Raw genomic sequence first — 43,948 nt, 5'->3', positions numbered from 1 at the left:
GACAGTCGACTCTACCCCGTAGGTTGCCGCCCGCCGCCCGCCGCCCGCCACCCATCACCCATCACCCACCACCTGCCACCCGCCGCACATCATCCAGCGTCGATTGCCCATCGCCGTCCCATGCGCGTGCTGTGCAGGCCTGCCTAACGTCATTACCAGCAGTCATGTGGCTGGCCGGATATGACGGTTGGGTGACGCGATCCCGCCTGTTGCCGCGGGTGAACAGGCCCTTGAATGGAAGCGTGTTTCCGGCCCACCCCCACGAGCCCCCATGCCTGCCGCCCACACCCCTGTCCTGAGCACTCTCGCTGTTCTGATCACAGCCATCCTCGCCGCTTCGCCCAGCCATGCGGCTGAAGCCGATGCGGATCCTGCTGCCGCCGCTGCGACGGCCAACGTGGCCGCGTCCACGCTGGATGCGGTGGTGGTGACCGGCTCGCGCACCAGTACGCGTACGGTGAAGAACAGTTCCACGCCGATCGACGTGATCTCCGCCGAAGACCTCACCGCCACCGGCCAGGCCAACCTGCTGGAAGCACTGCAGCGCGCACTGCCGTCGCTCAGCCAGATTGGTGGCTACCAGAGCGACCAGGAGAGCCTGATCCGTGGCTACCAGCTGCGCAACCTGTCGCCCGGCTACACGCTGGTGCTGGTGAACGGCAAGCGCCGCAATGCCAGTGCCTATGTAAGCGGTGCCAATGGGGGCGGCTTCCCAGGCCATGCGTGGGCGGACCTGGCGTTGATTCCGGTGTCGGCCATCGACCACGTGGAAGTGCTGCGTGATGGTGCGTCGGCCATCTATGGCTCCGATGCGATTACCGGTGTGGTCAACGTGATCCTGAAGTCGCAGGCGCACGGTGGCGAGTTCGCCGTGGAAAGCGGGCAGAGCATTGATGGCGATGGCTCGCGAACCAGCGTGCGTGCCAACGTTGGCCTGCCGTGGGGTGCCGATGGCTTCGTCAACCTCTCCGGCGAGACCACCCGCCAGCATCATGCGATCCGCACCCGCCGCTACATCGATGGCTATCTGAGCTACCCGGCGGTGGATGGTAGCGGCAATCTGGTGGCGCTGCGGCCGAATAATCGATTGCCGGCCGGCGCATCGCCGAACCCGGCCGAAGCCAGCCGCAATGCCGAGGCCAACACCATCCTCAGCTCCCCGTCGTATGCGCTGAAGGCGTTCGCGGTGAACGTGGGCCATGGCCTGGGCGAGAGCGCGCAGTTCTACGCCAATGCCACCGCCAGCGATCGCACCGCGCAGGCGATCCAGAACTTCCGCCTGCCGGCGACCATCTTCACCACCTACAAGGCACCTGGCGTGCTGAGTGTGTTTCCCGATGGCTTCCTGCCAGTGCTGGAAACCAAGGAGAAGCAGTACACCGGCACCGCGGGCGTGAAAGGCCAGATCGCAGGCTGGGACTACGACGCCAGCCTGACCGGCAACCGCAGTACGGTGCGCACCTATACGCGCAACTCGGTGAACTACTCGCTGCCGTACCCCGGTTCGCCCACTGACTTCTATGACGGCAAGCTGGACTACCAGCAGGGCATCGCCAACCTGGACCTGCGCCGCGGCTTCGAGGTGGCGGCGTTTGCGTCGCCGCTGGAGGTGAGCGCGGGCGCCGAGTACCAGCACGAACAGTACGAACGTGGGGCAGGGCAGTGGGAGTCGTACACCGGCTTTGGTGCTGCGGCCTTCGTCGGGTATTCCACTGCGGACGCGGTGAAGGCGACCCGTAACAGCAAGGCGGTGTACGTGGGTGCAGCCACCAACATCACCTCGCGCTGGTATCTGGATGCGGCGGCGCGCTGGGAAGACCATTCGGACTTCGGCAGTGTCTCCACCGGCCGCCTGACCACGCGCTTCGACTTCACCGATGCGCTGGGCGTGCGTGCCACGGTCAGCAACGGTTTCCACGCGCCCAGCCTGGGCGCGCAGTTCTACCAGGCCACTGGCAGCTGCCCGTGCGGTACCACGCTGGTGGCGCAGGTGTCTTCGCCGGCAGCGGTTGCGCTGGGTGCTACGCCGCTGAAGCCCGAGAAAGCCACCAACTACAGCCTGGGCGTGACCTGGGACCCGAGCCCGGCGTTCCACCTGGCCGTGGATGCCTACCAGATCGACATCCGTGGCCAGCTCGGCCAGTCCAGCCAGATCGGCTACAACGCGCAGGATTCAGCGCGCATCACCGACAACAGCGGCACGGTGCTGACTGCGGCGCAGAAGAACACCATCGATGCGCTGCTGGGCTCGGCCGGCATCAGCATCCTGCCGGGTGATGCGTTCTATGCCAGCTACTTCACCAACGTGGGCAATACCCGCACACGTGGTGTCGAGCTGACCCTGGAGGCCAACCAGGACACCGCGTGGGGCAAGCTGCGCTGGAGCTATGCGGCCAACGTGGGGCGTACCACCATCCAGAAGGTCAGCGACATTCCGGCGGCGCTGCAGGGGCTGCCGAACATCAACCTGTTGACCAAGAGCAGCGAGTACGCGCTGCGCTTCCGTACGCCCAGCTACACGCAGGTGGCGGGGTTGGGCTGGCAGAACGCGCGCTGGCGCTCGAATGTCGATTTCACCTACTACGGCCCGATCAAGCGCCTGAACAACGGCGTGGAGTACAAGCAGCCGCCGGTGCTGGTGACCAATCTCTCCGGTGCCGTGGAACTGGGCGCAGGCTGGAGTGCGGCGCTGGGCATCAACAACGTGTTCGACAAGCGCACGCGCAAGGTGCCCGAGTACGCGCGCAGTGCCACCGATGTGGCGAGCATCGAGACGACCTGGGACAACGGCGACGTGTTGGGCAACGTCGGCGCGTACTGGTACGGGCGGGTCAGTTACCGGTTTTGAGGTTCACGCCAAAGGCGGCCGGACGTGGTTCGGCATCATCGAGGAGCATTTCATGTCTTCTGCATTGAAGGTGGTGGCAGTGGTGGGGTCACCGACCAGCTCGGCGACGTCGCGCACGTTGCTGCTGGTGCGGCACTTGTTGGCGTCGTTGCAGCAGCGGGTGCATGCCAGCGTGGAGCTGGTGGAGCTGGCGCCGATCGCGCGTTCGCTGGGGCAGTCGCTGTCGCGCGATGAAGCGGAGCCAGCCGTAGAGCAGGCACTGCAGGCAATCGAGGCGGCCGGTCTGCTGGTGGTGGCGACGCCGGTGTATCGCGGTTCCTATCCCGGGCTGTTCAAGCACCTGGTCGATTTAATCGGGCTGGAAGCGCTGGTGGATACGCCGGTGCTGCTGGCGGCGACCGGTGGCAGCGAGCGCCATGCGTTGGTGATCGACCACCAGTTGCGGCCGTTGTTCAGTTTCCTGCAGGCGCACACGCTGCCGATCGGGGTGTATGCCACGCCTGCCGACTTCGATGGCGAGCACATCAACAGTGCAGCCTTGCAGGCGCGCATCGCACTGGCGGCCGAGCGCGCGGCAGGGCATCTGGCTTCGCAGGCGCTGGCGGTACCGGCGCCGCTGCGAAGGATCGCCTGACGGCATAACCGGCGGCGCTTTGCTTATGGCCAAGGCGCATCTGCATGGCCGGATCTGACCGCCGATTGTCGCCTAGCATCGCCGTGCCAACCGCCGTCATCTCTAGCATCGATATCGAAGCGGCATCGCATTGCCGCCCCCCGATGAGGACGACCCCGTGAGTCTGGACGCAACCGACAAGCCCATCCTGTTCCTGCTCGACCGTGAGTTCGAGGACGGACAGATTCCCGGCCAGCGCTTCTTCTGCCGGCACAGCCTGTTGCTGGAAGGTGCGCTGTCGAGCATCGACGGCCTGGACGCGCAGCTGGACGTGCGCCGCATCGGTTTCGCACGGCCGCGCCGGGAGGTGATCGCCGAAATCGGCGAGCAGGACCAGTCGCTGCCGAAGTTGGTGCTGCCGCAGGGCGTGCGCAGTGACCTCGCGAGTGGCGTGCACCAGGACCGCCAGTACATCTCCGGTGCCGAGCCGATCCTGGCCGCGCTGAATGGGTTGCTCGGCATCCCCGTGGCCCATCCCTGAGCGAGGACGCGACCATGAGCTATCAGATCAGCGTGTTGGACAAGAGTCCGGTGGCCGAAGGTGCTACGCCCGAACAGGCGCTGCGCAACAGCCTGCAGCTGGCGCAGCGCGCCGAACAGCTGGGCTATCACCGCTACTGGTTTGCCGAGCACCACGCCGCGCCGACGTTGGCCAGCCCCGCACCGGAAGTGCTGGCGGCCTGGGTGCTGGCGCAGACCCGGCGCATCCGCATCGGTAGCGGCGGGGTGATGCTGCGCCACTACGCGCCGTACAAGGTCGCGGAGAACTTCAACCTGCTGGCAGCGCTGGCGCCAGGGCGCGTGGACCTGGGTGTGGGCAAGGCGCCCGGCGGCCTGCCGGCATCTACCGCTGCATTGGCAGCGGGGCGGCCGGCGTTTGCCGACTTCGACCAGCAACTGCGCGATCTTGAGGGCTATCTGTCCGGCGCCGAAGCCGATGTGCTGGCGCGGCCGATTCCGCAGCAGGCGCCGGAGCGCTTCCTGCTCGGTGCCAGCCCGCAGAGTGCACGGCAGGCGGCCGAGCTGGGCTGGCGTTTCGTCTACGCCGCGCACTTCGACGGCGACCCGAAGCACATCGAGGCCGCGTTCGACGCCTACCGCAGCGTCTCCTCGCAGCCACCGCTGCTGGCTACGGTGGCCTTCGCCGCGCCGACTGCCGAAGCCGCTGCGCGTCATATTGGTGCGCTGCGCGTCTACAAGCTGCACCTCGGTCCCGGGCAGACCGTGAACCTGCCCAGCCCAGAGGCGGCTGCCGAGTACGCACGCCAGGTGGGCGTGGCCGACTTCCGCATCGAGGAAACACGTCCGAGCGTGTTGTCCGGCGATGCGCAGCACGTGCGCGGCGAACTGGACGCGCTGCACCGGCGCTTCGGCGTGGGTGAATTCATCCTCGATGCGCCGGTGGCCGACCTCGACGCACGCCTGACATCCCTTGAACTGCTGTCGCCCGCGCCGCGCGCGGCGGTGGCCTGACCTGCAGGAGCGATTCCCATGAGCACGACCCCGCGCCACATTCCGTTCGGCATCATGCTGCAGGGCCCCGGCAGCCACATGCATGCCTGGAAGCATCCGTCCAACCCGGCCGATGCCAGCGTCAACCTGCAGTTCTACATCGACATCGCGCGCACCGCCGAGGACAACGGCATCGCGTTCGGCTTCGTTGCCGACGGCCTGTACATCAACGAAAAATCCATCCCGCACTTCCTCAACCGCTTCGAGCCGATCTCGCTGCTCTCGGCGCTGGCCACGGCAACGAAGAAGATCGGCCTGGCCGGCACGCTGTCGACCTCGTACAGCGACCCGTTCACTGTCGCCCGCCAGTTCGCCTCGCTGGATCTGCTCAGTGGCGGTCGTGCTGGCTGGAACGTGGTGACCTCACCGTTGGAAGGTTCGGGTCGCAACTATGGCCGGCCGCACCCGGAGCATGCGCTGCGCTACCAGATCGCCGACGAGTATCTGGACGTGGTGCAGGGGCTGTGGGATTCCTGGGATGACGATGCCTTTGTGCGCGAGCGCGACAGCGGCACGTTCTTTGCGCCGGAGAAGTTCCGCCGGCTCGACCACAAAGGCCGCTTCTTCCAGGTGGAAGGCCCGCTCAACATCCAGCGCTCGCCACAGGGCCAGCCCGTGATCTTCCAGGCCGGTTCGTCCGATGACGGCATTGCGCTGGCCGGCAAGTACGCCGATGCGGTGTTCACCCATTCGCCATCGCTGGAGGAGACCCGCGCGTTCACCCAGAGGGTGAAGAACTCGGCGATCGCCCACGGCCGCAGCGGCAATGACGTGAAGATCTTCCCGGGCATCGGCCCCATCGTCGGCCGCACCGCCGAGGAGGCCGAGGCCAAGTATCAGGCGATCGCCGCGCTGGCCACGCTGGAGGACGCGCTGGCCTATCTCGGCCGCTTCTTCGACCACCATGACTTCAGCCAGTACGACGCAGATGCACCGTTCCCGGAGCTGGGCGACATCGGCAGCAATTCGTTCCGTTCCACCACCGACCGCATCAAGCAGGATGCGCGCGAGAAGGGCCTGAGCCTGCGCCAGGTGGCGTTGGAAGCGGTGAGCCCGCGACCAAACTTCATCGGCACGCCGGAGCAGGTGGCCGATGAGCTGATCCGTTGGTTCGACGCCGGTGCCAGCGACGGCTTCATCCTTGGATTCGCCGCACAGCGCGAAGGCCTCGAGGATTTCGTGACCCAGGTGCTGCCGATCCTGCAGGCCCGCGGCTACCACCAGCGTGAGCTGCAGGGGCAGACCCTGCGTGAGCATCTGGGGCTGCCGTACAAGGCCAGCCGGTACGCGGCCGATGCCGAACCGGCGCGGAAGGCGGGGTAGGGCGATGAGCGGAGAGAATTCGGTAGCGCCCGGCCATGTCCGGCGAGACCCCACGTCCATCGGCGTGCTGCCCGAAATCGCGGCACGCGCCGAGGCGGCCATCGCGATCCGCCATGACCTGCACCGCCACCCGGAGCTGGCCTTCGAGGAGCACCGCACCAGCGCCCGTGTGGCCGAGCTGCTGCAACAGTGGGGCTATGAGGTCACCACCGGGCTCGGTGGCACAGGCGTTGTCGGCACGCTGCAGCGCGGGCAGGGCGGCCGTCGCCTCGGCCTGCGCGCCGACATCGATGCATTGCCGATCCACGAGGACTCCGGCCTGGCCTATGCCAGCCAGACCGAGGGGTTGATGCATGCCTGCGGCCACGATGGGCATACCGCCATCCTGCTGTCTGCGGCGCATTACCTGGCCCATCACGGCAATATCGACGGCACCCTGCAGCTGGTGTTCCAGCCGGCCGAGGAGACCGGTTCGGGCGCGTCGAAGATGATTGCCGACGGCCTGTTCGAGCGCTTCCCGGTGGACGCGATCTATGGCCTGCACAACTGGCCGGGCGTGCCGGTGGGCCACTTCGGCTTTGTCGATGGCCCGGCGATGGCGTCGGTGGACTGGGCACGGCTGAAGGTGATCGGAAAGGGTGGCCACGGTGCCGAGCCGCAGGGCAGCGTGGATCCGATCCTGGTCGCCGCGCACATCATCACTGCGCTGCAGAGCGTGGTGTCGCGCAATGTCGATCCGCGGCAGATGGGCGTGGTCACCGTCGGCTCGATCCACGGCGGCCAGGCCGCCAATGTGATTCCGGACGTGGTCGAGCTGAAACTGACCGTGCGCGCCTACCTGCCGGAGGTACGCGACACCCTGCGGCGCCGGGTCACCGGGATTGCCGAGCAGACCGCTGCCGCGTTCGGTGCGCGCGCCGAGATCGAGTTCCCGCGCGGTTTCCCCAGCGTGATCAACCACCCGCAGCAGACTGCCTACATCCGCGAGGTGGCGCTGCAGGGCTTCGGCAGTGAACACGTAGTTCCCGAATTCGCGCCGCGCACCGCCAGCGAGGATTTCGCCTTCCTGCTGCAGGCGCGGCCGGGCAGTTTCGTGTTCGTCGGCAACGGCGACAGCGCGCCGCTGCACAGCCCGCGCTACGTGTTCAACGACGCCGCAATCGCACCCGCCGCCAGCCTGTGGGCACGGCTGGCCGAAGACTATCTGGTGAAGGACGTGGCATGAGCAGCAACGAACGCTTCTTCTACACCTCGGTGGATGATCCGCTGGCACGGCCTCTGTTCGATGGCCTGGAACAGGAGTACGACAGCCGCTACGCCGACGTGCGCCGACGCATCGGCGGCAGCGCCCGCGAGGAACTGCAGCGCTACCCGGCGCAGGCCTTTGCTGCCCCGGTAGGTGCCTTCGTGCTGCTGCTGCGCGATGGCGTGGCGATCTCCGGCGGCGCGTTCATGCCGCACCGCGATCCGGATACCGCCGAGTTCAAGCGGATCTGGACGCTGCCCGGGCTGCGTCGCCAGGGCATCGCGCGGCGCGTGCTGCAGGAGCTGGAAGACCAGGCGGCGCGGCAAGGATACCGGCGGGTGTTCCTGACCACCGGCTTCCGCCAGCCTGAAGCGGTTGGCCTGTACCTCAGCCATGGTTACACCGCGCTGTTCGATCTGGATGCGGATCCCGAAACCATTGCGCACCTGCCGTTCGAAAAGCACCTGCGGGCACCGGCGCCCGTCATCGTACCTGCGCAGACCCAGCTGCAAGGAGCCCACGCGTGAGCACGCCTTCGACCGCGTTGGATGGCATTGCAACCCGGCCCGCGCCAGCGCCGGCGCTGAAGATCGTGCCGGCCCGGCACCCGCTGCAGGTGTTCGGCACAGTATTGGCACTGGCGCTGATCCTGATCGGGCTGCAGTCCGTACTGGGCAATCCGCGCTGGGGCTGGGGCACCTTTGCTGAGTGGTTCTTCGCACGCCCGGTGCTCGAGGGCCTGGGCCGCACGCTGCTGCTGACCGCGCTCGGTACCGGCCTCGGTTTCGCGCTGGGCACCCTGCTTGCGCTGGCACGGGTGTCCGGCTCACCCCTGTTGTCGGCGGTGTCGTGGGGCTATGTGTGGTTGTTCCGCTCGATCCCGCTGCTGGTGCTGTTGCTGCTGTTGAACAACCTGGGCTATCTGTACAGCACCATCGAGCTGGGCGTGCCGTTCACCGGCATCAGCCTGTTCTCGTACCCGACCACGCAGCTGATCGGTGTGTTCACCGCCGCGGTGCTGGGCCTGACCCTGAACCAGGCGGCGTTCTCGGCCGAGGTGATCCGCGGTGGCATCCTCTCGGTCGACCACGGCCAGTACGAGGCCGCGGCCGCACTCGGCCTGCCGCGCGGTCGCCAGGTGCGCCGCATCATCCTGCCGCAGGCAATGCGTTCGATCCTGCCGGCCGCGTTCAACGATGTGATTGGCCTGGCCAAGAGCACCTCGGTGGTCTATGTGCTGGCGCTGCCTGAGCTGTTCTACACCGTGCAGGTGATCTACCGGCGCAACCTGGAAGTGGTGCCGCTGCTGATGGTGGCCACGGTCTGGTACCTGGTGATTCTGACCGTGTTGTCGCTGCTGCAGCGGCGCGTGGAACAGCGCTTCGCGCGCGGCCAACTGCAGCGCGAGCGCTCGGTGTCGCGAGTGTCATCGCTTCCGCGTGTGCAGAGCGATGCCGCGCAGCGCGTGGCCAATCGCCCGCGCATCGCCACGCAGGTTGAAGCGGGCGAGGGCGCATCCGTGTCGCTGCATGGCGTGGGCAAGGCGTTCGGCGATCTGCCGGTGCTGGAAGACGTGAATCTGGAGCTGCGCGCTGGAAGCGTGACGGTGCTGATCGGCCCGTCCGGCGCCGGCAAGTCCACGCTGCTGCGGCTGATCAACCACCTGGAACGCGCCGACGGCGGTTACGTGACTGTCGGCGGCCAGCTGATCGGCTACCGCCGCGATGGCGACACCCTGTACGAACTGCCCGAGCGCGAGATCCGTCGCCGTCGTGCCGAAGTGGGCATGGTGTTCCAGGGCTTCAACCTGTTCCCGCACCTGACCGCATTGGAGAACATCATCGAGGCGCCAATCGCGGTGCGCGGCGTGCCGCGCGCGCAGGCCGAGCAGCAGGCGCGCACGCTGCTGGAGCGGGTCGGCCTGGCCGACAAGGCCGACGCTTTCCCGCGCCAGCTGTCCGGTGGCCAGCAGCAGCGCATCGCGATTGCCCGCGCGCTGGCCCTGCAGCCGAAGGTGCTGTTGTTCGATGAACCGACCTCGGCGCTGGACCCGGAGCTGGTGGCTGAAGTGCTGAGCGTGATCGAAGAACTGGCCCGTTCGGGTACCACGCTGGTGATCGTCACCCATGAGCTGAGCTTCGCCCGCCGCGTGGCCGACCACGTGGTGATGATGGACCAGGGCCGGGTGATCGAGCAGGGCACGCCCGGGGCCCTGTTCGAGCGCCCGCGCCAGCAACGCACCGCCGATTTCCTGGCCAAGACACTGTAACCCTCAAGGAATGCCATGAGCCCTGCAGCACCCCGTCGCCCCTCACGCAGCACCTTGTTGATCGCAGGCGTGCTGGTCATCGGCATCGCCGGCATCGTCTACTCGCGCGTGCGCCAGACCCCGGATGCCGGCGCCGTGGCCGCGACCAGCCTGGCCGGCGCGAACACCGCCATCCTGAAGGGCACGCTCGACCCGAAGGCGCAGGCCTTGATTCCGGCTGGCTACCGCTTCGTCACGCCGGGGGCGTTCACCGTGGCGACCCATCCGGGGCAGCTGCCGCTGGCCGACTACGGCGCCGACAGCAAGGACGTGGTCGGCATCGAGCCGGACATCGCGCGCCTGATCGCCGATGCGCTGGGCCTGAAGCTGGTGATCGTGCCGGTGGCGTGGGCCGACTGGCCGCTGGGGCTGGAATCGGGCAAGTACGATGCGGTGCTGTCGAACGTGACGGTCACCGAGGAGCGAAAGAAGAAGTTCGATTTCTCCAGCTACCGTTACGACCTGCTGGGCATCTACACGCGCACTGATGGGCCGATCCAGAAGATCGAAAAGCCGGCCGACGTTGCCGGGCTGAAGGTGGTGGTCGGTGCCAGCACCAACCAGGACCAGATCCTGCGGCAGTGGGACCAGCAGAACATCGCTGCCGGCTTGAAGCCGGTGGAGTACCAGTACTTCGATGACGCGGTGGTCGGCCGGTTGGCGGTGATCACCGGGCGGGCCGATGTCTCGTTCGAGCCCAATGCCACCGGCGCGTACTCGGCACGCGACGGCAAGGTGCGGCGCGTGGGCCTGTTCCCCGGCGGCTGGCCGAACGCCGCGGCGATCTCGGTGACCACGCGCAAGGGGAGCGGCCTGGCCGACGCGGTGACGCAGGCGCTGAACACGCAGATTGCCAGTGGTACCTATGCGCAGGCGCTGAAGCGATGGAACGTGGCCGAGGAAGCTGTGCCGCAGTCGCAGACCAACCCGCCGGGATTGCCGACGCTGCAATGACACCGGGCGTGGCCCGGCGGGCCCCTGTAGACTGGCGCATGGTGATCGGCGACATGCAGTCGAGCAAGCTCGCCTCTACCAGCGCGCCTCCAGTGTTCTGAACGGCTTTGCCAGCCGCACACCCTCGGCATCGAAGTCGGAAACGCTATGCCCATCCACACGCACCGTCTTCGGCATGGTGCGCGCCGGCCACCAGACTTTCACTGCCGTCCCGCTGCGCAACCCCTTGCCCAGCGTGACCGTCAGTGTGCCGTCGCGCTGCCGCGCCTGCATCTGCAACGTGCCATACGCGGTCGGCAGCCGCTCCACCGCCAACCCATCGCCCGCCACCCACGACGGCGGCGTGCCCGGCAGCAATGACAATGCATCATCGTCTTCGCGCATCAGCATGCCGAACAGCGTGCGGCCGTACTCGGCACCAATCCAGGTATGCGGCATGTCGCCCAGGTAGCGGGGGAAACGCAGCCGCGAGTGCACGACCTCGGCCAGTACCTGCCACTCAAGCGGGCGCCGATCATGCAGCAGTCCCTGCAGCAGCTCATCGGCAACCTGCGGTTGGCCCAGGTGCACATAGCTCAGCACGTTGCGGATCTCATACGGCGTATAGGCGTACAGCGCATCGGGCTGGCTGCGCTTGCGCACATCCTCCAGATAACGCGCGAAGGTGGTCCGCAGTGCCTCGGCGGGCAGCACGCTCTGCGCACCGGTGGGGTCCAGTGCGATCGATACGCCGGTTGGATCGCCATCGCCCAGGTCGGCCGAGGAGGGAATGAAGTCGATGCCCTTCCACGCCATCGTCGCCCGGATAGAGGCGTGCAGCGCGTCGTAGAGCAGCGTGTACTGTTCGCGCGCCCAACGGGCGGTTTCATGGTCGCCCAGCGACTCGGCCAGCCACGCGCCGTCGTGCCAGCCCTTCAGTCCCCAGTAGTCATCCCAGTAGCTGTGGGTGGGCGACGGATATCCCTCATGGCTGATCGACGGCGCAAGGATGCCCGCGAAGCGCTCCGGCGCCGGCTGGTCGGCCTTGTAGCCGGGCACCAGCGTGCGCTCGCGTAGTTCCTGCAGGAACTGCAGCGCGGCCTTCACCTTGGGCAGGTAGGCACGCACCGATTCCGGTCCACCATCCAAGCGCGCGACATCGGCCACCAACGCGACGTACTGTCCTTGGCTGTCGTACTCGATGTCCGATCCAAAGCCGGTGTTGACACTGCCATCGTCGTTGAGGATCGGCGAGACCAGGCCGTTGGCATGCACGCCGTGTTCGCTGTACCAGGCCAGGTAGTCGCGCGCGACGCGTGCTTCGCCCATGCGCAGCAGCACCGCCGAGGTGGCCATGCCGTCGCGGATGAAGGAGCGGTTGTAGTTGCGGGGCCCGGGCTGCATGGCCGGGCCGGTCTGGTTGATCAGCATGTAGGCGGCCTGCGCGCGCAGCATGTCCACCAGCGAAGGATCGGGCAGGCGCAGGCCGACCTGGCCCAGCCGTGCCTGCCAGTCCGCGGACGCCTGCGTGGCCAGTGAATCGAACGCCGCATTGGCATCGCGGGGCGGCGTGGCCAGATCGAGCGCGGGCGCCTCGGGCAGTGCGCCCTTGCTATCGGCGGTGGCAGTACCCAGCGGGAACGCGACCACGATGGCATCGCTGGCTCCCGGTGCCAGTGACACGCGGTAGTTCAACGCAGCCGAGGCAAGACCCTCGTCGTCGCGCGCCTGTTGCGTGGAGGGCAGATGGCCGGCAGCGACGTTCGCGGTGATTTCCGTTGCGCCATCCCTGCCAAACGGCGCCGCGCCGGACGCAGTCACCGGCGTGAGCGACTGCAGCAGCATGCGGCCATTGATGCGCACAGCCTGTCCATCGATCGCCACATCGCGGATGGGTGACAGCCCGCCGTTCTGCCACGGTGGATTCATCTGCATCGGGCGCACGACCAGGCTGAGCGTGCCGTCGATCCTGGTGCCGCCGGTGTTGTGCACGCGATGACGCAGGAAGGTCACCGGCTGGCCGTTGCGCTCGATGGCGAACACTTCACTGCGCAGCTCCAGGCCGGGTTGCGGTGACCAGGTAGCGGAGGGCATCGGCTTCCAGCCGTCCCGCAATGCATGCTGCACGTTCTGCCCGGCCGCACCCGCAGTGCTCCCATCGGCGCTGCGCCAGATCGGCTGCACCAGCGGCGCGCCCTTGAATGCTTCCAGATTGCCGTATTCGTCGAAGATCGATTTCTGCCGCCCTGCGTGCACGCCGACGGCGGTCCAATAGGTCTGCTGCATCTGCAGCGACGCCGGGAACAACGCGCGCTGCGCGCCGCTGGCGGCGATCTGATACTGATTCATCGGTGTCATCACGGCTTTCGGGCCGAGCAGGCGCAGGCGTGCCACCTTTGGTGCAGATCCATCCACGCTCAGGCGGAATGCACGCACGGCCTGTGCGGCATTGGCGGCCAACCAGCTCTGGCGGTGGCTGGCCGCCTGCGCATCGTGCGCGAGGTCCTGCCACCGGCCCTGTGCATCCTGAACCTGCAATCGGGCAGGGCCGCGGTTTCCATCAGCCCAGTCGACCACCAGACCAGCCGTCGATTGAGCCTGCGGCAGCGTGATCTCTAACGCATGGGATCCATTTGTTCCGGCCGGAACCGCAACGGTGCCACCGCCTTGCCAGAGCGCCGCCGCCTGCGCTGCATCGACACCCCTGATGCGTGCGCTGAGCGTGCTGTCCAGCGGCTCCATCTCGAAGATCGACACGCCCCAGTCGGCAGTGCGCTGCGGACTGGCCAGCCGCAGATAGCGCGCCTGCCGCGGCGCGAAGTACAGCGTTTCCACATCGCCCAGTGAATCGGCCATCGTGTACGCGGTCTGCCACTGCGTGCCATCCAGTGAGGTCTGCAGCGAATAGCCTTCCGGATTGGAGACATCCCAGGTGAGGCGCGCGCCGGCCAGCAGGGTGGGTGCGCCCAGGTCGATCTGGAACCAGTGGCCGGGGCTGAAGGCGCCGCCGGTCACGGTCTTCGGGTCGCCGTCGATCAGGTGGCCGATCGCCATCGCCGGCACCTGCTGCGAGGAACTGCTGGCCTGCCATTGGCTGCGCGGGGGGAGGGTCTGTGCCTGTGCGCTGGAGGCGAGGGCGGCCAACAGCAGGGCAATGGCAGATCGCCATGGGATAGCTGAGCGGAAGACCTTGGAACGTTCGGCGCGCAACGTCATTACTGGCAGCCTCGCAGGATCGACCGGAATCGGGCGAGCGCTACGCTAGCAAGGGATGTAATCGGTTACATGACGCACTGCAATAGGTTGCGGATGATGGCCGGTCGCCTCGATCGCCGGTTTGAGTCACGATCACCATCAATGGGGTTGACGGATGTGGCTCTGGACGGCCGTCGACCAGGCCATACGCTATTGGTAGCGACCTCGAATCTGGAATGGATTGATGATGGAATTCAGTTTTACGCTGATGTACCGAGTGCCCGATATCGGGGAAGATCTCAGTGCATTTGAGCGATGTCTCGCAGAGTCGGGATGTGACGATGGGCTGCTGGGTAGTGGTTTGCCGGGTATCTTGGCGTTGCGATTCCAGAGAGAGGGAACGGTCGCAAACGATGTCGCGCGTGATACATGCGTGCAGGTCCAAAATGCGCTCCCGGAAGCCGAGTTGATAACCGTGCACTTCGATGTCAGCAATGCTGCCAGTATCTCTACTTGCGGTGCCTCCAGAGCTGGGCTTGTTTGACTTCCATGGAACACTTTTGAGAAGCAGCCGAGCATGGCTCGGCTCTACATAGTATCCGGCAGGTCAAGCGCCCCCCTGTTACAGCTCCACCGTCTCCCACCATCGCGTACCCGCCTGCGGCGCCTGCATGTCCAGCGCTTCGCCCATCATCGGCGTGGCCACCGGCACGTTCTTCGCGGCCGCCAATGCGGTGATGCGTTCGAACGGCTGCTGCCATGCGTGCAGGGCCAGATCGAAGGTGCCGTTATGGATCGGCAGCAGCCACTTGCCGTGCAGGTCCAGGTGCGCCTGCAGCGTCTGTTCCGGCTGCATGTGCACGAACGCCCAGCGCGGATCGTAGGCACCGGTCTCGATCATGGTCAGGTCGAACGGACCGTATTTTTCGCCGATGGCCTTGAAGCCATCGAAGTAGCCGGTGTCGCCGCTGAAGAAGATGCGGAAGTCGCCGTCCTGGATCACCCATGACGCCCACAGGCTACGATCACTGTCGCCCAGTCCGCGGCCGGAGAAATGCTGGCCGGGGGTGGCGGTCAGGCGCAGGCCATTGGCCTCGGTCGATTGCCACCAGTCCAGCTGTTCGACCTTGCTGGCGTCCACGCCCCAGGCGATCAGCTGGTCGCCGACGCCGAGCGGTGCAATGAAGCGCGCGGTCTTGCCGGCCAGCTGCATCACCGCTGCATGGTCGAGGTGGTCGTAGTGGTTGTGCGAGAGGATCACGCCGGCGATCGGCGGCAGATCGTCGATGCTGATCGGCGGCGCATGGAAGCGGGCCGGGCCCATCCACTGCACCGGCGAGGCGCGCTCGGAGAACACCGGGTCGGTCAGCCAGTACTGGCCGCGCAGCTTCAGCAGGATCGTGGAGTGCCCCAGCCGGAACAGGCTGCGGTCCGGCGCGGCGTCCAGTGTGGCGCGGTCCAGCGGCTGCACTGGAATCGGGTGCGCGGGCACGGTGCCCTTGGGTTTGTTGAAGAGGAACGTCCACCAGATCTCCAGGCCGTCGCGCAGGCCCATCGCTGGACGGGGCAGGGCATTGCGGAACTTGCCATCACGGTACTGCGGCGACTCGGGGAAGTCGGGGAGGGACCAGGACTTGCAGAAGGTGTAGGCGGTCACGGCGAGGATTCCAAGCAGGAGGACAAGGAGCAGGCGCTTCATGGGTGACGTCCGCTGAGTACACTGCACAGTGTAGTTTCGGGTTTTCCAAAAGTACACTACCAAGTGTAAAATGGAGGCATCCGTTCAGTTATCCGGTTCCCGCCATGCCCCGTGTCCCGCAACGCCTGACAGACCGCAAACGCGAAGCCATCGTGCGCGCGGCGGTGGAGGAGTTCCGTGCCTCGGGCTACGAGGCGACCAGCATGGACCGCATTGCCGAGGCGGCCGGGGTCTCCAAGCGCACCGTCTACAACCACTTCCCGAGCAAGGAAGCGCTGTTCTCGATGATCCTGGAGGAGCTGTGGGAGCGAAGCGTTGCCAGCGACACATTGCCGTACCGCGCCGACCAGCCGCTGCAGGCGCAGTTGCTGCAGTTGCTGGGGCAGAAGCTGGAATTGCTCAGTGATGCCAACTTCATCGATCTGGCGCGGGTGGCGATGGCCGAGATCATCCACTCACCGGAGCGTGCGCAGGCCATCGTCTGCCGCATGGGCGAGAAGGAAAGTGGCGAGAGTGCGTGGATCCGCGCGGCCATCGCTGACGGCCGGCTGCGCGAGGTCGATCCGGAGTTCGCCGGCCACCAGCTGCACGGGCTGGTGAAGAGCTTTGCGTTCTGGCCCCAGGTGACGATGGGGCAGGCGCCGTTGAACGCAGAGGAGCGTGCACGCGTGGCCGAATCGGCGGTGGCGATGTTCCTGGGTTTCTACGCGGTCTAGCTGGCGGCGAAGCGGCGGAACTCGTCGGCCGGCAGCGCCGCCGAGTACAGATAGCCTTGGCCGACATCCACGCCCAGGGCCCGCAGCTTCTGCTCCTGCGCCAGGGTTTCGGTACCTTCGGCCACCACGATCGCGCCGCAGCGGTGCGCAACCTCGACGATGAAGCGCACGATCGACTGCGACTTGGCGTCGGACAGTGTGGCGATCAGCGCCTGTTCGATCTTGACCTCGGCGATGGCCAGCTGCGAGAGCAGGATCAGGGTTGAATAGCCAGCGCCGAAATCATCCAGCGACAGGGTGACCTCCGCCGCCAGCAGCTGTGCGATGTTGGCATCGACCACGTCGCGCTCGACGATCTCGGTCCATTCGACGATCTCCAGGCGCAACATCACGCCAGGCACATCGTGCAGCTGCAGCAGTTCCTGCAGGCGCAGGCCGAAGTCGGGCAGGCGCAGTGACTCGGCCGAAACGTTCACTGCGATCTTCAGCTGCCAGCCATCGCGTCGGCACTGCTGCAGGAAGTGGATGGCCGACTGCAGCGTGGCCCATTCCAGTTCAGCCAATCGCCCCTGCCGGCGCAGCAGGGAGATCACCCGCATCGGCGCGATCAGCCGGCCCTCGCCGTCGCGCATGCGCAGCAGTGCTTCGGCGCCGACCAGTTGACGATCCTGCAGGCGATGCTTGGGCTGGTAGCACAGCGGTGCGTCGCCCTGCTGCAGCCAACGTTCGAGAGCGACTTCGATCAGGGCGTCGATCTCGCTGTCGCGCTGGATCGGGTCGTCGAAGAACACGACGCCGGATTCGATCGCACTCAGTGCAACGGTGATCGCACGGAACGGAAGATGTCCTTCGTCGGCATCTACGGGGGGCTTCAATTCGACTACTGCACAGCGGAACAGCGGCCGGAAACCGGGCCAATCGCGGCCGCCCTGCTCGGCCAGGTTGCTGGCCAGCTCGGTGATCTGCGGTTGCGTGCGCAGTTCGGACAAGGCCAGGTCGCGCACCAGGATCGCCAGCGCGGCATCGCCGAACTGGTAGATCTCCAGTTGCGTGGCCGGCAGCGAGGGCAGCAGTCGATGTACTTCTTCGGTGCTGTCGCGCTGCCAGATACCGTTGTCCTGCAGCGGACCATAGCGCAGGCGCAGATCGCGCAGGTTGCCCATCTCGGCCACGATCAGGCAGGCCTTGCCGATGCCGTCGTTGTCGCGCCAGTAATGCTGCAGGCGTTCGCCGAGCGCACGCATGTTGGGCAGGCCACTGATCGGATCGATGCGCAGCCAGGCCTGTTCGCGCTGGCGTTGTGCATCGATCTGAGCATCGTTGTAGACCAGTGCGAACACCGCGCCGAGCATCAGCAGTGAGAGTGGCAGTGCCAGCAGGCGCTGGATTGCCAACTCCTCCACGGGCAGCTGATAGGCGCCGATGATTGCTACCCCCAGTGCCAGGCCCAACGCAGTGACGACGATACGAACGCCCCAGGCCTGCAGGATCAGGCGCAGCGAGAGTTCATTGAGCATGCGTGGGTGCAGGCGCCTGCGCAGCCAGACGCCGGCCAGCATCTGCAGCGTGGCCTCGAGGCCGACAGGCAGGAAATACTGGGTGCCGGCGAACTGGTAGCGGGCCAGCAGGCTGGCGCCCAGGCAGGCCAGGCCACCGCGCCAGCCGCCGAGCAGGCCGCTGACCAGCAGGATGTCGAAACCCAGGTGGAGCTTGACCACGCCCTGGCTGTAGCGGGCCACGAACCAGGAATTGAACAGGTAGATCAGGCCCAGCGCCACGCCCACGTACAGGCGGCGGCCTTCAATGGCGTGGCCGGCGCGGCGGGTGGCGATCAGCAGCACGCCGATCATGCCGATCACCGCCGTGGCCTGCAGCAGGTACAGCGGCAGGCTGGGCAGGGCGCTGTCCAGGACCTGGGCCGAGACCCGTGAAAGCGCATCCATAGCAGGTTCCCGCCTGTGACCGACGGCCGGTGACGAGCAGCGTAGTCGCAGCAGCGCGCAGGTTCAATTGCAGCGGTCGTTTCCGGGAAGGAGGTGTTCGGCCATGAAATCGACAAACACCCGAACACGCGGCTGCTGATGGCGATGGCTTGGCCAGAGGGCCCAGAAGGTGCTTCGCTCAGTGCTCCATGGGTCCAGGACGCTGACGAGCGAACCGCGGTCCAGCGCATCACGCGTGGCGAAGTCGGGCAGGCACGCAATGCCATGGCCATCGATGGCCATGTGCAGGATCGTCTCAAGATGATTGGCGGTCATTGCGGCAGTCAGCCGGGTTTCAGCGCCTCCCTCACGTGCGGGCAGTGGCCAGCGTTCGATCAGGCCGGTGCCGGGAAAGCGATGGAGAAGGCATGCGTGGCCGCTCAGCTCGTCCGGGTGCTGCGGCGTGCCGCGCTGGGCGAAGTACGCAGGGGCGCCCACGCACAGCAGGCGGGTACTGCCGAGGTTGCGGCCGTGTAGCCGGGAGTCGGCGGGGCTGCCTGTGCGGACGACGGCATCGAAGCCCTCCTCGATGACATCGACCAGGCGGTCGCTGAAGTGCAGGTCGAGTTCGATGGCGGGGAAGCGCTGCGCAAACGCCGAAAGCACCGGCAGCATCAGACCGCTGGCGAGTGGAAGACTGACCTTCAGGCGACCGCTGGGCGCGGCCTGGGCATCGGTCAGTTCGCGTTCTGCCGCAGCGACCTCGATCATGATGCGGCGGCAGCGTTCAAGGAACTGCTCGCCTTCGGCAGTCAGGCTGACGCTGCGGGTATTGCGATTCAGCAGGCGGGCGCCCAGGCGCTCTTCCAGTCGGGCGATGGTCTTGCTTGCGGCCGAAGGGGTGATGCCACGCTGTCGTGCTGCGGCCGCGAAGCTGCGTGCCTCGGCGACCAGAACGAAGAGGCTGAGACCGGCAAAGCTGTCCATGACGTGACCATTGATGACGTTTGTGTCATTAAAGCATGGAGCGAATGACGGATTCTTACGCAATAGCGTCGTCGATAGCATCAATGCGGTGGCGCTTGGCCACGCTCGAGTTTCATCGACATGTCTGTTGCCTCTGCTGAGACGGCCGGATCATCACGCTTTGGCGTGGTGCTGGCAGGCTGTCTGACGGCGCTCACCATTCCCTTGAGCATTGCCAGCCCTGCCGTGGGCATTCCTGCCATCCGGGACGCGCTGGGCGGTTCCCCTGCGGCGTTGTCCTGGATCATCAACGCCTATCTGTTGACCTACGGCTGCACCACGCTGGTGGCCGGTGGACTGGCCGATCTGCATGGCAGGCGCCGGATCTGGATTCTGGGCGGCGCGTTGTTTGCACTCGTCACCGGCCTGATTCCCTTGATGCCCGATGTGGCGTGGATCAATGTCCTGAGACTGCTTCAGGGGATGGCGGCGTCGGCAGCGTTTGCCGGCGCGATGGCGTCGCTGGCGCAAGTGTTCGACGGCCAGGCGCGGGCAAGGGTGTTCAGCCTGATCGGCACCACTTTTGGTGCAGGGGCCGCAGGCGGTCCGCTGCTGGCGGGCGGGTTGATCGATGCGCTGGGCTGGGAATGGGTGTTCTTCCTGCCTGCGTTGCTGGCGGCCCTGACCGTACCGCTGGTCGCCCTGTCATCCGCCGAATCGAGAAACGCCGGTTCGCCACGCCTGGATTGGCTGGGGGCCATCACCTTCATGCTGGCGCTGGGCTCACTCACCTACGCCATGATCGTGCTGCCGGAACGTGGCCTGCTGCATCCGCAGACGCTGGTACTGCTGGCGCTCTCGGTGGTGCTGCTGGGCGTGTTCATTGCCGTTGAGCGCTCCCATCGAACACCGCTGCTGGATCTCGGGCTGTTCCGCAACCGGCGTTTTGTTGGCGTGCAGATTCTGGCCGCTGCCCCTGCGTTCTCCTACGTCGTCCTTCTGGTCGTGCTGCCGGCTGGCTTCATCGGTGTTGAAGGACTGCGACCCACCGAGGCTGGACTGGCGATGGCAGCACTGTCTGCACCCTTGCTGGTTGTTCCCCTGGTTGCCGGCTACCTGCTGCGCTGGATTCCGGCGCGGACGCTGTGCTGTGCGGGCCTGCTGATCGGTGCGCTTGGGCTGGCATGGCTGGCGCAGGTGTTCCAGTTCCCGTCGGTGCGCTGGATGCCGATGCTGGTCATCGGAATCGGCATCGGCCTTCCCTGGGGGATCATGGATGGCCTGGCGGTCAGCGTGGTCGGCAAGGAGCAGGCCGGCATGGCCGCTGGCATCTTCAATGCGATGCGACTGGCAGGCGATTCCATTGCCCTCGCGCTTGTCGGCATCATGCTCTCGGCCCGGATTGGCGGGAACATGATGCTGGAGGCCGGCGTCGTGGCCCGTGCCGCCGTGCACAGGCTGTCCATGGGCGACCTTGGCGGAGCGGTGGAGGCATTGCCCGGCCTTTCGAGAACGGCGCTTGCCCAGGCATACGTGGAGGCCGTCCGTGGCCAGCTGTTTGTCCTGGCGATGGCGACCGTGCTGACCGCCATCGTGCTTGGGTACCTGTTGCGCGAAGAGGTCGAGCCTGGCCTGAGCAGGGGCAGTCAGTAGCGCGGGTCGGCGATGGCCGGCAGCACCAGTTCGCGCACGAAGCCGGACGGTGACAACTGCAGCAGCGCGCGCACCATCGCAACGACGTCGTGCACCGGCACCAGCTCGCCGTCGCCGCGCGCTGCGGCCTCTGCCACCGGCACCGACAGCGCATCGTCGGTGTTGAGGTAGCCCAGCTGCAGGCTGGTCACCGCCAGGCGGCGATCGCGGAAACCCTCGCGCAGTGCATCGGCGATGCCGTTGAGTGCGAACTTGGATGCACCGAACGCCACTTCCGGGCGGCCGCTGCGCGGCAGTGCCGAGGTCGACCCGGTCAGCACCAGCTGCGGGCGTGGCGCGCCCAGCACCCGCGGCAGCAGGCGCTGCAGCAGCACCAGGGTCGCGGTGATGTTGACGTCGACCAGCTGGGTGAGCGCGGCATCGCTCTCGTCGAGGAAGGCGTACTCGTCGCTGAAGGCGGTCTCTTCCCAGATGCCCAGGTTGTGGATCAGCACATCCAGATCGGCCGGTGCCTGCGCTGCGATGTGATTGGCAGCCAGGGTGGGTTGGGACAGATCGGCCTCGATCCACTGCAGGGTGACACCCTCGGGGCATTCAAGGTCGCGCGGACGGCTGCGCGAAACGCCGATGACGGTGTCGCCCGCACTGCACAGGCCTTCCACGAACGCCCGACCCAGGCCCCTGCTGGCGCCGATGACCATCAATTTCATGTTGCTTCCTTGTTGTACTGCGGCGGCCTCAGTCGGCAGCCAGAATGGTGTCCCAGTCGGCGAACGCGCGCAGGCCGCTGCGCTCGGCGGTAATGATCGAGGCAGTGTTGTCGAGCTGGCAACGGTACTGAGGCTGCAGCCCGGCAGCCTGCGCGGACACGGCCATGGCGTGTACCAGCTGGCGTGCGTGCCCGCGACCGCGGGCCTCGGGCAGGGTCAGCACGCCCATGTCGGCCAGGGCTGGATCCAGGCTCCACGGGTACATGCTTCCCGCGGCAACCAGCCGCTCGCCATCGAAGGCGCCGAACACCTGCCAGTGGTCCAGCTCGACCCAGGCGGCATCGAGATCCTCTTCGCTGGCGTTGGCCTGGAACACCTCGAACGCGGCTGCGTCGGCCGGGTCGAGACGGCGGATATGTGGTGGTGCAGGGCGCGCGGCCAGGGCCGCAAGTTCTGCGGCAGGGAAGTAGAAGACACGATCCGCACCATGGGTGCGCTGGCCGAGCTGCTGCAGGCGCTGTTGCAGCTGTGCCAGCGTCCAGTACGGTTGCGCATGCAGGTGCAGGCGAGCCGCCAGGGCAGGGCGCAACAGTGCGCGAGCGGGGCCCACGACCGGCTGCAGCAGCATGCCTTCCTCGCCCTCATCGAAATCATCGCTGCACGCCAACTGCAGCTGTGGATCATCCCGCAGCGTGCGCTGCCCGGAGAACACGCCGCGCCAGGTCGCATCGATCAACGGGGCAAACACATCATCCATGACCGGTGTCTCGCTCAGTGCCGGGGCAGGTCCACCTGCAGGCCGGCGGCCTTCCATTCGGGGTAACCGGCGGCGAGCCGCTGCGCGGTCAGTCCGGCCTCGCGCAGCATCGCCACCGCATCGTTGGACAGCACGCAGTAGGGGCCGCGGCAGTACGCGACAATGTGGACGGCACGCGGCAGTTCGTCCATCCGTGCACGCAGTTCCGTAACGGGAATGTTCAGCGCGCCGGGCAGGTGGCCCAGATCGAATTCCTCGCGCGGCCGCACATCCAGCAGCACCACGCTGCCGCGTTGTTCCAGCAGCTGCTCCACGGTCAGTCCTTCCAGCGCATCGCGGCGCTGCAGGCTGTCGTGGATCACGCCGTGCATTTCGCTGCGCTGGTGGTCGGCATAGTCGCGCAGTGCGGCCAGCAGGTTGCCCAGCGGGCCATCACCGCTGCGGTAGAGGATGCGCTTGCCGTCACGGCGGGTCTGTACCAGGCCGGCACGGCGCAGCTGCTGCAGGTGCTGGGAGGTATTGGCCACCGAAAGCCCGGTCAGTTCGGCCAGGCGTTCCACGGCGCGCTCGCCCTGGGCGATGTGCTCCAGCAGGGCCAGGCGATGGGCATGGCCGAGCGTGCGGGCGATCTCGGCCAAGGCCTCAAGCGGTGAGGGTGGTGGCTCTGTTGCAGCGTTCATGCGGGGCACGCTAGCATCGATCTATCATTCAAGCAAATAATTGAAGGTGTGCGATATGTCTGGCCAGGCGACATTCGTGATGGATGCGGTGGTAGTCGGCGTGGGAGCGACCGCAGTGATGGACCTGTGGGCGGTGGTGCAGCGGCGGCTGTTCGGCATTCCTTCGTTGGATTTTGCGATGGTCGGGCGTTGGCTGGGGCACCTGCCGCGCGGGCGCTTTCGCCACGAGGGCATCGGCCGCGCGGCTGCGGTCGGTGGCGAGTGCGCGCTGGGCTGGACCGCGCATTACGTGATCGGGGTGGTTTTCGCCGCGTTGTTGCTGGCCGTGGTAGGGAGCGATTGGGTGCAGGCACCCACCCTGTGGCCGGCGCTGGCCTTCGGCATCCTCAGCGTTGCTGCGCCGTTCTTCATCCTGCAGCCGGGCATGGGTGCAGGCATTGCCGCTTCGAAGACCCCGGCGCCGGGCAAGGCACGCCTGCGCAGCCTGGTGGCGCACAGCGTGTTCGGCGTGGGCATGTACCTTTCCGCGCTGCTGTTGGCCGCGGTTCGTGCAGGATGAGCGAAAATCGGTGGGGTCACCGGCAACAGGAACACCCCGGCATGGAAGCACCCAATCCCTTCACTGATGGCATGCCGCTACCGTGGGCATGGCAGGAAGCGTTGGCCGATGCGCGCATCGAGCGGCAGTCGATCGGCGTGTCGCGCGCGGATGTAGCCCGTGTGCAACGGCCGGGGCAGGCCGATGCCTTCGTGAAGTCGGAAGTGATCGACGCCTTCAGTGAGCTCGGTGATGAGATCGCGCGCCTGCGCTGGCTGCAGGAACAGGGACAACCGGCACCAACGGTAATTGCCACCGCCGAAGAAGCGGGCCGGCGCTGGTTGCTGATGAGCGCGCTGCCCGGCCGCGACCTGGCTTCGTCGCCGGAACTCGCGCCGCAGCAGCTGGTGGAACTGCTGGCCGACGCGCTGCGCGGGCTGCATGCGTTGCCGCTGGCAGCCTGCCCGTTTGACCAGCGACTGCACTTGCGACTGCAAGCCGCGCAGGCACGGGTCGAGGCGGGGTTGGTGGATGCCGATGACTTCGATGACGAACGCCTGGGCCAGAGTCCGCAGCAGGTCTTCGCTGAACTGTGCAGCACCCGGCCCGATCATGAAGACCTGGTGGTCAGCCATGGCGATGCCTGCCTGCCGAACCTGATGGTGGTCGAGGGGCGTTTCAGCGGTTTCATCGACTGTGGGCGACTGGGTGTTGCCGACCGCTACCAGGACCTGGCGCTGGCCGCGCGCAGCCTGGTCCACAACTTCGGCGACACGCGTTGGGTGGCGCCGTTGTTCCAGCGCTACGGCGCGGTGGCCGACGAGCGCCGGCTCGCGTTCTACCGGCTGCTCGACGAGTTCTTCTGAGCCCGCGCGTGGCTGGCGATGGCCGCGCAGATCAGGCCACCCACCACGCTCAGGTGCTCCAGCGCGAAGAACAGGGCCAGCTGCTGTTCCGCGCCGTGCTTGGTCCAGAAGGTATGCACGACGACGATGGTCAGCAGCATGAACACTGCCAGCACGCCGCTGCCCAGCCAGAGCAGGCGATCAAGCAGCAGGCACAGTGCGCCGCCCAGCAGCACCACCGCGCTGGCGAGGTTGAACAGCACAGGCGGCTGCAGCCCGGCGGCCTGCATTTCGGCCACGCTGTTGTCCCACGCCAGCAGCTTGGCCAGGCCCGAGGACAGGAACACCACGGCCAGCAGCAGCCGGGCGAGGAACCACAGCACGCGGCTGTCGAGCAGGGTGGCGATCATCCGTGGCATGCAGGAACTCCGGGTTGAGCGTTGGGCGGGCCGGGCAGCATCGGGCCTCAACAGCGGTTGAGGTCAAGGCTGGCTGAACGAAGCCCGATGGTGGTCGGGTTGTCGCCTTTTAATTGGACGAACGTTCGTTCACTATTCGCGCCATGAGCCGAGCCGACCGCAACGAGCAACGCATCGCGCAGATCCTGCAGGCCGCCCTGCAGTGCTTCCTCGCGAAGGGATTCCACCAGACCAGCATGCGTGACATCGCGCAGGCGGCCGGTGTCAGCCTGGGCAATCTCTACAACCACTTCCCGGGCAAGGAAGCGATCATCCTTGCCGTGGCGGTGGCTGAGAGCGAAGAGCTGGCACCGTTGCTGCAGCGACTGGCCGCGTCCGAAGGCGAGCGCGCACAGGTGCTGGCTTTCCTTCGGGACTTCCACGCACTGTGCCGGCAGCCGGAATGGGCGACGCTCGCCGTCGAAGTGCTGGCCGAGAGCGCACGCAATCCGGCCGTAGCCGAGGCATTTGCGGCCAATCGCAGGCAGTTGCAGGCGGTCCTGGCCGAAGCCCTGCAGCAGGTGGCACAGCGCGAACGCCGGCGTCCCGTGCTGGCCCCGGCAGTGCAGGCGCAGGTGCTGCTGGATGCCATTGAAAGCGATGCACTGCGTCGGGGGCTGGGCGAAGCCGGTGGCGGCGATGAGGCTTCGCTGGATCTTGGCCTGCTCGCGCTGCTGCTCGGGGCGCGCGCATGAGTGCCGTTGACCGGCGATTGCACGGCCTTGATCTGGCGCGCTACCTGGCCTTGGCCGGCATGGTGCTGGTCAACTTCCGCCTGGCGATGGCCGTGCCGGCAGAGGGCGCCGGATGGTTGGCAGGCTTCTTCCACTTTCTGGAAGGCAAGGCTTCGGCGACGTTCGTTACGCTGGCTGGCTTGGGCCTGGTGTTGGCCACGCAGCGGCAAGGGGGGTGGCCGGCCAGCGTGCAGACCTGGAGGCGCGCGCTGTTCCTGATGGTGCTGGGCCTGCTCAACCTGACCCTGTTCCCGGCCGACATCCTGCACTACTACGCGGTGTATTTCGCGCTGGCGGTGCTTTGGCTGCGTGCCTCGCCGCGCGTGCTGCTGGCCAGCATCGTGGCCATTGCCGCCTGTTCGTTCTGGGCGCTGCTGCACTGGAACTACAGCGAAGGCTGGAACTGGCAGACGCTGGAATATGCCGGCCTGTGGCAATGGCCGGGCGCGGCCCGCAACCTGCTGTTCAATGGCTTCCACCCGTTGATGCCGTGGCTGTGCTTCTTCCTGCTGGGGATGCTGCTGGCACGGCTTCAGTTGTCGCAGCCGCGGGTACAGCATGCATTGCTGGTGCTGGGGCTGCTGTTGATCGGGGCTGGACATGGCGTGCAGCAGCTTGCGCAGGGAACGCCCTGGCAGGTGTGGCTGGGAACGCAGCCGATGCCGCCGGGACCGGCTTATGTGCTTACGGGTGCGGGTGCGGCCTGCAGTGTCATCGCCGCCTGCCTGTGGCTGGCGCGTGTGCGACCGGGTGACTGGTTGGAGCCGTTCACAGCGGCCGGACGCATGACCCTGACCCTGTATGTGGGCCACATCCTGCTGGGCATGGGCACGCTGGAAAGCCTGGGCCTGCTCGATGGCAGCGCGTCGCTCGCATCGGTGCTGCTGTGGGCGCTGCTGTTCCTGATGCTGGCGACGGGCGCGGCCTGGCTATGGTCGTGGCAGTTCGCACGCGGCCCGCTGGAGACGGTGATGCGGCGCATCGCAGGCTAGTTCCCTGGTCGTGCTGAAGCGATGTTGTGACGGACATGTCTGTGCCGCGGCGAACGCATCTGCGATAGTGTTGGCAGGTAACACTTTCCGCTTGCATCCATGTCATTCGCTTCGGCGCAGCATCTCGGCGAAGTCCTGCAACAATCCTATGGCATCACCCCCACCGCCGTGGTGCCACGCCCGGTGGGCGCCGACGCCAATGCCAGCGTGTATCGCGTCGATGCGCGGCACGGGCAGTGGTGGTTGAAATGCCGTACCTACCAGGTCGCCCCAGCGGTGTGGGACAGCCTGCATTGGATGCGCGGCACGCTGGGTATCGATGAGATCGTCGCGCCGTGGCCGGCGTTGACCGGTGGTGCGTCTGTGCAGCGCTGGGGATTGCAGTTCACCCTGTTCCCGTATGTGGAAGGTCAGTCCGGGTTCGAGGCGGCGTTGAGCCGCACGCAGTGGAAACGGCTGGGGGAGGTGCTGCGGCGCCTGCATGGCGCGCAGTTGCCAGCGGAACTGCAGCAGGCACTGCCGATCGTACGGCTGGAAACCGCGGCGCTGGAGACCGTCGGGCAATGGTTGGCCGGCGAGGGCCTGGCGGCCGCGAAGGACGGGCTGGGTCGCGCATTCGTTTCGGTATGGGACCAGCAGCATGCGCGCATCGCGGCGCTGCATGCGCAGGCACGGGAGCTGCTCGCGGCGTTGCAGGACGCGCCGGTAGACCTGCATCTGTGCCACACCGATCTGCATGCTGGCAACCTGCTGATGGGCAATGACGGGGGCCTGCACTTGATCGATTGGGATGGTCTGTCGCTGGCCCCGCGCGAGCGTGACCTGATGTTCATCGGTGCCGCTGTTGGCGGGCGCTGGGGTCGCGAGAATCCACTGGGGTTCGAGGAGGGCTACGGCAGCGACCGCGGTGACCCACGCTGGATCGCCTGGTACCGGCACTGGCGCATTCTGCAGGACCTGATCGAGTTCCAGCAGGTGCTGCTGGGCAGTGACGGAGAGGACCGATCGCCGCAGCTGCGCCGGCAGTCGCTGCACTACCTGGGGGAGCAGTTCGCACCGGGCAATGTGTTCGATGCGGCGGAGCGGGTATATCGCGCGCTGGATCAGGTTCCAGGCCGTTGCCAGGATCTCCCCAGATAGAGTCGACTATCGCGCGCAGCGCGGTTTCTGCCCGCTCCGAACGAAAAGCAGTCGACCAACAGTCGACTCTACCCATGGCCTGTCCATGCACGACCCATGGCCTGTCCATGCACGACCCGTGGCTTGCCCGTGCAGGCCCCATGGCTTCTCCATGCAGATGGTTTTCATTCGGTGGGCTTGGCTGCTGCCGAGGCCGCCGCGCTTGCGGCGTGGCGCGACAACACGGCTTCGCGGTGGGCGATGTAGGCGTTGGCGGCGAGGATGATGCCGGCACCGATGAGCGTCCAGCGATCCACGCTTTCGTTGAACAGCAGCCAGCCGAGCAGCGTTACCAGCGGCAGCTGCAGGAAGCTGATCGGGGTCAGCGCCGAGACTTCACCGAGGCGCAACGCCCGCGTCCACAGCAGCTGACCGACGGTGCCCAGCACGCCGGTGGCCAGCAGCCACAGCCACGCCATGCCGGAGGGCCAGACCCAGACGAACAGTGCCGGGACCAGCGACAGCGGCACCCAGAACACGTAGGTGTAGAGCACCACGGTGTCAGCGCTGTCGACACGGGTCAGCTGCTTGATCTGGATCGCCACCAATGAGCTGAGCACGGCGGCTGCCACCGCTACCAGGCTGCCCGCGGTGAAGCCGGCGGTACCGGGGCGCACGATCACCAGCACACCGATGAATCCAACCACCACCGCGGCCCAGCGGCGTATACGCACGGTCTCGCCCAGCCACAGCACGGCGGCGATGGTGACGAACAACGGCGTGGAGTACGAGAGGGAAACCGCCTGCGCCAGTGGCAGATGGCCCAGTGCCCAGAACGCGCACAGCATCGAACCCAGGCCAATCGCACTGCGCACGAAATAACGCGGCAGCTGCTGCGTTTTCAGTGGTGCATGGCCGGGGCGCAGCAGCATCGGCAGCAACGCGAGCAGGCCAAAGGCATTGCGAAAGAACGCCACTTCCTGGGTTGGTACGTACCGGGTGGCGTAGCGGATGGCGACGGCCATCAGGCCGAATGCCATCGTGCTGCCGAGCATCAGCAGCGCCGCCCGCATCGGGGTGGCGCTGGGGGAGAGGGCGGGGGTGTTCACCACTGTGCGCCGAGCAGGCGGGGCTCCGGTTCGATCGGCACGCCGAACTTCTCCAGCACTGAAGCGGAGATGCGTCGCGCCAGCGCCAGCAGTTCAGCACCGCTGGCATTGCCATGGTTGACCAGTACCAGCGCGTGGCTGGGGGCCACGCCGGCATCGCCTTCGCGGAAGCCCTTCCAGCCGCAGGACTCGATCATCCATGCCGCCGAGACCTTGCGCTTGTCGTCCTGCTCGGCCGGGAACACGGGCAGGTCGGGGAAGTGCTGCAGCAGCACATCGATCTGTTCCAGCGGCAGCACCGGGTTCTTGAAGAAACTGCCGGCGTTGCCCAGCACATCCGGGTCGGGCAGCTTGCGGCGGCGGATCGCGATCACCGCATTGGCCACGTCCACGGCACTGGGCAGCTCCACGCCCTGTGCCTGCAGTTCCTCGCGGATGCCGGCATAGTCCATGCGCAGGTCGTGCAGCAGCGGCAACTTCAGCTCGATGGCGGTGATCAGGTAGCGATCGGGCTGCTGCTTGAACACGCTGTCGCGGTAGGCGAAGCCACACTGTTCGTTGTCCAGCCGCACCCACGCCTGCTCCTGGCAGTCCCAGGCTTCAACGGCCTGGATGAACTCGCCGACCTGCGCGCCATAGGCACCGATGTTCTGGATCGGCGCGGCACCGGCTGTTCCGGGAATCAACGCCAGGTTCTCCAGGCCGGACAGGCCTTCCTGCAGCGACCACATCACCAGGCCATGCCAGGACACGCCAGCGCCGGCGCGGATCACCGCATGGTCGGCGCGGTGCTCCAGGAAGCTGATGTCCCGGTTGCCGAACACCAGCACGGTGCCAGGCAGGTCTTCGGCGATCAGTACGTTGCTGCCGCTGCCCAGCACCAGCAGCGGGCCGCTGGCCACCTCGGGCAGTGCCAGCACCTCCGGCAGCAGCGCGGCATCGTGCAGTTCCAGCAGCTGTGCGGCGCTGGCCTGCACGTGGAAGGTGTTCAGTGCCTGCAGCGGCGCATTGCGGGTGAGCGTCCAGCGCAGCGGGGCGTTGCCGTCGATGGTGTCCATGGGCGCGCTCACAGGGGGGCCACCGCGCCGCGGCTGGGCGCTTCGCGGCGGCGACGGATCGCTTCCACGCATTCAGAAACCAACGCCGGTCCACGGAAGATCAGGCCGCTGTAGCACTGCACCAGCGCGGCACCGGCCGCCATCTTGGCCACCGCGTCGGCACCGGACAGGATGCCGCCGACGCCGACCAGCGGGACCGATTCGGGCAGGCGCGAACGCAGGCGGCGCAGTACCAGCGTGGACTGCTCCAGCACCGGCGCGCCGGACAGGCCGCCGGCTTCGTTGGCCTGCGGATCGCCGGCCACCTTGCTGTGGTCGATGGTGGTATTGGTGGCGATCACGCCGTCCACCTGCAGTTCGCCCAATACGCGGGCGGCGGCATCGATGTCGCGCTCGCTCAGGTCCGGCGCCACCTTCACCAGCATCGGGACCCGGCGGCCATGCTGCGCGGCCAGTGCTTCCTGGCGGTCGCGCAACTGGCTGACCAGCTGGCGCAGCGCGGTTTCCTCCTGCAGTTCACGCAGGCCGGCAGTGTTGGGCGAGGAGATGTTGACGGTGATGTAGTCGGCCAGCGGATACACCTTGTCCAGGCAGGCAATGTAATCGTCCACCGCCTGTTCGTTGGGGGTGTCCTTGTTTTTGCCGATGTTGATGCCGAGCAGGCCGCGACGGTTGCGCGCGCGTTCGACGTTGCGCACCAGCGCGTCCACGCCCGCATTGTTGAAGCCCATGCGGTTGATGATCGCATTGTGCGCCGGCAGCCGGAACAGGCGCGGCTGCGGGTTGCCGGCCTGCGGACGCGGGGTGATGGTGCCGATTTCGACGAAGCCGAAACCCAGCGCGAACAATGCATCGATGTGCTCGCCATTCTTGTCCAGGCCGGCGGCCAGGCCGACCGGATTGGGGAAGGTCAGCCCGAACACGGTGCTCGGCATCGGCGCGATGCGTGCGGCCAGCAGCGGCGTGGTGCCGGTGCGATAGGCCAGGTCCAGTGCGGACAGGCCGAGGCCGTGGGCGCGCTCGGCGTCGAGCGAGAACAGGAAGGGGCGGGCAAGCGAATACATGCGTCGGTTCAGTCCAGCGTGCCGAGGAAGGCTCGGGTTCGATATTCAAAAGCGACCTGGCCGTCGACCGCGTGGGCGGCGAACAGGTCCTGCAAGGCGTCGATCATCGGCGCGTGGCGAGGATGACCGGATTGGGGTGCGTAGGAGGAGGACAGCAGGCGCCCGCGCAGGGCATCGAAGTCCAGATGCTGTACGTTCGGCAGCTCTACCATGCCGCGCAGGCCGGGGCCGAACCAGGCCTGCATGGTGGCATCGTCCTGGTAGCGCTCGGCCACGGCGGTGTAGTCGGTGCCGTAGTCCAGCAGCAGCTGTTCGTAGCCGATCAGGAACGGGCTGGCATCGAGCAGACGCGAATTCCAGTAGATCAGTGCCAGGCCACCTGGACGCAGGATGCGCTGCCACTCGGCGCGCACCGCCACGGTGTCGAACCAGTGGAAGGCCTGCGCCACGCTGACCAGATCGACGCTGGCATCGTCCAGGCCGGTGGCCTCGGCGCGACCATCGACGGCGGAGAAACGCGGGTACTGGGGTGCCAGCCAGTGTTCGGCGGCGGCACGCATGGCGGCATTCGGCTCGACCGCCACCAGTGGATGATCGCTGGCCAGAAACTGACGGCTGGAGATGCCGGTTCCCGCGCCGATGTCGGCCACCAGCGCCTGGTGGCTGACGCCCATCGGGCCGTGCAGCCAGTCCAGCAGCGCGGGCGGGTAATCGGGCCGGTAGCGGACGTAGGCGGCGACGCGGCTGCTGAAGCGTTCAGTGCTGTCGGAGGTGGTCATGGCGTCAGTTCGACACCGCGGCCAGCCACGCCAGGCCACCGAAGAACAGGATGAAGACCAGGATGGCGGCAAGCACGGCGCCGACCATCACCCAGCCCAGCACAAGGCCGGTGACGGCCAGGCCATCGCCTTCCAGTTCATGCGGGCGGCGGCGGATCTCGGCGCGGGCCATGTGGCCGGTGATGATGGCCACGATGCTGGCCACGAAGGGCAGGACGGTCCAGCTGGCGATGCCCATGACCAGGCTGACCACGGCCAGGGCGCTTGTCTGTCGGGGTGCCACGCTCATCGGGGTCCTCCTTGGCAGTGTGCACATGATAGTGCCTCTGCCCAAGCAATCCCATGCCCGGCGGATGCGATGGCAGGCGTGGACCCTGGTGGGCGAACGAGGTGCTAGCCCTGGTAGGCGCCGACCTTGGTCGACAAAGGGTATTTCAGCAGGGCAGGCGTCGACCTTGGTCGACGAAAGGCATGCCAACCAAGGTTGGCAGCTACCGGAGTGCCGGTATCAGCCCATCAACACCTGGCCGCCATCCACGTTGAGCACGCTGCCGGTGACCCAGCGCGCCAGCGGCGAGCACAGGAACAGGGCGGCGTCGGCAATTTCGCGCGGATGGCCGAAGCGGCCGAACGGGATCTTCGCCAGGGTGCCGTGGTACAGCGCCGGATCTTCGGTGCGACGGCGATCCCACAGGCCGTCATCGAATTCAATCGAACCGGGGGCGATGGCGTTGACCCGGATCCGGTCCTTGGCCAGCGCCAATGCCTGCGACGTGGTGTAGTGCGACAGCGCGGCCTTTGCGGCGGCGTAGGGCGCGCCACCGGGGCGTGGCTGCTGTGCGGCAATCGAGGACAGGTTGAGGATGCAGGCATCGCTGGATGCGCGCAGCCACGGCAGTGCCAGGCGCGAGGCCCGTACCGCCGCCATCAGGTCGATCTGCAGGCTGGCGGCCCAGCCATCCTCGTCGTCGGCCATGCCGTAGCCGGTAGCGTTGTTGATCAGCACATCGATGCCGCCGAGTGCACCGGTTGCGGCCTGCAGCCAGACCTGGATCTGGCCGGCATCGGCCAGATCGGCGGAGACGGTATGCAGCGGGGTGCCCTGTGCCTGCGCATCGGCGCGCAGGGCATCCAGTCCGGCCTGGCCGCGGGCGCAGACCGAGACCTGCGCACCGGCGCCGGCGAATGCCAGCGCCATTTCACGACCGATGCCCTTGCTGCCGCCAGCGATCAGCACGCGGCGACCGGTGAAATCGAGGGTCGGAGCCCCATTGGGGATCCGGCCCTGGGCAGGGGGCAGATCCCCGGAGGGGCTCTGACCCGCAGCCATGGCAGAAACGTCTGCCATCACAGATCGAACTTGATGCCCTGGGCCAGCGGCAGCGAGTCCGAATAGTTGATGGTGTTGGTCTGGCGGCGCATGTAGACCTTCCACGCATCCGAACCGGACTCGCGGCCACCGCCGGTGTCCTTTTCGCCACCGAAGGCGCCACCGATCTCCGCACCGGACGTGCCGATGTTGATGTTGGCGATGCCGCAGTCGCTGCCAGCGGCCGACAGGAACTTCTCGGCAGTCTTCAGGTTCTGGGTGAAGATCGAGGACGACAGGCCCTGCGGCACGCCATTCTGCATGTCGATGGCTTCATCGAGGGTGTCGTACGGCATCACGTACAGGATCGGCGCGAAGGTCTCGTGCTGGACCACGGCATCGCTGTTCTTCAGGCCGGAGACAATCGCCGGCAGCACGAAGTTGCCGGCGCGGTCGATGCGGGTGCCGCCGGTTTCGATGGTGCCGCCGGCAGCCTTGGCCTGGGCGATGGCATCGAGGAACTGCTGCACGGCGCCGTCGCTGTTCAGCGGGCCCATCAGGTTGGCCGCATCGGTCGGGTCGCCGATCTTGCCTTCGACCTGCTTGTAGGCCTTGACCAGAGTGGCCAGCACGTCGGCGTAGATCGAGCGGTGCACGATCAGGCGGCGGGTGGTGGTGCAGCGCTGGCCGGCGGTGCCGACAGCGCCGAACACGATGCCCGGCACGGCCAGCTTCAGGTCGGCGGTTTCGTCCAGGATGATGGCGTTGTTGCCACCCAGTTCCAGCAGACAGCGGCCGAGGCGGCGCGCGACCTTCTCGTTGACGGTGCGGCCGACCTGGGTCGAGCCGGTGAAGCTGATCAGCGGCACGCGGCGGTCATCGACCATCTTTTCCGACAGCGCGGTGCCGGCATCGTTGATCAGGAAGAAGATGTCCGGGAAGCCGGCTTCGCGCAGGGCGTCGTTGCAGATCTTCAGCGAGGCGATGGCGGTCAGCGGCGTCTTGTTGGACGGCTTCCAGATGCACACATCGCCACAGATGGCGGCCAGGAACGAGTTCCAGCTCCACACCGCGACCGGGAAGTTGAAGGCGGAGATGATGCCGACCAGGCCCAGCGGGTGGTACTGCTCGTACATGCGGTGGCCGGGGCGCTCGGAATGCATGGTGTAGCCGTACAGCATGCGGCTCTGGCCCACGGCGAAATCGGCGATGTCGATCATCTCCTGCACTTCGCCGTCGCCTTCCGGCTTGCTCTTGCCCATTTCCAAGGCGACCAGCGAGCCAAGCGCATCCTTGTGCTTGCGCAGCGCTTCACCGCACAGGCGCACGGCTTCACCGCGGCGCGGGGCCGGCGTGGTGCGCCAGACCTTGAAGGCTTCCTGGGCGCGGGCGACGACGGTCTCGTACTCGGCCTCGGTGGTCGCGCGGACCTGCGCGATCGGCTCGCCGGTGGTCGGGTTGACCGGGGTGATCAGCTCACCGCTGGTCGCGCTCGACCACTCCCCGTTGCCCAGGTACGTGCCAGCGTTGATCGCGTCCAGGCCAAGGGACTTGAGCAGCTCGGAAGACATGCAGACTCCTGTGTTTCGTTACGTTGTTTGGTGCCATCGCGGGCAGGTGGGGGGCGCGATGAACTGAATCGCCGATGGTAGCAGAGCGGCCTGTCCGGCCATGGTGCAACGCGCCAGCGCCGCCGTGTGGAGCACGAATGCTTGGAGCGCAGGGTGTGTTGCCTGTAAACTTCCCGGCTGCATGGCCCCGTAGCTCAGCTGGATAGAGCGTCCCCCTCCTAAGGGGAAGGTCGCCCGTTCGAATCGGGCCGGGGTCACCACAATCAATAACTTAGGCGGACTCAGTGGTGAGCATTTCCCACTGTTTCCCGCATATCCACAGGATTTGGTCCCAGTAGTCCCAGCGCTCCTGCTCAGTACCTGAGCTTCGCCACCGCGCCATCGTCGCCCTCAGGCGTCAGATGGGCGTAGAACTTCTCGGTCGTGGCGTAATCGGCATGGCCGGCCAGAATCTGCACCCTTCGCAATGGCACTCCGGCCATGACCGCAGCTGGGCGCGCGCTGCGCTCGGGACGGTTGAGCCGGCGCCATGCGGCGATGGGCTTGTCTGGGTCGGCATGCTTGCTGGTCGACCTGCAGGCGCACTCGACTCGGTGGCCACCGCCGGCGGAGGCGCACGGCGCAGTTCGGCAACCCCCTCCGGGTGGCTGATATGTTCCTGGGTCATGGCTTGGTGCACTCCTCCATGTGGTCATGGAGCTTTTCCAGGAGGTAGGCCGCTTGCGCGGCGTCAATGGTGCCGCCAAGGTCGATGACGGAGGCAACTGGAAGTATGCGGAGATGGTGATCAATGCCGAGGCTCCGATGGTTGCATTCATCAGCGACCTTTACCCATTCTTCCCGCAGTTTCAGGAGATCGGCGCAAACCAGTTCAGGCTGACGCTGTGGACGAACACGCCCGCGCGTCTGCAGGGCTGGGCCTACGTGTTCGATCGCCCCGCCAACGAGGATGCGCAGTATCTGGCATTGTGGGATGCGAACGGCCGTCTGACTTATGCGCTGGGCGCAAAGCCCATGCGGATCATCGGTGTGGGCGGCGTCTTTCCCAATGGTGGTATGGGAGAGGGCAGGTTCCCTGACTTCACCGGCAAGACGGTCGCCGGGGTGATCTGCGCCCCTGCCACCAGCACTTTCCAGAACAGTTTCACCGTGATGGGAATCGGGGACGGGCAGGGCGTCAGTGGGAAACACGGCCTGTTCGGTAACGCCATCACCATTCCGAAGATCGGAACAGGCGGCTCGCCAAATCAGGCCGTGGTCGGGATCGTGATGGCCGTGGATGTGAAGAACTACTGACCGGTTGCAACGTGCCGAGATGCCGCTGGGGTTCGATTGAAGCGCGCCTATGCGACCTGCTGCAGCAGTCGCCGTTGTTCCGCGGCGTGTTCACCGCGCGGCTGACCCGGTAGGCCTGCAGTCGGTGGCCCGCTGTCCTTTGCTAGGAGGCTGTCAGCTGATTCAACGCGCTGAGTAGGAATGCGTCTTGTCCGTTTCCTGCAGCGAACGAGAGTCCCACCGGAAGATGATCTACGGACAGAAGAGGCGCTGAGACCTCAGGTAGCCTGGCGACACCCGAGAATGCTGTAATAGCCATGGTTCTATCGTAAAAATCCAGTACTGAGTCCAGAGTTGTCAGGCTGTTCTTCAGTGGTGCGGCAAAGGGTGTTGTCGGGAAGCAGATGAGCGTACCCGGCCTGAAGAAGGTGTTTATCTTGCGGTGCAGTAACTCCCTGAGCTCCCAGCTTTGGGCAAGAGACGTCCGATCAAAGCTCACTACATTCGCATAGGCCTGTGAAAAGCCGTATCCCATCTGCGGCTTGTGGTGGTCAATCCAAGTGCCGAGCGTGCTTTGAACTTCGGCTGTTTGGATATTACGTAGCGCGCGAAGGTTGCATGCTTCGAGTGGAAGGTCTTCATTGGTGATGTCACTGAAGCGAAGAACCTCAAGGCTGACGCCAGACGCGCGAGACAGTGTCTCCAGAGTGGCATATCCAGTAGCTCGCACATCTTCGTCAGCAATGTCCATTGCGTCTTCAAGCACGACAAGTCGTTGAACTGCTTGTTGGGGTTCAACGTGGGCAGGGGATATCGCCTGCATTGCCTTGATCAGCACATCAAGCCCGCTGGCGATGACCCCGACTGTACTGACGCTCGGCATGAAGGGGAGAACTCCTGCTTCGGACACTCGGTGAAGGGATGGCCGTATTCCCCATACACCACAGAAGCTTGCAGGAACCCGTATCGAGCCGCCTGAATCGGTGCCTAGCGAGAAATCGCAGGAGCCAGTCGCAACGGACGCGGCTGATCCGCTTGAAGAGCCGCCCGGAATTCGGTCCGGAGCTTTAGGGTTTAGCGGGGTTCCAAAGAACTGGTTCTGCCCCTCCAGGCTGTAGGTGAACTCATCTGCGACAACTTTGCCCACATATCGAGCACCGGCGGCGAGAGCTAGGTCCACACAGACTGCGTTGTGCAACGCAGCGGGGTGTTCACTTAGCCAATCTGGTGAGCCGTATGAGGAAACCAGGCCGGCTACGTCGATGTTGTCCTTCACAGAGAACGTCACGCCGCTAAGCATGCCCGCTAGAGTGGTTCTGATATCACCTTTGGAAAGAAAGGCGTTTGTATGTTCGCCAGATTCCATTTCTTGCTTCAACTTCATATGCAAATCGTGTAAGTGCGATGTCGGCCGTTGCCGCTTTGATTCGCTGGCCAGCTCCTGCTTTTTTTAGCCTAGACTGCCTCGCATGCCTTCTTGCACGGTTGCATCGATTAGACCTTGGAACATCTCCTGTTGACCGGTCGGAAGTACAGTCTGCAGCGTGGCGCGGCGCTTGTCGGCGTTGAACAGGGATTCGACTGCCCAGCCAACCAGGTACAGTGCTGCGAGGCAGCCTCCGGCCGTAGCAACCCGTCCATGGCAAACCAGGGGGCTGTCAATCGGCTCGACCCCCAGGGCTTCCAGGCTTCCGCGAGCGTCTGGGTGCGTCGTCGCACGTCGGGTTGGCAGCAGTCCAAGGCTCTCGAGAACGAAAGCTCCCGCGCAGATTGAACCGATGTACTGCTTGGACGGATCCAGCTTAAGGGAAGGCAAGAAGTTGGGGTCGCTAAGGGCGTCTGGAATGCCCTGCTTTCCGCTTGCAATCAATACCACGTCCGCTCGATTTGCTTCGCAAAGGGGGCCGTGAACCGTGATGAACAGACCATTGGAGGACCGAACTCTAGGGCTTGCGGCTAAGATTCGCACATTCCAGTCGTCTGTGTTCCTGCCCAAAATGTCCCACATTAAAAAAAGGTCGATATCGGTGAAGTTATCGAAAGTGATCAGCGCTATGGTCTTCAAAATTGCTTCCTGAAATTACTAATTGTCTTTTCGCCTTCGCCTTCGCCTTCGCCTTCGCCTTCGCCTTCAGCTTGAGCGAGGGGTCAGCTGCAGCCGCATAACGACTTCTTCGAATTCATCTTGCTCGACGACTTCGAACCCGAATCGTTTGAAGAATCTTTGCATTACGTCATGGCCGGGGACATGGCATACCGAGATGCTGGTGTACTCGTCAAGCTCAGCAATCTCTTCGATAGCAAGGGCAATTGCTATGGTGCCCATCCCTTCGCCTTGCCGCCCGATATCGATCATGAGCTGATCGATGAAAATTTCATTTGGATGGCCGTTCTCATGGTTCGGATAGTACTGAAGGAATCCGACCGGGCATTCATCCAAATAGATTGCTCGATTGACGTAGTGCTCAAAGAACTTTGAAGCGGCCAGTGCTTCTGAATTGAGCGCCACATACTGTTCTTGGTCTTTGGAGATCTCCAAATTGATGATATCGACCCAGTTGCTCTTTGTTACCTGCCTCAAACTAATGTTCATACTCACTAAGCACATTCCGCAGACTTCGGTCGTCCAACTTTGACTCCGGCTCGTCAAGTCGTATTGAACGAAATTGCTCGCGGCTGGAGGTAGCGGCGCGCACGGCCGACGCACGTGTCTGCGGTGCCTGCGGCCAGCAGGACCCTCACTACGCTGCCACAAGGGGTCATCGCGCTGGGCTCTTTCCGAACTGCTCAGCCACGCGACCAGCGCGTTCGCAGGATCTGCGACGCCCGGCCGTATGCTTCCGGCCATGCTTCCCTCGCACCGCTACCAAGGTTTCCGCACCGCCCCGATTCCCTTTGGCTGGGTCCAGACGGGTGAGCGCTGGGCGCTCTGATACAACGGCCGCGGGACGGCCGGCGTCGAACCCGATGGCGGCCTTGGGGTGCGCCTCTGGTTGGAGAGCTGCAAGTTCTGGGAAGTGAAGGAAATCCGCGCCGCCAATGTCAGGCAGGCGAAGCGCTACGCCGCGCGTTGGTGCGCCGCCAGACTGTATCCCGAGCTGCCTCTGCGTGAGGCCGTTGCCCGGCTGACCGACAGCACGCCGATCCAGGTGCCCCCGCCACTGCCCAGCCTGCCGCCGACCCGCGAGCAACGGCAACAGGCCTGGCGCCTGGCGGAGGCCGGGACAGTGGAGGTGGCGCGAATCAAGGAAGCGCTGGAGCCACGCCGACCGCAGAAGGAGACCAAGCCAAGGGCGAGAGATCCCATGAAGGCGTGGGTCGGGGCAGGTAGAGAGCAGCTGTTCCGAGATCGAATCTGATGCCCCGTTCAGGGGAGGCGGTCGACGTTGCTTGCCCGTCAGACTTGCCCTTTCACCAGAGAGAGCAACGATGAGCGCCAGCAATGGCAAGACCGCCAGCTTCGACACCATGGAAGCCCAGATGAGGCGCACCTACGAGAACGCGCAAGTGCCGCTGGCAGAGTTGGGTGGGTCGCTGGCTGACGTGGTCGAGGAAACGTTGTTCGTTATCGACGTTCCGGCCGCGTTCGCGGCCAGCGGCAAGGTCCGGCCGGCCGTGTATGGTCAGCCGGTGCCGCAGGTTGCCAGTAACCTGATTGGGGTCCCGGCGCTGGCCTTCCCAGAGCAGCTGATCGAGATTGCCTTCCGGGCAAAAGTCCAGAGCTGAAGACAGGAGCGGATGGGGGCGTACGCGCCTCATCCGCCACGTCCGCGCCGGAGGCCGCGAGGGTGACCTGTCGATTCAGGCGAGAGAGCACTGGCGCTGTAGGGCGCAGCCCTCATGACGAAATGTGAGCCCCACCGCCATCACGACGGCAGGGCTCAGTCCTCAGAAGGGTGCTACTGAAAGAACAAGCCCCACTGCGCAGGCAATCCAAGACAGAGTAAGCAGGAACAGCGTCCGTGGCTTATTGGTGAACCATTCGGCATTCCGCACCCTCGCTCTATAGGAAACGATGAGCGCGATGAAGACGAGGGATGGAATGATGTACGGCCAGACAAGAGCGCCCTTGGCACCCCTTCCGATCGACAGTCCGGCCAGCATCCATACTGCAGAGCTCATCGTCAGGATCAAAAATGCCCGGATAAGAATGCCGTTTCCGTGGATCGGTCGCTCTGATCCACGTTCTATGGGGTTAGGGAGTTCACTTGGCATTGTGCACCTGAGGGAGTGTAGGAACAGCCGATTCGGAAACCAACATATACCGGTGGAGAGTTTGCGCCGATCCAACGGACACCCAGGTTGTCGAGGTGTCTTATCATCTCACCACCCGGGCCTGCCGCAAGTGGGCCCGTCGGATAAATGTACGTTTGGGAAGCTTGATCGGGGCTCGCAATATCCTTCTGCCCGTCAGGAATCACATTGCCTGCTGCGTCTCGCCCGGATCCGCGGATGTATCTGTACCCGTGATCTTGATAGGTGTATTGCACGAGAATGTAGCGTTCAACGCATTTCAGTTCCTTCCTGGAGTTGTAGATTGCGTGCAAGATAAGCGCAGCATGAACGTGCTGGTGTTTCACCTTATGCTCGCGAGCCTAGCGCGAGCTTTTGCCGATTTTGGCGGAAGAGCTCTTTGATCACGTAGCACGGGTGCTTGGGAAAGGTGAACATTCGCCAGTCCTGCCTCTCGGGCTCCCTGATGGGCAGTGATCACCAGCGTCTTATCCCACGGCAGTGGTCACAATGGCCAGTCAAGTGCGCAGAAGGGCCCAGACTGTCGAGCCTGTCATATTTGCCCGTATACCTGCGGGGTAGACTCGGTTGGCACGCATGAGGCGTGCACTACGCCAATACCGAGGACGATAGTCATGTTGAAGGGATTGAAACCTCTCACCGCTGCCGCCGTGTGCCTGCTCGGCCTGTCCGCCTTTGCCCAGAGCGCTGCTGCGGCACAATGGGTAGACAGCGGCCGCACCGCGTACGTAAAGACCAGTTTCTTCGGCAGTTTCGCCTACCACACCTGCGACTCCAGCGGTGCGCAGATCCAGGGGTACCCGGGTAGCTGCGGCAGCGATGCCGGCAGTGGCTGGACGTCCAACTACACGGCCTCCAGTGACCTTGCCAACAGTCAGCTCATGGCCTGCAACCACAATCCGTTCCAGCTCGGCTCGGCCTGCTACGGCCTGGCGTATGCGATCAATGGCCAAGCGTACGCTGGCGGGCTGCCTGCCGCCTGCAATCTCGGCGCGCGCGCGGTGGTCACCGCGTCCAGCATGGAAACCGTCGAGATCCAATACGAAGAGCTCGACGTGGACACCATCGAGTCGGCACGCGAGTACGTCTGCCGGTAAAGCGCCGACAGGTCGCCGCCGTCGAGTGCGGCGGCTTCCTGCATGGGACATCCGTCTCACGCACTGTTACCGCAGCCCAGTTCGCGCAAGCACGTCCGCTGCAAGCGCCTGATCATCAGCCTCCAACCCAGGCAGCGGCCGCGGCAGGTTGACGGGACCACACAGGCTTCCATATGCCCGCACAGTTGCAACCGGTTCAACCTCGGCATTATCCGCGTATCGCTGGCTGGCTCGATTCGGTTGCAGCGACGCAACGCTGGGCTGGCCCGGGCGTTGCGTTTCCTCTGCTGCCTGAGGCATTCGCACAGGCTCTTGAACTGGCCGAGCGCCCGGGTTGGGTGCTGTTGGACGGGGAGGGTGCGTGCATGGGGTTCGGCCAGTACTGGTTGACCGCGCCCGGCACTGCCCACCTGGGCCGCATCATTGTCTCGCCGCAGGCGCGTGGGCGCGGCCTGGGCCGGGTGCTGATGCAGTTGTTGTATGCCGAGGCCCTGCGGTCGCCGGATGTGCAGCGCCTGAGCCTGCGTGTCTATCGTGACAACGTCGCGGCGGTCGCGCTCTACCGCGATTTCGGCTTCCAGCCGGTGGAAGATGCCTCGACGCCGGAATTGTTGTTCATGCAGCGCAGCGAGGGCTGAGCCGTGATCACGTGGGCAGCGGTACGGTCTGCTGCGCCTGCCATTCCCTGGCGGTGATGCGGCTGATGTGTTCGGTGCGGTAGTCGGCGAGGAAGCGGTTGAACTGGTTGACCTCGGCGTGGTGATGGCGGAAACCGCATTTGGACTGCGCGCTCATCGATTGCAGGTTGTCGGCGAAGTAGCCGCACCACAACGCATCCAGCTGCAGATCCAGGAAGGCATGCCGCATCACCTCACGTACGGCTTCGGGTACCAGGCCACGCCCCCAGTACGGTACGCCGATCCAGTAGGCGATCTCTCCCTCGCGCTCGCCCAAGCTGAAGTTGCTGTCTGCACCGATCAGGATGCCGACGCAACCGATGGCACGCCCGTTCTCGCGGCTCTGCAGGGCGTAGACCTCCGGTCGGTTGAACACGGTGCGGATGATGTCGGCACTCTCCTCTACGCTGGCATGCGGTGGCCAACCGGCGATGGGCCCCACGCGCGGGTCGCGGGCGTACTCGTACAGATCGGCGGCGTCACTGTCGCGCCAGGGGCGCAGGATCAAGCGTTGGGTGGCCAGGTGCATGGCGGGTCCGTCGGTGGAAAGAGAGTGCACAGGCTAGGTTTCGACGGGCGGGGAGCACAGGGCGGGACCTTGATGGTTTCGGTACTTTTCACAACTTCTTCGTTCGGGCGGATATGCTCTGCCGCGATATCCCAGTGGATCGGCCCATGGATCGCATTCCCCAGCTTCTGGAACAGGACGAATCCATGCGCTTGGAAGTCAGTACGCTGGCTGAAGGCTTGGGTGTTCCGCTGTCGTTCGGGCACGCCTATCTGACGGTGCTGGTGTGCGTGTCCGGGCGTGCGCGGTTCGCACTGAACTTCCGCGAAGTGGCGGTGCAGCGGCACGACGTACTGGTGCTGGCGGAGGATACGCTGACGCTGCTGCGGCAGCGTTCGCGCGGCTTCCTTGCGGTGGCCTGCCTGGTGCCGAAAGCGCTGGCCTCGGAGGTGGCCTATGTGCTGCCCAATGCACTGTTCAAGTTCCTGCACGAGCACCCTCATTGTGTACCGTCACCGCTGGAGGTGCCGCTGCTGCAGGGTTGGCTGCAGCAGTTGATGGATGCCCAGCACAACGGTGGCCGCCATCGGCACGTGATGCTGCGCAACCTGCTGCAGACGTTTTTCCTGAAGTTCGCCACACTGCTCCCGGCATACTACGAGGCGGCGCCGCAGGTCGGCCGACGCGAGCGCCTGGCCTGGAGCTTCTGGGAACTGGTCGGCCAGCGCAGCACGCGCCAACGCGACGTGCAGTCCTACGCCGAGGCGCTGTGCATTACCCCGTTCTATCTCTCGCAGGTGACCCGGGAATGCTTCGGCGAAACGCCGAAGGCGTTGATCGACCGCCAGGTGGTGCTGGAGATCAAGGCGCTGCTGAGCTACAGCGAACTGCCGATCGGTCGCATCGCCGAACGCCTGTGTTTCGAGGACGCGTCCTACCTGTGCCGCTATTTCCGGCGGCACACCGGCCAATCGCTGACCGGCTACCGCCGGGCGGGGCAGGGCGGTATCAGTGCGATACGAACAAGGGCGCCGGTACTTCGGCGAGCAGATCCTCGGTGACCCCGCCGAGCACGCGTTCGACCACGCGACTGCGACTGTAGGGCCCCAGCACCAGCAGATCGGCTTCGGCATCAAGTACATGCTGGCGAATGGTGGCAGCTACGCCCCCTTGGCTGGAGCTGATCGCCTGTATCTCAACTTCAACGCCGTGCCGCGCCAGATGCTGGGCCATTTCAGCGCCGGGTGCCGCTTCAGCCTTGGGCGTGTCGACCATCAGCAGGGTTCTACCCCGAAATCACGGACGGTTGTAAAAGGGCTGAGAACTTCTGGTCTTGCCTGGCGACCCTTCGTCGCATCCTCGGGTTGTGGAACCGCTCGATGTATTCGAACACATCCGCCCTCGCGGCATCGAGCGTTGG

At 65.5% G+C, this 43,948-nt stretch carries 43 protein-coding genes, 1 tRNA gene and 2 pseudogenes; 24 read left to right on the top strand and 22 right to left on the bottom strand.

All coding sequences use genetic code 11. From position 1 onward, the window contains the following. Nucleotides 1-271 precede the first annotated feature (271 nt). The 9 genes from AC5P99_RS20705 (at nt 272) to AC5P99_RS20665 (ending at nt 10,864) form a co-directional block, all read left to right on the top strand. A complete protein-coding gene (locus AC5P99_RS20705) occupies nt 272-2,848 on the top strand; it encodes a TonB-dependent receptor plug domain-containing protein (RefSeq protein ID WP_495213516.1) in 2,577 nt (858 codons plus the stop codon). Nucleotides 2,849-2,900: 52 nt separating this feature from the next. Continuing rightward, the gene (msuE, locus tag AC5P99_RS20700; protein ID WP_495213515.1) at nt 2,901-3,482 is read left to right on the top strand and encodes an FMN reductase; all 582 of its coding nucleotides are present in this window, start codon (nt 2,901-2,903) and stop codon (nt 3,480-3,482) included. 157 nt (nt 3,483-3,639) lie between these two features. Next, nucleotides 3,640-4,002, top strand: a complete 363-nt coding sequence (locus AC5P99_RS20695; protein WP_005409341.1) for a DUF3088 family protein — start codon at nt 3,640-3,642, stop codon at nt 4,000-4,002. Nucleotides 4,003-4,016: 14 nt separating this feature from the next. Further along, nucleotides 4,017-4,994, top strand: a complete 978-nt coding sequence (locus AC5P99_RS20690) for an MsnO8 family LLM class oxidoreductase (RefSeq protein WP_099605051.1) — start codon at nt 4,017-4,019, stop codon at nt 4,992-4,994. Nucleotides 4,995-5,012: 18 nt separating this feature from the next. Further along, on the top strand, nt 5,013-6,356 hold the full coding sequence (locus AC5P99_RS20685) for an LLM class flavin-dependent oxidoreductase (RefSeq protein WP_262091444.1): 1,344 nt from the start codon (nt 5,013-5,015) through the stop codon (nt 6,354-6,356). 4 nt (nt 6,357-6,360) lie between these two features. Then, nucleotides 6,361-7,581 carry a M20 aminoacylase family protein gene (locus tag AC5P99_RS20680; RefSeq protein ID WP_495213514.1) on the top strand — a complete coding sequence of 407 codons (1,221 nt, stop codon included), beginning with the start codon at nt 6,361-6,363 and terminating at the stop codon, nt 7,579-7,581. Continuing rightward, entirely contained in the window at nt 7,578-8,129 is a 552-nt protein-coding gene (locus tag AC5P99_RS20675) for a GNAT family N-acetyltransferase (RefSeq protein ID WP_005409345.1), read from the top strand. The genes AC5P99_RS20680 and AC5P99_RS20675 overlap by 4 nt, the downstream gene beginning before the upstream one ends. Next, nucleotides 8,126-9,871 carry an amino acid ABC transporter permease/ATP-binding protein gene (locus AC5P99_RS20670; RefSeq protein ID WP_315973974.1) on the top strand — a complete coding sequence of 582 codons (1,746 nt, stop codon included), beginning with the start codon at nt 8,126-8,128 and terminating at the stop codon, nt 9,869-9,871. The genes AC5P99_RS20675 and AC5P99_RS20670 overlap by 4 nt, the downstream gene beginning before the upstream one ends. A 15-nt stretch (nt 9,872-9,886) precedes the next feature. Beyond that, nucleotides 9,887-10,864, top strand: coding sequence for an ABC transporter substrate-binding protein (locus AC5P99_RS20665; protein ID WP_005409347.1), 978 nt, complete (start codon nt 9,887-9,889; stop codon nt 10,862-10,864). 75 nt (nt 10,865-10,939) lie between these two features. On the opposite strand, the gene AC5P99_RS20660 is transcribed toward AC5P99_RS20665, so the two are convergent. Next, complete coding sequence (locus tag AC5P99_RS20660) at nt 10,940-14,059, bottom strand: galactose-binding domain-containing protein (protein WP_495213513.1); 3,120 nt, start codon at nt 14,057-14,059, stop codon at nt 10,940-10,942. A 223-nt stretch (nt 14,060-14,282) separates the two neighbouring features. On the opposite strand from AC5P99_RS20660, the gene AC5P99_RS20655 reads away from it, so the two are divergent. Continuing rightward, entirely contained in the window at nt 14,283-14,582 is a 300-nt protein-coding gene (locus AC5P99_RS20655; protein WP_053090768.1) for a hypothetical protein, read from the top strand. A gap of 78 nt (nt 14,583-14,660) precedes the next feature. Here AC5P99_RS20655 and AC5P99_RS20650 read toward each other — a convergent pair whose 3' ends face one another. Beyond that, the gene (locus tag AC5P99_RS20650) at nt 14,661-15,737 is read right to left on the bottom strand and encodes an MBL fold metallo-hydrolase (RefSeq protein ID WP_088436179.1); all 1,077 of its coding nucleotides are present in this window, start codon (nt 15,735-15,737) and stop codon (nt 14,661-14,663) included. Between the two features lie 104 nt (nt 15,738-15,841). Between AC5P99_RS20650 and AC5P99_RS20645 the strand changes: the two genes are divergently transcribed. Next, a complete protein-coding gene (locus tag AC5P99_RS20645; protein WP_088436180.1) occupies nt 15,842-16,453 on the top strand; it encodes a TetR/AcrR family transcriptional regulator in 612 nt (203 codons plus the stop codon). On the opposite strand, the gene AC5P99_RS20640 is transcribed toward AC5P99_RS20645, so the two are convergent. Both AC5P99_RS20640 and AC5P99_RS20635 read right to left on the bottom strand, forming a co-directional pair. Then, nucleotides 16,450-18,396, bottom strand: a complete 1,947-nt coding sequence (locus tag AC5P99_RS20640; RefSeq protein ID WP_495213512.1) for an EAL domain-containing protein — start codon at nt 18,394-18,396, stop codon at nt 16,450-16,452. The genes AC5P99_RS20645 and AC5P99_RS20640 overlap by 4 nt on opposite strands. A 63-nt stretch (nt 18,397-18,459) precedes the next feature. Next, nucleotides 18,460-19,362, bottom strand: coding sequence for a LysR substrate-binding domain-containing protein (locus tag AC5P99_RS20635; protein ID WP_076738957.1), 903 nt, complete (start codon nt 19,360-19,362; stop codon nt 18,460-18,462). A 120-nt stretch (nt 19,363-19,482) separates the two neighbouring features. On the opposite strand from AC5P99_RS20635, the gene AC5P99_RS20630 reads away from it, so the two are divergent. Next, complete coding sequence (locus AC5P99_RS20630; protein WP_495213511.1) at nt 19,483-20,994, top strand: MFS transporter; 1,512 nt, start codon at nt 19,483-19,485, stop codon at nt 20,992-20,994. On the opposite strand, the gene AC5P99_RS20625 is transcribed toward AC5P99_RS20630, so the two are convergent. From AC5P99_RS20625 to AC5P99_RS20615, 3 genes are read right to left on the bottom strand one after another with little or no spacing between them, the layout of a single operon-like run. Next, nucleotides 20,988-21,704, bottom strand: a complete 717-nt coding sequence (locus AC5P99_RS20625) for an SDR family NAD(P)-dependent oxidoreductase (protein ID WP_005413133.1) — start codon at nt 21,702-21,704, stop codon at nt 20,988-20,990. The genes AC5P99_RS20630 and AC5P99_RS20625 overlap by 7 nt on opposite strands. Before the next feature lie 28 nt (nt 21,705-21,732). Then, entirely contained in the window at nt 21,733-22,461 is a 729-nt protein-coding gene (locus tag AC5P99_RS20620) for a GNAT family N-acetyltransferase (RefSeq protein ID WP_495213510.1), read from the bottom strand. A gap of 14 nt (nt 22,462-22,475) precedes the next feature. Continuing rightward, entirely contained in the window at nt 22,476-23,141 is a 666-nt protein-coding gene (locus AC5P99_RS20615; RefSeq protein WP_099478974.1) for an ArsR/SmtB family transcription factor, read from the bottom strand. Nucleotides 23,142-23,196: 55 nt separating this feature from the next. Here AC5P99_RS20615 and AC5P99_RS20610 point away from each other — a divergent pair, with 55 nt between their 5' ends. Both AC5P99_RS20610 and AC5P99_RS20605 read left to right on the top strand, forming a co-directional pair. Further along, nucleotides 23,197-23,700, top strand: coding sequence for a DUF2938 domain-containing protein (locus AC5P99_RS20610; RefSeq protein WP_108270054.1), 504 nt, complete (start codon nt 23,197-23,199; stop codon nt 23,698-23,700). A gap of 41 nt (nt 23,701-23,741) precedes the next feature. Next, on the top strand, nt 23,742-24,545 hold the full coding sequence (locus AC5P99_RS20605; RefSeq protein WP_108270053.1) for an APH(3')-II family aminoglycoside O-phosphotransferase: 804 nt from the start codon (nt 23,742-23,744) through the stop codon (nt 24,543-24,545). Here the strand turns inward: AC5P99_RS20605 and AC5P99_RS20600 are convergent. Beyond that, on the bottom strand, nt 24,518-24,943 hold the full coding sequence (locus tag AC5P99_RS20600; RefSeq protein ID WP_108270052.1) for a DoxX family protein: 426 nt from the start codon (nt 24,941-24,943) through the stop codon (nt 24,518-24,520). The two genes, AC5P99_RS20605 and AC5P99_RS20600, sit on opposite strands and share 28 nt — an antisense overlap. 143 nt (nt 24,944-25,086) lie before the next feature. Between AC5P99_RS20600 and AC5P99_RS20595 the strand changes: the two genes are divergently transcribed. From AC5P99_RS20595 to AC5P99_RS20585, 3 genes are all read left to right on the top strand, one after another. Then, nucleotides 25,087-25,677, top strand: a complete 591-nt coding sequence (locus AC5P99_RS20595) for a TetR/AcrR family transcriptional regulator (RefSeq protein WP_108270051.1) — start codon at nt 25,087-25,089, stop codon at nt 25,675-25,677. Further along, nucleotides 25,674-26,708 carry a DUF418 domain-containing protein gene (locus tag AC5P99_RS20590; protein WP_108270050.1) on the top strand — a complete coding sequence of 345 codons (1,035 nt, stop codon included), beginning with the start codon at nt 25,674-25,676 and terminating at the stop codon, nt 26,706-26,708. Before AC5P99_RS20595 ends, AC5P99_RS20590 begins: the two co-directional genes overlap by 4 nt. A gap of 99 nt (nt 26,709-26,807) precedes the next feature. After that, nucleotides 26,808-27,848, top strand: coding sequence for an aminoglycoside phosphotransferase family protein (locus tag AC5P99_RS20585; protein ID WP_108270049.1), 1,041 nt, complete (start codon nt 26,808-26,810; stop codon nt 27,846-27,848). Between the two features lie 164 nt (nt 27,849-28,012). On the opposite strand, the gene AC5P99_RS20580 is transcribed toward AC5P99_RS20585, so the two are convergent. The 7 genes from AC5P99_RS20580 to amaB all read right to left on the bottom strand — a co-directional run bounded on the left by AC5P99_RS20580 (nt 28,013) and on the right by amaB (nt 34,717). Next, nucleotides 28,013-28,900, bottom strand: coding sequence for a DMT family transporter (locus AC5P99_RS20580; protein ID WP_262091515.1), 888 nt, complete (start codon nt 28,898-28,900; stop codon nt 28,013-28,015). A gap of 32 nt (nt 28,901-28,932) precedes the next feature. Beyond that, the gene (gene murB, locus AC5P99_RS20575) at nt 28,933-29,994 is read right to left on the bottom strand and encodes a UDP-N-acetylmuramate dehydrogenase (RefSeq protein WP_262091438.1); all 1,062 of its coding nucleotides are present in this window, start codon (nt 29,992-29,994) and stop codon (nt 28,933-28,935) included. Between the two features lie 8 nt (nt 29,995-30,002). Then, nucleotides 30,003-31,058 carry a quinone-dependent dihydroorotate dehydrogenase gene (locus AC5P99_RS20570; protein ID WP_279936428.1) on the bottom strand — a complete coding sequence of 352 codons (1,056 nt, stop codon included), beginning with the start codon at nt 31,056-31,058 and terminating at the stop codon, nt 30,003-30,005. Nucleotides 31,059-31,066: 8 nt separating this feature from the next. Then, nucleotides 31,067-31,837, bottom strand: a complete 771-nt coding sequence (locus tag AC5P99_RS20565) for a class I SAM-dependent methyltransferase (RefSeq protein ID WP_164255506.1) — start codon at nt 31,835-31,837, stop codon at nt 31,067-31,069. A gap of 4 nt (nt 31,838-31,841) precedes the next feature. Continuing rightward, nucleotides 31,842-32,126: a DUF4190 domain-containing protein gene (locus AC5P99_RS20560; RefSeq protein WP_005413144.1), complete on the bottom strand. Its 285-nt coding sequence runs from the start codon at nt 32,124-32,126 to the stop codon at nt 31,842-31,844. Nucleotides 32,127-32,345: 219 nt separating this feature from the next. Next, nucleotides 32,346-33,185: an SDR family NAD(P)-dependent oxidoreductase gene (locus AC5P99_RS20555; protein ID WP_164222134.1), complete on the bottom strand. Its 840-nt coding sequence runs from the start codon at nt 33,183-33,185 to the stop codon at nt 32,346-32,348. After that, the gene (amaB, locus tag AC5P99_RS20550; RefSeq protein WP_005413146.1) at nt 33,185-34,717 is read right to left on the bottom strand and encodes an L-piperidine-6-carboxylate dehydrogenase; all 1,533 of its coding nucleotides are present in this window, start codon (nt 34,715-34,717) and stop codon (nt 33,185-33,187) included. Before amaB ends, AC5P99_RS20555 begins: the two co-directional genes overlap by 1 nt. Nucleotides 34,718-34,900: 183 nt before the next feature. Between amaB and AC5P99_RS20545 the strand changes: the two genes are divergently transcribed. Continuing rightward, nucleotides 34,901-34,977 (top strand) — tRNA-Arg (locus AC5P99_RS20545). Nucleotides 34,978-35,070: 93 nt separating this feature from the next. Here the strand turns inward: AC5P99_RS20545 and AC5P99_RS20540 are convergent. Continuing rightward, nucleotides 35,071-35,384: pseudogene (locus AC5P99_RS20540) on the bottom strand (hypothetical protein). 53 nt (nt 35,385-35,437) lie between these two features. Here AC5P99_RS20540 and AC5P99_RS20535 point away from each other — a divergent pair. Further along, nucleotides 35,438-36,013 (top strand): hypothetical protein, encoded by a 576-nt coding sequence (locus AC5P99_RS20535; protein WP_237827220.1) that lies wholly within the window; start codon nt 35,438-35,440, stop codon nt 36,011-36,013. Between the two features lie 142 nt (nt 36,014-36,155). Here AC5P99_RS20535 and AC5P99_RS20530 read toward each other — a convergent pair whose 3' ends face one another. The 3 genes from AC5P99_RS20530 to AC5P99_RS20520 form a co-directional block, all read right to left on the bottom strand. After that, nucleotides 36,156-37,376 (bottom strand): amidase family protein, encoded by a 1,221-nt coding sequence (locus AC5P99_RS20530; protein ID WP_197592046.1) that lies wholly within the window; start codon nt 37,374-37,376, stop codon nt 36,156-36,158. A gap of 66 nt (nt 37,377-37,442) precedes the next feature. After that, nucleotides 37,443-38,057 carry a DJ-1/PfpI family protein gene (locus tag AC5P99_RS20525; RefSeq protein WP_088436191.1) on the bottom strand — a complete coding sequence of 205 codons (615 nt, stop codon included), beginning with the start codon at nt 38,055-38,057 and terminating at the stop codon, nt 37,443-37,445. A 66-nt stretch (nt 38,058-38,123) separates the two neighbouring features. Next, nucleotides 38,124-38,585: a GNAT family N-acetyltransferase gene (locus tag AC5P99_RS20520; protein WP_187757390.1), complete on the bottom strand. Its 462-nt coding sequence runs from the start codon at nt 38,583-38,585 to the stop codon at nt 38,124-38,126. 424 nt (nt 38,586-39,009) lie between these two features. Between AC5P99_RS20520 and AC5P99_RS20515 the strand changes: the two genes are divergently transcribed. The 4 genes from AC5P99_RS20515 to AC5P99_RS20500 all read left to right on the top strand — a co-directional run bounded on the left by AC5P99_RS20515 (nt 39,010) and on the right by AC5P99_RS20500 (nt 41,981). Continuing rightward, on the top strand, nt 39,010-39,351 hold the full coding sequence (locus AC5P99_RS20515) for a hypothetical protein (RefSeq protein WP_197592050.1): 342 nt from the start codon (nt 39,010-39,012) through the stop codon (nt 39,349-39,351). Nucleotides 39,352-39,421: 70 nt separating this feature from the next. Next, entirely contained in the window at nt 39,422-39,718 is a 297-nt protein-coding gene (locus tag AC5P99_RS20510) for a Rid family hydrolase (RefSeq protein WP_234411807.1), read from the top strand. Nucleotides 39,719-40,860: 1,142 nt separating this feature from the next. Continuing rightward, entirely contained in the window at nt 40,861-41,343 is a 483-nt protein-coding gene (locus AC5P99_RS20505) for a hypothetical protein (protein ID WP_005409399.1), read from the top strand. A 173-nt stretch (nt 41,344-41,516) separates the two neighbouring features. Further along, entirely contained in the window at nt 41,517-41,981 is a 465-nt protein-coding gene (locus AC5P99_RS20500; protein ID WP_495213509.1) for a GNAT family N-acetyltransferase, read from the top strand. Nucleotides 41,982-41,988: 7 nt separating this feature from the next. Here AC5P99_RS20500 and AC5P99_RS20495 read toward each other — a convergent pair whose 3' ends face one another. Continuing rightward, on the bottom strand, nt 41,989-42,549 hold the full coding sequence (locus AC5P99_RS20495) for a GNAT family N-acetyltransferase (RefSeq protein ID WP_329769098.1): 561 nt from the start codon (nt 42,547-42,549) through the stop codon (nt 41,989-41,991). A 146-nt stretch (nt 42,550-42,695) separates the two neighbouring features. On the opposite strand from AC5P99_RS20495, the gene AC5P99_RS20490 reads away from it, so the two are divergent. Continuing rightward, nucleotides 42,696-43,589 (top strand): AraC family transcriptional regulator, encoded by an 894-nt coding sequence (locus tag AC5P99_RS20490; RefSeq protein WP_099561525.1) that lies wholly within the window; start codon nt 42,696-42,698, stop codon nt 43,587-43,589. Here AC5P99_RS20490 and AC5P99_RS20485 read toward each other — a convergent pair. Together AC5P99_RS20485 and AC5P99_RS20480 are read right to left on the bottom strand one after the other, a co-directional pair. After that, nucleotides 43,537-43,803, bottom strand: coding sequence for a universal stress protein (locus tag AC5P99_RS20485; RefSeq protein ID WP_495213508.1), 267 nt, complete (start codon nt 43,801-43,803; stop codon nt 43,537-43,539). The genes AC5P99_RS20490 and AC5P99_RS20485 overlap by 53 nt on opposite strands. 10 nt (nt 43,804-43,813) lie before the next feature. Continuing rightward, nucleotides 43,814-43,948, bottom strand: a pseudogene (locus tag AC5P99_RS20480) (IS3 family transposase); the annotation flags it as partial.

Source organism: Stenotrophomonas sp. YJH_SMC_80 (assembly GCF_059372495.1).
The sequence above is the reverse complement of the archived record's forward strand: the minus strand, read 5'-3'. Positions and strand labels throughout refer to the sequence as shown.

Bases quoted from the DNA above. Each gene is read 5' to 3' on its own strand.
- AC5P99_RS20705 (WP_495213516.1), top strand. From the start codon at position 272: ATGCCTGCCGCCCACACCCCTGTCCTGAGCACTCTCGCTGTTCTGATC.
- msuE (WP_495213515.1), top strand. From the start codon at position 2,901: ATGTCTTCTGCATTGAAGGTGGTGGCAGTGGTGGGGTCACCGACCAGC.
- AC5P99_RS20690 (WP_099605051.1), top strand. From the start codon at position 4,017: ATGAGCTATCAGATCAGCGTGTTGGACAAGAGTCCGGTGGCCGAAGGT.
- AC5P99_RS20685 (WP_262091444.1), top strand. From the start codon at position 5,013: ATGAGCACGACCCCGCGCCACATTCCGTTCGGCATCATGCTGCAGGGC.
- AC5P99_RS20680 (WP_495213514.1), top strand. From the start codon at position 6,361: ATGAGCGGAGAGAATTCGGTAGCGCCCGGCCATGTCCGGCGAGACCCC.
- AC5P99_RS20675 (WP_005409345.1), top strand. From the start codon at position 7,578: ATGAGCAGCAACGAACGCTTCTTCTACACCTCGGTGGATGATCCGCTG.
- AC5P99_RS20665 (WP_005409347.1), top strand. From the start codon at position 9,887: ATGAGCCCTGCAGCACCCCGTCGCCCCTCACGCAGCACCTTGTTGATC.
- AC5P99_RS20660 (WP_495213513.1), bottom strand. From the start codon at position 14,059: ATGACGTTGCGCGCCGAACGTTCCAAGGTCTTCCGCTCAGCTATCCCA.
- AC5P99_RS20655 (WP_053090768.1), top strand. From the start codon at position 14,283: ATGATGGAATTCAGTTTTACGCTGATGTACCGAGTGCCCGATATCGGG.
- AC5P99_RS20650 (WP_088436179.1), bottom strand. From the start codon at position 15,737: ATGAAGCGCCTGCTCCTTGTCCTCCTGCTTGGAATCCTCGCCGTGACC.
- AC5P99_RS20645 (WP_088436180.1), top strand. From the start codon at position 15,842: ATGCCCCGTGTCCCGCAACGCCTGACAGACCGCAAACGCGAAGCCATC.
- AC5P99_RS20640 (WP_495213512.1), bottom strand. From the start codon at position 18,396: ATGGATGCGCTTTCACGGGTCTCGGCCCAGGTCCTGGACAGCGCCCTG.
- AC5P99_RS20635 (WP_076738957.1), bottom strand. From the start codon at position 19,362: ATGGACAGCTTTGCCGGTCTCAGCCTCTTCGTTCTGGTCGCCGAGGCA.
- AC5P99_RS20630 (WP_495213511.1), top strand. From the start codon at position 19,483: ATGTCTGTTGCCTCTGCTGAGACGGCCGGATCATCACGCTTTGGCGTG.
- AC5P99_RS20625 (WP_005413133.1), bottom strand. From the start codon at position 21,704: ATGAAATTGATGGTCATCGGCGCCAGCAGGGGCCTGGGTCGGGCGTTC.
- AC5P99_RS20620 (WP_495213510.1), bottom strand. From the start codon at position 22,461: ATGGATGATGTGTTTGCCCCGTTGATCGATGCGACCTGGCGCGGCGTG.
- AC5P99_RS20615 (WP_099478974.1), bottom strand. From the start codon at position 23,141: ATGAACGCTGCAACAGAGCCACCACCCTCACCGCTTGAGGCCTTGGCC.
- AC5P99_RS20610 (WP_108270054.1), top strand. From the start codon at position 23,197: ATGTCTGGCCAGGCGACATTCGTGATGGATGCGGTGGTAGTCGGCGTG.
- AC5P99_RS20605 (WP_108270053.1), top strand. From the start codon at position 23,742: ATGGAAGCACCCAATCCCTTCACTGATGGCATGCCGCTACCGTGGGCA.
- AC5P99_RS20600 (WP_108270052.1), bottom strand. From the start codon at position 24,943: ATGCCACGGATGATCGCCACCCTGCTCGACAGCCGCGTGCTGTGGTTC.
- AC5P99_RS20595 (WP_108270051.1), top strand. From the start codon at position 25,087: ATGAGCCGAGCCGACCGCAACGAGCAACGCATCGCGCAGATCCTGCAG.
- AC5P99_RS20590 (WP_108270050.1), top strand. From the start codon at position 25,674: ATGAGTGCCGTTGACCGGCGATTGCACGGCCTTGATCTGGCGCGCTAC.
- AC5P99_RS20585 (WP_108270049.1), top strand. From the start codon at position 26,808: ATGTCATTCGCTTCGGCGCAGCATCTCGGCGAAGTCCTGCAACAATCC.
- AC5P99_RS20580 (WP_262091515.1), bottom strand. From the start codon at position 28,900: ATGCGGGCGGCGCTGCTGATGCTCGGCAGCACGATGGCATTCGGCCTG.
- murB (WP_262091438.1), bottom strand. From the start codon at position 29,994: ATGGACACCATCGACGGCAACGCCCCGCTGCGCTGGACGCTCACCCGC.
- AC5P99_RS20570 (WP_279936428.1), bottom strand. From the start codon at position 31,058: ATGTATTCGCTTGCCCGCCCCTTCCTGTTCTCGCTCGACGCCGAGCGC.
- AC5P99_RS20565 (WP_164255506.1), bottom strand. From the start codon at position 31,837: ATGACCACCTCCGACAGCACTGAACGCTTCAGCAGCCGCGTCGCCGCC.
- AC5P99_RS20560 (WP_005413144.1), bottom strand. From the start codon at position 32,126: ATGAGCGTGGCACCCCGACAGACAAGCGCCCTGGCCGTGGTCAGCCTG.
- AC5P99_RS20555 (WP_164222134.1), bottom strand. From the start codon at position 33,185: ATGGCAGACGTTTCTGCCATGGCTGCGGGTCAGAGCCCCTCCGGGGAT.
- amaB (WP_005413146.1), bottom strand. From the start codon at position 34,717: ATGTCTTCCGAGCTGCTCAAGTCCCTTGGCCTGGACGCGATCAACGCT.
- AC5P99_RS20530 (WP_197592046.1), bottom strand. From the start codon at position 37,376: ATGAAGTTGAAGCAAGAAATGGAATCTGGCGAACATACAAACGCCTTT.
- AC5P99_RS20520 (WP_187757390.1), bottom strand. From the start codon at position 38,585: ATGAACATTAGTTTGAGGCAGGTAACAAAGAGCAACTGGGTCGATATC.
- AC5P99_RS20510 (WP_234411807.1), top strand. From the start codon at position 39,422: ATGAGCGCCAGCAATGGCAAGACCGCCAGCTTCGACACCATGGAAGCC.
- AC5P99_RS20505 (WP_005409399.1), top strand. From the start codon at position 40,861: ATGTTGAAGGGATTGAAACCTCTCACCGCTGCCGCCGTGTGCCTGCTC.
- AC5P99_RS20500 (WP_495213509.1), top strand. From the start codon at position 41,517: ATGCCCGCACAGTTGCAACCGGTTCAACCTCGGCATTATCCGCGTATC.
- AC5P99_RS20495 (WP_329769098.1), bottom strand. From the start codon at position 42,549: ATGCACCTGGCCACCCAACGCTTGATCCTGCGCCCCTGGCGCGACAGT.
- AC5P99_RS20490 (WP_099561525.1), top strand. From the start codon at position 42,696: ATGGATCGCATTCCCCAGCTTCTGGAACAGGACGAATCCATGCGCTTG.
- AC5P99_RS20485 (WP_495213508.1), bottom strand. From the start codon at position 43,803: ATGGTCGACACGCCCAAGGCTGAAGCGGCACCCGGCGCTGAAATGGCC.